Source organism: Lysinibacillus sp. NPDC097287 (assembly GCF_044761695.1).
Taxonomy (GTDB): Bacteria; Bacillota; Bacilli; order Bacillales_A; family Planococcaceae; genus Lysinibacillus.
Map to the genome: position 1 here is coordinate 57672 of NZ_JBIWCX010000014.1, position 57671 is coordinate 115342.

General features: G+C 38.9%; 64 protein-coding genes (2 of these 64 cut by a window edge). 41 read left to right on the top strand and 23 right to left on the bottom strand.

The window, feature by feature from the left end:
* The 11 genes from sufD to ACIQ2D_RS17540 all read left to right on the top strand — a co-directional run.
* Positions 1–38, top strand: the 3' portion of a protein-coding gene (gene sufD, locus ACIQ2D_RS17490) for a Fe-S cluster assembly protein SufD (protein WP_402866265.1). Its footprint begins 1270 nt before the window's first position; only the last 38 of its 1308 coding nucleotides appear in the window; its start codon lies beyond the left edge, outside the window; its stop codon occupies positions 36–38.
* Positions 38–1267, top strand: a complete 1230-nt coding sequence (locus ACIQ2D_RS17495) for a cysteine desulfurase (RefSeq protein WP_402866267.1) — start codon at positions 38–40, stop codon at positions 1265–1267. Before sufD ends, ACIQ2D_RS17495 begins: the two co-directional genes overlap by 1 nt.
* Positions 1257–1688, top strand: a complete 432-nt coding sequence (sufU, locus tag ACIQ2D_RS17500) for a Fe-S cluster assembly sulfur transfer protein SufU (RefSeq protein ID WP_402866269.1) — start codon at positions 1257–1259, stop codon at positions 1686–1688. Before ACIQ2D_RS17495 ends, sufU begins: the two co-directional genes overlap by 11 nt.
* A gap of 24 nt (positions 1689–1712) precedes the next feature.
* Positions 1713–3110, top strand: coding sequence for a Fe-S cluster assembly protein SufB (gene sufB / locus ACIQ2D_RS17505; protein WP_402866271.1), 1398 nt, complete (start codon positions 1713–1715; stop codon positions 3108–3110).
* A gap of 120 nt (positions 3111–3230) precedes the next feature.
* Positions 3231–4088 carry a DUF72 domain-containing protein gene (locus tag ACIQ2D_RS17510; RefSeq protein ID WP_402866273.1) on the top strand — a complete coding sequence of 286 codons (858 nt, stop codon included), beginning with the start codon at positions 3231–3233 and terminating at the stop codon, positions 4086–4088.
* Entirely contained in the window at positions 4088–4909 is an 822-nt protein-coding gene (locus tag ACIQ2D_RS17515) for a sulfite exporter TauE/SafE family protein (protein WP_402866275.1), read from the top strand. Before ACIQ2D_RS17510 ends, ACIQ2D_RS17515 begins: the two co-directional genes overlap by 1 nt.
* Positions 4910–5140: 231 nt before the next feature.
* Positions 5141–6505, top strand: a complete 1365-nt coding sequence (locus ACIQ2D_RS17520) for a bifunctional metallophosphatase/5'-nucleotidase (RefSeq protein ID WP_402866276.1) — start codon at positions 5141–5143, stop codon at positions 6503–6505.
* A 42-nt stretch (positions 6506–6547) separates the two neighbouring features.
* A complete protein-coding gene (locus ACIQ2D_RS17525) occupies positions 6548–7657 on the top strand; it encodes an HD-GYP domain-containing protein (RefSeq protein ID WP_402866278.1) in 1110 nt (369 codons plus the stop codon).
* 23 nt (positions 7658–7680) lie between these two features.
* On the top strand, positions 7681–8478 hold the full coding sequence (gene yunB / locus ACIQ2D_RS17530) for a sporulation protein YunB (RefSeq protein WP_402866280.1): 798 nt from the start codon (positions 7681–7683) through the stop codon (positions 8476–8478).
* A gap of 94 nt (positions 8479–8572) precedes the next feature.
* A complete protein-coding gene (gene lipA / locus ACIQ2D_RS17535; RefSeq protein WP_402866282.1) occupies positions 8573–9496 on the top strand; it encodes a lipoyl synthase in 924 nt (307 codons plus the stop codon).
* A 38-nt stretch (positions 9497–9534) separates the two neighbouring features.
* Positions 9535–9879 carry a YutD family protein gene (locus ACIQ2D_RS17540; RefSeq protein ID WP_402866284.1) on the top strand — a complete coding sequence of 115 codons (345 nt, stop codon included), beginning with the start codon at positions 9535–9537 and terminating at the stop codon, positions 9877–9879.
* 205 nt (positions 9880–10084) lie between these two features.
* Here ACIQ2D_RS17540 and ACIQ2D_RS17545 read toward each other — a convergent pair whose 3' ends face one another.
* Positions 10085–10351 (bottom strand): DUF3055 domain-containing protein, encoded by a 267-nt coding sequence (locus ACIQ2D_RS17545; protein ID WP_402754410.1) that lies wholly within the window; start codon positions 10349–10351, stop codon positions 10085–10087.
* A gap of 88 nt (positions 10352–10439) precedes the next feature.
* Between ACIQ2D_RS17545 and ACIQ2D_RS17550 the strand changes: the two genes are divergently transcribed.
* Together ACIQ2D_RS17550 and ACIQ2D_RS17555 are read left to right on the top strand one after the other, a co-directional pair.
* Positions 10440–10895: a DUF86 domain-containing protein gene (locus ACIQ2D_RS17550; RefSeq protein ID WP_402866286.1), complete on the top strand. Its 456-nt coding sequence runs from the start codon at positions 10440–10442 to the stop codon at positions 10893–10895.
* A complete protein-coding gene (locus tag ACIQ2D_RS17555) occupies positions 10892–11650 on the top strand; it encodes a TIGR01457 family HAD-type hydrolase (protein WP_402866288.1) in 759 nt (252 codons plus the stop codon). Before ACIQ2D_RS17550 ends, ACIQ2D_RS17555 begins: the two co-directional genes overlap by 4 nt.
* Positions 11651–11705: 55 nt before the next feature.
* On the opposite strand, the gene ACIQ2D_RS17560 is transcribed toward ACIQ2D_RS17555, so the two are convergent.
* Complete coding sequence (locus ACIQ2D_RS17560; protein WP_402866290.1) at positions 11706–11942, bottom strand: YuzB family protein; 237 nt, start codon at positions 11940–11942, stop codon at positions 11706–11708.
* Between the two features lie 229 nt (positions 11943–12171).
* On the opposite strand from ACIQ2D_RS17560, the gene ACIQ2D_RS17565 reads away from it, so the two are divergent.
* Positions 12172–13239 carry an NAD(P)/FAD-dependent oxidoreductase gene (locus ACIQ2D_RS17565; RefSeq protein WP_402866291.1) on the top strand — a complete coding sequence of 356 codons (1068 nt, stop codon included), beginning with the start codon at positions 12172–12174 and terminating at the stop codon, positions 13237–13239.
* Between the two features lie 180 nt (positions 13240–13419).
* Here the strand turns inward: ACIQ2D_RS17565 and ACIQ2D_RS17570 are convergent, their stop codons facing one another.
* The gene (locus tag ACIQ2D_RS17570) at positions 13420–13755 is read right to left on the bottom strand and encodes a YuzD family protein (RefSeq protein ID WP_402866293.1); all 336 of its coding nucleotides are present in this window, start codon (positions 13753–13755) and stop codon (positions 13420–13422) included.
* Between the two features lie 83 nt (positions 13756–13838).
* On the opposite strand from ACIQ2D_RS17570, the gene ACIQ2D_RS17575 reads away from it, so the two are divergent.
* The gene (locus tag ACIQ2D_RS17575; protein ID WP_010857481.1) at positions 13839–14075 is read left to right on the top strand and encodes a NifU family protein; all 237 of its coding nucleotides are present in this window, start codon (positions 13839–13841) and stop codon (positions 14073–14075) included.
* A gap of 53 nt (positions 14076–14128) precedes the next feature.
* On the opposite strand, the gene ACIQ2D_RS17580 is transcribed toward ACIQ2D_RS17575, so the two are convergent.
* Complete coding sequence (locus tag ACIQ2D_RS17580; RefSeq protein ID WP_402866295.1) at positions 14129–14815, bottom strand: DUF2225 domain-containing protein; 687 nt, start codon at positions 14813–14815, stop codon at positions 14129–14131.
* A 155-nt stretch (positions 14816–14970) separates the two neighbouring features.
* On the opposite strand from ACIQ2D_RS17580, the gene ACIQ2D_RS17585 reads away from it, so the two are divergent.
* Positions 14971–15375, top strand: a complete 405-nt coding sequence (locus ACIQ2D_RS17585; protein WP_402866296.1) for a HesB/IscA family protein — start codon at positions 14971–14973, stop codon at positions 15373–15375.
* A gap of 219 nt (positions 15376–15594) precedes the next feature.
* Here ACIQ2D_RS17585 and ACIQ2D_RS17590 read toward each other — a convergent pair whose 3' ends face one another.
* Both ACIQ2D_RS17590 and ACIQ2D_RS17595 read right to left on the bottom strand, forming a co-directional pair.
* Positions 15595–16011: a pyrimidine dimer DNA glycosylase/endonuclease V gene (locus ACIQ2D_RS17590; protein WP_402866298.1), complete on the bottom strand. Its 417-nt coding sequence runs from the start codon at positions 16009–16011 to the stop codon at positions 15595–15597.
* A gap of 185 nt (positions 16012–16196) precedes the next feature.
* Positions 16197–16688 (bottom strand): CarD family transcriptional regulator, encoded by a 492-nt coding sequence (locus ACIQ2D_RS17595; protein ID WP_402866299.1) that lies wholly within the window; start codon positions 16686–16688, stop codon positions 16197–16199.
* 149 nt (positions 16689–16837) lie between these two features.
* Between ACIQ2D_RS17595 and ACIQ2D_RS17600 the strand changes: the two genes are divergently transcribed.
* The 4 genes from ACIQ2D_RS17600 to ACIQ2D_RS17615 all read left to right on the top strand — a co-directional run bounded on the left by ACIQ2D_RS17600 (position 16838) and on the right by ACIQ2D_RS17615 (position 19868).
* The gene (locus ACIQ2D_RS17600) at positions 16838–17278 is read left to right on the top strand and encodes a MarR family winged helix-turn-helix transcriptional regulator (protein ID WP_402866300.1); all 441 of its coding nucleotides are present in this window, start codon (positions 16838–16840) and stop codon (positions 17276–17278) included.
* 89 nt (positions 17279–17367) lie between these two features.
* The gene (locus tag ACIQ2D_RS17605) at positions 17368–18582 is read left to right on the top strand and encodes an NAD(P)/FAD-dependent oxidoreductase (RefSeq protein WP_402866395.1); all 1215 of its coding nucleotides are present in this window, start codon (positions 17368–17370) and stop codon (positions 18580–18582) included.
* 302 nt (positions 18583–18884) lie between these two features.
* Entirely contained in the window at positions 18885–19382 is a 498-nt protein-coding gene (locus ACIQ2D_RS17610) for an NUDIX hydrolase (protein WP_402866302.1), read from the top strand.
* Between the two features lie 156 nt (positions 19383–19538).
* Positions 19539–19868: a YuiB family protein gene (locus ACIQ2D_RS17615; protein ID WP_402866304.1), complete on the top strand. Its 330-nt coding sequence runs from the start codon at positions 19539–19541 to the stop codon at positions 19866–19868.
* A gap of 34 nt (positions 19869–19902) precedes the next feature.
* Here ACIQ2D_RS17615 and ACIQ2D_RS17620 read toward each other — a convergent pair whose 3' ends face one another.
* Positions 19903–20385, bottom strand: coding sequence for a divergent PAP2 family protein (locus ACIQ2D_RS17620; protein ID WP_402866306.1), 483 nt, complete (start codon positions 20383–20385; stop codon positions 19903–19905).
* 125 nt (positions 20386–20510) lie between these two features.
* On the opposite strand from ACIQ2D_RS17620, the gene ACIQ2D_RS17625 reads away from it, so the two are divergent.
* The 7 genes from ACIQ2D_RS17625 (at position 20511) to cysI (ending at position 28189) form a co-directional block, all read left to right on the top strand.
* Positions 20511–22019, top strand: a complete 1509-nt coding sequence (locus ACIQ2D_RS17625; protein WP_402866308.1) for a leucyl aminopeptidase — start codon at positions 20511–20513, stop codon at positions 22017–22019.
* A 73-nt stretch (positions 22020–22092) separates the two neighbouring features.
* Entirely contained in the window at positions 22093–22269 is a 177-nt protein-coding gene (locus ACIQ2D_RS17630) for a uroporphyrin-III methyltransferase (protein ID WP_402866310.1), read from the top strand.
* A gap of 652 nt (positions 22270–22921) precedes the next feature.
* Positions 22922–23698: a uroporphyrinogen-III C-methyltransferase gene (gene cobA / locus ACIQ2D_RS17635; RefSeq protein WP_402866311.1), complete on the top strand. Its 777-nt coding sequence runs from the start codon at positions 22922–22924 to the stop codon at positions 23696–23698.
* An 11-nt stretch (positions 23699–23709) separates the two neighbouring features.
* On the top strand, positions 23710–24432 hold the full coding sequence (locus tag ACIQ2D_RS17640; protein WP_402866313.1) for a sirohydrochlorin chelatase: 723 nt from the start codon (positions 23710–23712) through the stop codon (positions 24430–24432).
* A 24-nt stretch (positions 24433–24456) separates the two neighbouring features.
* Positions 24457–24606 (top strand): DUF2292 domain-containing protein, encoded by a 150-nt coding sequence (locus tag ACIQ2D_RS17645; protein WP_402866314.1) that lies wholly within the window; start codon positions 24457–24459, stop codon positions 24604–24606.
* 33 nt (positions 24607–24639) lie between these two features.
* Positions 24640–26424 (top strand): assimilatory sulfite reductase (NADPH) flavoprotein subunit, encoded by a 1785-nt coding sequence (locus tag ACIQ2D_RS17650; protein ID WP_402866316.1) that lies wholly within the window; start codon positions 24640–24642, stop codon positions 26422–26424.
* A gap of 16 nt (positions 26425–26440) precedes the next feature.
* Positions 26441–28189: an assimilatory sulfite reductase (NADPH) hemoprotein subunit gene (gene cysI / locus ACIQ2D_RS17655; protein WP_402866318.1), complete on the top strand. Its 1749-nt coding sequence runs from the start codon at positions 26441–26443 to the stop codon at positions 28187–28189.
* A 51-nt stretch (positions 28190–28240) separates the two neighbouring features.
* On the opposite strand, the gene ACIQ2D_RS17660 is transcribed toward cysI, so the two are convergent.
* Genes ACIQ2D_RS17660 through ACIQ2D_RS17680 form a run of 5 tightly spaced genes read right to left on the bottom strand, consistent with a single transcriptional unit; the run spans position 28241 to position 32217 of the window.
* On the bottom strand, positions 28241–28333 hold the full coding sequence (locus ACIQ2D_RS17660) for an S-layer homology domain-containing protein (RefSeq protein WP_402866397.1): 93 nt from the start codon (positions 28331–28333) through the stop codon (positions 28241–28243).
* Positions 28334–28361: 28 nt separating this feature from the next.
* Entirely contained in the window at positions 28362–29432 is a 1071-nt protein-coding gene (locus ACIQ2D_RS17665) for a sulfate/molybdate ABC transporter ATP-binding protein (protein WP_402866320.1), read from the bottom strand.
* A 17-nt stretch (positions 29433–29449) separates the two neighbouring features.
* Positions 29450–30304, bottom strand: coding sequence for a sulfate ABC transporter permease subunit CysW (gene cysW, locus ACIQ2D_RS17670; RefSeq protein ID WP_402866322.1), 855 nt, complete (start codon positions 30302–30304; stop codon positions 29450–29452).
* Positions 30305–30313: 9 nt separating this feature from the next.
* Positions 30314–31147, bottom strand: coding sequence for a sulfate ABC transporter permease subunit CysT (cysT, locus tag ACIQ2D_RS17675; RefSeq protein ID WP_402866324.1), 834 nt, complete (start codon positions 31145–31147; stop codon positions 30314–30316).
* Positions 31148–31158: 11 nt separating this feature from the next.
* Positions 31159–32217 (bottom strand): sulfate ABC transporter substrate-binding protein, encoded by a 1059-nt coding sequence (locus tag ACIQ2D_RS17680; RefSeq protein WP_402866325.1) that lies wholly within the window; start codon positions 32215–32217, stop codon positions 31159–31161.
* Positions 32218–32823: 606 nt separating this feature from the next.
* Here ACIQ2D_RS17680 and ACIQ2D_RS17685 point away from each other — a divergent pair.
* From ACIQ2D_RS17685 to cysC, 4 genes are read left to right on the top strand one after another with little or no spacing between them, the layout of a single operon-like run.
* Positions 32824–33525: a phosphoadenylyl-sulfate reductase gene (locus ACIQ2D_RS17685; protein WP_402866327.1), complete on the top strand. Its 702-nt coding sequence runs from the start codon at positions 32824–32826 to the stop codon at positions 33523–33525.
* A gap of 12 nt (positions 33526–33537) precedes the next feature.
* A complete protein-coding gene (locus ACIQ2D_RS17690) occupies positions 33538–34602 on the top strand; it encodes a sulfate permease (protein WP_402866329.1) in 1065 nt (354 codons plus the stop codon).
* A gap of 42 nt (positions 34603–34644) precedes the next feature.
* Entirely contained in the window at positions 34645–35784 is a 1140-nt protein-coding gene (gene sat, locus ACIQ2D_RS17695; protein ID WP_402866330.1) for a sulfate adenylyltransferase, read from the top strand.
* The gene (gene cysC, locus ACIQ2D_RS17700; RefSeq protein WP_402866332.1) at positions 35781–36374 is read left to right on the top strand and encodes an adenylyl-sulfate kinase; all 594 of its coding nucleotides are present in this window, start codon (positions 35781–35783) and stop codon (positions 36372–36374) included. The genes sat and cysC overlap by 4 nt, the downstream gene beginning before the upstream one ends.
* A 277-nt stretch (positions 36375–36651) precedes the next feature.
* Here the strand turns inward: cysC and mnhG are convergent, their stop codons facing one another.
* From mnhG to ACIQ2D_RS17735, 7 genes are read right to left on the bottom strand one after another with little or no spacing between them, the layout of a single operon-like run.
* Positions 36652–37020, bottom strand: a complete 369-nt coding sequence (gene mnhG, locus ACIQ2D_RS17705; protein WP_402866334.1) for a monovalent cation/H(+) antiporter subunit G — start codon at positions 37018–37020, stop codon at positions 36652–36654.
* Positions 37004–37285 carry a Na(+)/H(+) antiporter subunit F1 gene (locus ACIQ2D_RS17710; protein WP_402866335.1) on the bottom strand — a complete coding sequence of 94 codons (282 nt, stop codon included), beginning with the start codon at positions 37283–37285 and terminating at the stop codon, positions 37004–37006. Before ACIQ2D_RS17710 ends, mnhG begins: the two co-directional genes overlap by 17 nt.
* Positions 37282–37761, bottom strand: coding sequence for a Na+/H+ antiporter subunit E (locus tag ACIQ2D_RS17715; protein WP_402866337.1), 480 nt, complete (start codon positions 37759–37761; stop codon positions 37282–37284). Before ACIQ2D_RS17715 ends, ACIQ2D_RS17710 begins: the two co-directional genes overlap by 4 nt.
* Before the next feature lie 4 nt (positions 37762–37765).
* Positions 37766–39253, bottom strand: coding sequence for a Na+/H+ antiporter subunit D (locus ACIQ2D_RS17720; RefSeq protein WP_402866339.1), 1488 nt, complete (start codon positions 39251–39253; stop codon positions 37766–37768).
* Positions 39246–39587 (bottom strand): Na(+)/H(+) antiporter subunit C, encoded by a 342-nt coding sequence (locus ACIQ2D_RS17725; protein ID WP_402754375.1) that lies wholly within the window; start codon positions 39585–39587, stop codon positions 39246–39248. Before ACIQ2D_RS17725 ends, ACIQ2D_RS17720 begins: the two co-directional genes overlap by 8 nt.
* A complete protein-coding gene (locus tag ACIQ2D_RS17730) occupies positions 39587–40009 on the bottom strand; it encodes a Na(+)/H(+) antiporter subunit B (protein ID WP_402866340.1) in 423 nt (140 codons plus the stop codon). The genes ACIQ2D_RS17725 and ACIQ2D_RS17730 overlap by 1 nt, the downstream gene beginning before the upstream one ends.
* A complete protein-coding gene (locus ACIQ2D_RS17735) occupies positions 39996–42413 on the bottom strand; it encodes a Na+/H+ antiporter subunit A (protein WP_402866342.1) in 2418 nt (805 codons plus the stop codon). The genes ACIQ2D_RS17730 and ACIQ2D_RS17735 overlap by 14 nt, the downstream gene beginning before the upstream one ends.
* Before the next feature lie 151 nt (positions 42414–42564).
* On the opposite strand from ACIQ2D_RS17735, the gene ACIQ2D_RS17740 reads away from it, so the two are divergent.
* Positions 42565–43128, top strand: a complete 564-nt coding sequence (locus ACIQ2D_RS17740) for a DUF5366 family protein (protein WP_402866344.1) — start codon at positions 42565–42567, stop codon at positions 43126–43128.
* Between the two features lie 674 nt (positions 43129–43802).
* Here ACIQ2D_RS17740 and ACIQ2D_RS17745 read toward each other — a convergent pair.
* A complete protein-coding gene (locus tag ACIQ2D_RS17745) occupies positions 43803–45653 on the bottom strand; it encodes a transglycosylase domain-containing protein (protein WP_402866346.1) in 1851 nt (616 codons plus the stop codon).
* Between the two features lie 303 nt (positions 45654–45956).
* Here ACIQ2D_RS17745 and ACIQ2D_RS17750 point away from each other — a divergent pair, with 303 nt between their 5' ends.
* Together ACIQ2D_RS17750 and ACIQ2D_RS17755 are read left to right on the top strand one after the other, a co-directional pair.
* The gene (locus ACIQ2D_RS17750) at positions 45957–46544 is read left to right on the top strand and encodes a peptidylprolyl isomerase (RefSeq protein ID WP_402866348.1); all 588 of its coding nucleotides are present in this window, start codon (positions 45957–45959) and stop codon (positions 46542–46544) included.
* A 25-nt stretch (positions 46545–46569) separates the two neighbouring features.
* Complete coding sequence (locus ACIQ2D_RS17755; RefSeq protein WP_402866350.1) at positions 46570–46779, top strand: hypothetical protein; 210 nt, start codon at positions 46570–46572, stop codon at positions 46777–46779.
* A gap of 52 nt (positions 46780–46831) precedes the next feature.
* Here the strand turns inward: ACIQ2D_RS17755 and ACIQ2D_RS17760 are convergent, their stop codons facing one another.
* Together ACIQ2D_RS17760 and ACIQ2D_RS17765 are read right to left on the bottom strand one after the other, a co-directional pair.
* A complete protein-coding gene (locus ACIQ2D_RS17760) occupies positions 46832–48265 on the bottom strand; it encodes a magnesium transporter CorA family protein (RefSeq protein ID WP_402866352.1) in 1434 nt (477 codons plus the stop codon).
* Between the two features lie 161 nt (positions 48266–48426).
* Entirely contained in the window at positions 48427–49596 is a 1170-nt protein-coding gene (locus ACIQ2D_RS17765) for a MalY/PatB family protein (RefSeq protein WP_402866355.1), read from the bottom strand.
* Positions 49597–49669: 73 nt separating this feature from the next.
* On the opposite strand from ACIQ2D_RS17765, the gene ACIQ2D_RS17770 reads away from it, so the two are divergent.
* From ACIQ2D_RS17770 to yugI, 4 genes are all read left to right on the top strand, one after another.
* Complete coding sequence (locus tag ACIQ2D_RS17770; protein WP_402866358.1) at positions 49670–49930, top strand: DUF1871 family protein; 261 nt, start codon at positions 49670–49672, stop codon at positions 49928–49930.
* Between the two features lie 347 nt (positions 49931–50277).
* A complete protein-coding gene (locus ACIQ2D_RS17775) occupies positions 50278–50826 on the top strand; it encodes an RNA polymerase sigma factor (RefSeq protein ID WP_402866360.1) in 549 nt (182 codons plus the stop codon).
* On the top strand, positions 50819–52459 hold the full coding sequence (locus ACIQ2D_RS17780) for a hypothetical protein (protein ID WP_402866361.1): 1641 nt from the start codon (positions 50819–50821) through the stop codon (positions 52457–52459). Before ACIQ2D_RS17775 ends, ACIQ2D_RS17780 begins: the two co-directional genes overlap by 8 nt.
* Positions 52460–52546: 87 nt before the next feature.
* Positions 52547–52924: a S1 domain-containing post-transcriptional regulator GSP13 gene (gene yugI / locus ACIQ2D_RS17785; RefSeq protein WP_402866364.1), complete on the top strand. Its 378-nt coding sequence runs from the start codon at positions 52547–52549 to the stop codon at positions 52922–52924.
* A 51-nt stretch (positions 52925–52975) separates the two neighbouring features.
* On the opposite strand, the gene ACIQ2D_RS17790 is transcribed toward yugI, so the two are convergent.
* Positions 52976–54283, bottom strand: coding sequence for an AAA-type ATPase lid domain-containing protein (locus ACIQ2D_RS17790; RefSeq protein WP_402866366.1), 1308 nt, complete (start codon positions 54281–54283; stop codon positions 52976–52978).
* 148 nt (positions 54284–54431) lie between these two features.
* Here ACIQ2D_RS17790 and pruA point away from each other — a divergent pair, with 148 nt between their 5' ends.
* The 3 genes from pruA to ACIQ2D_RS17805 form a co-directional block, all read left to right on the top strand.
* Positions 54432–55979, top strand: coding sequence for an L-glutamate gamma-semialdehyde dehydrogenase (gene pruA / locus ACIQ2D_RS17795; protein ID WP_402866399.1), 1548 nt, complete (start codon positions 54432–54434; stop codon positions 55977–55979).
* An 88-nt stretch (positions 55980–56067) separates the two neighbouring features.
* Positions 56068–57255, top strand: coding sequence for an ornithine--oxo-acid transaminase (locus ACIQ2D_RS17800; RefSeq protein WP_402866369.1), 1188 nt, complete (start codon positions 56068–56070; stop codon positions 57253–57255).
* 89 nt (positions 57256–57344) lie between these two features.
* On the top strand, positions 57345–57671 hold the 5' end (the start) of the coding sequence (locus ACIQ2D_RS17805) for a Glu/Leu/Phe/Val family dehydrogenase (RefSeq protein WP_402866371.1). Its footprint extends 918 nt past the window's final position; only the first 327 of its 1245 coding nucleotides appear in the window; its start codon is at positions 57345–57347; its stop codon lies beyond the right edge, outside the window.

The following is a 57671-nucleotide window of genomic DNA, read 5'->3' on the forward strand; positions in this document are numbered from 1 at the left end:
AGCAACTGACGGAGGTCATTGAAAGGAAAGTTCGCTAATGATGAATAAAGACATTAAAAGCTACTTCCCAATTTTAAATCAGGAAGTAAACGGCAACCCGCTTGTTTACCTTGATAGCGCAGCTACTTCACAAAAGCCAACTCAAGTTATTGAAGCGATGAAGCATTATTATGAATTTGATAATTCTAACGTTCACCGTGGTGTGCATACACTAGGGAATCGTGCAACTGACAAATACGAAGGCGCGCGTGAAAAAGTTCGTAAATTCATCAATGCAAAGTCAACTGAAGAGATTATTTTTACGCGTGGTACGACAACCGCTTTAAATATGGTTGCAGCTAGCTATGGCCGCGCGAATGTTTCAGAAGGTGACGAAATTGTTATTACACATATGGAGCACCACTCAAACATTATTCCTTGGCAACAACTAGCGAAAGAGAAGAAAGCTACTTTAAAATATATCGATTTAGAGGCTGATGGTACGTTAGATCTTGAAAAAGTACGTGCTACTATTACGCCAAATACAAAAATCGTTTCTATTACAATGGTTTCAAACGTTCTTGGTACGATTAACCCTGTGAAGGAAATTGCTAAAATTGCGCATGAAAATGGTGCAGTGATGGTAGTGGACGGCGCACAAGGTGTACCGCATTCAGTTGTTGACGTACAAGATTTAGACTGTGACTTCTTGGGCTTCTCAGGACATAAAATGTGCGGTCCAACTGGAATAGGTGTACTATATGGTAAAAAAGAACACCTTGAAAAGATGGAGCCAATTGAATTTGGTGGCGAAATGATCGACTTTGTTGGTCTTTATGATTCGACGTGGAAAGAATTACCGTGGAAATTCGAAGGTGGTACACCAATCATTGCAGGTGCAGTTGGTTTGGGTGCTGCTATTGATTTCTTAAATGAGGTAGGGCTTGAGAACATTGCAAAGCATGAGCATGCACTTGCTGGCTATGCGATGGATCAGCTTGAAACAATTAACGGACTTAAAATTTTTGGCCCACGTGATCCAATGAAGCGTTGTGGACTTGTGACATTTAATCTAGATGATGTGCATCCACATGATGTAGCAACAGTTCTAGACATGGGCGGCATTGCTGTTCGTGCTGGACACCATTGCGCACAACCACTAATGAAATGTCTTCAACAAGTAGCGACAGCGCGTGCAAGCTTCTATATGTATAACACGGAAGAAGATATTGACCGCTTAGTGCAAGGGCTGCGTTCTGCGAAGGAGTATTTTAACGATGTCTTTTAATAACTTAGATCAACTTTACCGTTCAGTTATCATGGATCATTATAAGAATCCTCGTAACAAAGGATCTTTAGAAAATGATGCTGTAACGATTGATATGAACAACCCAACTTGTGGTGACCGCATTCACTTAACGCTAAAAGTGACTGATGGGATTGTAGAAGATGCGAAATTTGACGGCGAAGGCTGTTCAATTTCTATGTCTTCTGCATCGATGATGACACAAATCGTCAAAGGGAAGAAAATCGAAGAAGCACTAGAGCTTTCAGAAATCTTCTCTAAGATGATGATGGGTGAAGAATATAGCGAAAAATACGACCTTGAGGATGTTGAGGCGCTACAAGGCGTCGCAAAATTCCCAGCACGTATCAAGTGTGCAACATTGGCTTGGAAAGCAATGGAAAAAGGCGTAAAAGAAGAATAGTAATTTATGAACGGAGGAGAAATAATGGCTAAAAAAATGCCTGATATTGGCGATTACAAATACGGATTCCATGACAAGGACGTATCGATTTTCCGTTCAAAACGTGGTTTAACTGAAGAAATCGTCCGTGAAATTTCAAATATGAAACAAGAGCCTGAGTGGATGCTTGAGTATCGCTTAAAATCTCTTGAAACTTTCTATGCAAAACCAATGCCACAATGGGGTGGCGATCTTGGCTCTTTAGACTTCGATGAAATTACGTATTACGTAAAACCGTCTGAAGCAACACAAAAATCTTGGGATGAAGTACCTGAAGAAATCAAAGCTACTTTCGATAAATTAGGTATTCCTGAGGCAGAACAAAAATATCTTGCAGGTGTATCTGCTCAGTATGAATCTGAAGTAGTTTACCACAACATGAAACAAGAGCTTGAAGATCTTGGTATCGTGTTCAAAGATACAGATTCAGCTCTTCGTGAAAATGAAGATATTTTCAAAAAGTATTGGGGTACAGTTATTCCTTACTCTGACAACAAGTTCTCAGCATTGAACTCAGCAGTATGGTCAGGTGGTTCATTCATCTACGTACCACCAGGCGTAAAAGTGGAAACTCCACTGCAAGCATACTTCCGTATTAACTCTGAAAACATGGGTCAATTCGAACGTACGCTAATTATTGTAGACGAAGGCGCTTCTGTACACTATGTTGAAGGTTGTACAGCACCTGTTTACACAACAAACTCTTTACACTCAGCAGTAGTAGAAATTATTGTACGTAAAGATGCATACTGCCGTTATACAACGATTCAAAACTGGGCGAACAATGTTTACAACTTAGTAACAAAACGTACAGTTGTTGAAGAAAACGGTACGATGGAATGGATTGATGGTAACATCGGTTCTAAGTTAACAATGAAATACCCAGCATGTATCCTTAAAGGTGAAGGCGCTCGTGGTATGACGTTATCGATCGCTTTAGCAGGTAAAGGACAACATCAACATGCTGGTGCGAAAATGGTCCACTTAGCGCCAAATACATCTTCAACAATCGTATCAAAATCGATTGCTAAACAAGGTGGTAAAGTAACGTATATGGGTCAAGTGCGCTTCGGTCCTAAAGCAAGCGGTGCACGTGCAAACATTGAATGTGATACATTAATCATGGATAACGATTCTACTTCAGATACAATCCCATACAATGAAATGTTAAATGATAATGTTTCTTTAGAGCATGAAGCGAAAGTTTCAAAAGTATCAGAAGAACAATTATTCTACTTAATGTCTCGTGGTATTTCTGAAGAAGAAGCGACAGAAATGATCGTAATGGGCTTCATCGAGCCATTTACAAAAGAATTACCAATGGAATATGCAGTAGAAATGAACCGTCTGATTAAGTTTGAAATGGAAGGTTCTATCGGCTGATTTTTCGTTGATAGAAATGCGACTAGAGCTACATTAGCTTTAGTCGCATTTTTTTGTGGAGTGGGCATTCGTATTTTGAGAGTATATGCTATGATAATGTTACATAAAGGAGGAAGTCACTTGATTCGAGTAGGATTAACAAGTTGGGGCGATCATCCTTCGCTGTATAGTGAAGTGACTGCTTCAAAGGACAAATTATTTGATTATACTGGTCATTTTTTAGCTGTGGAGGTAGATACATCATTTTATGCAATCCCATCGGTCAGTAATGTACGGAAATGGTGTGAAAGTACACCGGACAGTTTCCGCTTTATCTTAAAGGCATATCAAGGGATGACTGGGCATTTACGCAGTGATATTCCATTTGAGACGAAAAATGATATGTTTCAGACGTTTATCGAGAGTGCCAATGAGTTTAGGCGACACGGTAAGTTAGCAATGGTGCTTGCACAGTTTCCTCCGTGGTTCGATTGTCAGGCGAAAAATGTGCAGTATTTAATATATGTAAGGCAGCAATTGAAGAATTTTGATGTAGCGATAGAATTTCGTAACCAAACGTGGTACGCAGAAAATGTGCGAGAGAAAACAATAGATTTTCTACGCGACAATAAATTTATTCATACGATTTGTGATGAACCACAGGCAGGTGTTGGTTCCGTACCATTTTATCCTGTAGCTACGGCAAAAAAAGCCTTGATTCGTATGCATGGGCGTAATATTCATGGTTGGCGTAATACAGGGAATACCGAAAATTGGCGCAAAGTTCGCTTTTTATATGATTACAATAGGGAAGAATTACAACAAATTGGGCAAAATATAATGAAGCTTCAATCGCAAACCGAGGAGCTTTTTGTATTGTTCAATAATAATTCTGGTCATCATGCGGCAAAAAATGCAAAGGAATTGCAAACTATTTTAGCCATAAAGGATGACGGTTTAGCACCGAAACAATTAAAAATGTTTGAAGGGGAATTATAATGGAATTTATTCTTTTAGTATTTATTGCGCTTTGTTCGGGTATTGTGGGCGCACTTGTTGGATTAGGTGGCGGTGCAATTTTAGTGCCAGCTACCTTGTTTATCGGTTTAAATTTAGGTATGATTCCTGATTTGACACCACAGAAGGTCGTAGGATTATCTGTAGTGATGATGATTTTTACAGGACTAGCTTCAACAATAAGTTACATGAAAACGAAAACGGTCGATTATAAAAGTGGCTTTATCTTTTTTATAGGTAGTATACCAGGTACTATTTTAGGTGCGTGGATCAATAAAGGGTTAGATTTACCATCCTTTAATCTATATTTCGGCATTTTGCTTATTATATTATCGATAATATTGCTTGTACGAGACAAGTTAAAACCAGTAAAATGGTTTGTGAAAAATGGTGTTAAACGGGAATTTACTGATGTAGAAGGGAAAGATTACGTTTATGGATACCCGATTTGGTTTGCCATTTTACTGACGTTTTCAATTGGTTTTGCATCAGGCTTGTTTGGCATTGGCGGTGGTTCAATGCTTGTACCAGCAATGATTATTCTATTTTTATTCCCTCCACATGTGGCAGTTGCAACTTCGATGTTCATGGTGTTTTTATCATCGTTAGTAAACTCAGCTAGCCATATTTATTTAGGGAATGTACCGTGGGTGTATACAATTCCAGTCATTCCGGGAGCGTACATTGGCGCTAAAATAGGTGCTGCTTTAAATAAAAAAATAAAGTCAGATACACTTATATTTGCATTAAGAATTATTTTATTATTACTGGGAATTCGTTCAATATGGGACGGTTTATTTTAATTCAGCAAATGTTTTATGCGCGAAAGCGAAGCGTCAGCAGCAAATGTTTTATGCGCGAAAGCGAAGCGTCAGCAGCAAATGTTTTGTGCACGAAAGCGAAGCGTCAGCAGCAAATGTTTTATGCGCGAAAGCGAAGCGTCAGCAGCAAATGTTTTGTGCGTGAAAGCGAAGTGTCAGCGGAAGGTACAATTACTCCGAGGAATAATTGATTGGAAAGAAGAGGTGGCTTAAATGCTAGAAAAAATTCATATTTTTCACACGAATGATTTGCATAGTCATTTTATGTATTGGCCACGTATGCAAAGCTTTGTGAAAAAGAAACGGGCAGAATTTGCAGCTCGAGGTGAAACAAGTTTTTTATTTGATGTTGGCGATCATTTAGATCGTTCAAATATATATACTGATGCAACAATTGGTAAAGGAAATGTGGCCCTATTAAATGAAGCACAATATGATGTTGTGACACTTGGGAACAATGAAGGTATAACATTATCACACAAAGAGCTTTATCATTTATATGATGAAGCTAATTTTGATGTGGTTATTGCAAATTTACAGGCGACTAATGGGAATAACCCGGCTTGGATGAAGCCATATGTCATATTGACAACCGAGCATGGTACAAAAATAGCTGTTATAGCAGCGACTGCTATGTTTGAGGCGTTCTATAAAGAATTAGATTGGGATATTGATGAACCAAGAAGTGCGATGATTCGTTTAGCGCATCAACTTCGTAAAGAAGCACATATTGTTGTTTGTTTGTCACATTTAGGAATTACTGAAGATGAATTGCTAGCAGAAGAATGTCCTGAGATTGATGTCATTTTTGGCTCGCATACGCATCATATCTTGTCGAATGGAAAAAGGGTAAATGGTGTATTACTGACAGGTGGGGGCAAATTTGGACAGTTTACAGGACACCTCATTTTAGAATATGATAAAGATACATGCACACTTATTGGAAAAACAGACAATTTAATTCAGAATAGAGATTTACCCGCTATCGAAAATGAGGATATGTTTTTGTCGTCATTAGAGCAAGAGGGAGAACGGTTACTAAATGTACCTGTTTTTACAACACCGCAAGCATTTAATAAAGAGTGGTTTCATTACTCACAGCTTTCACATTTATTTGCGCAGGCAATTCTAGAAAAAAGCGATGCGGATTGTGCATTGTTTAATGCGGGCATTTTTTTGGACGGACTTCCTAAAGGAACCGTGACTGCTCTTGATTTGCATAAGATTTTCCCACATCCTATTAATTTATGTACTATTGAATTATCTGTTATGGAATTAAAGGAAATTTTGCTGCAATCAAAAAATGAGGAATGGCCTTTCATAGAATTAAAAGGGCTAGGCTTCAGGGGTGTCATATTTGGTAAGATGTTATTGTATGGTTTTTCAATGAATGACGATCGACAACTACTCATAAATGGAGAAATAGCAGATGCCACCCGCACCTATAAGTTAGTAACGCTAGATTTATTTACGTTTGGTTATTTTTATCCGAGTTTTAAATATGCGAAGAAAAAATATATCATGCCTGATTTTTTACGTAATATTATGAGGGATTACGGACGAAAAGTATTTAAATGAATGCAAGAAAACAAGCTTTAATAATAGATTGGGGAAGAGGTCATGCGATTAATTTCAATCGATGTATTAAAAGATGGAATGGTGTTAGGAAGAACTATTTGGAATGAGGCGGGACACCCCCTTTTGAAAAAGGGAGTAGTCATTAACGAACGCATTATTCTCAGACTTCAACAATTACATACGCATTATTTATATATTGACGATGAGATTTCGAAGGGGATTGAGGTAGAAGATACTGTTCCACAAATTGTTCGAAATAGAGCCATCTCAACCATAAAAAACTCTTTCCAGTCTTTGAATGGATTAAATACGGCTAGTGCATCTTATGTGCTCGACCAAAAATCGAAAGAGATTGTCTCTATTGTTGATGAATTGTTGCTGGCAGTGACGGGTAGTAACGAAATTTTAACCGTGCTGGCCGATGCATATTTGTTTGATGAGTATTTATATCAGCATTCGTTTCAAGTGACCTTGTATTCAATTGCAATTGCCAAAGAATTAGGGCATTCGGCAGAAGATTTACGTATTATTGGTATTGGTGCTTTATTGCATGATATCGGAAAAATTATGGTGCCAAAGGAGATAATAACGAAGCCAGGACGGTTAACGCATGAGGAGTTTGAAACAATGAAAATGCATACACGTTATGGTTTTGATGTCTTGCGAAATTTACATACTATTTCATTACTAGTGGCGCACTGTGCATTCCAGCATCACGAGCGCATTGATGGAAGTGGGTATCCCCGTGGATTAGTAGATTTTGAAATTCATCCCTTTGCGAAAATTATCGGTGTTGCAGATGTCTTCGATGCAGTAACGACTAATCGTGTATATCGTGAAAAAATGCTCCCATCACAAGGATTAGCGATTGTTGAAGCAGGTTCTGGCACAATTTATGACCCGAAAATCGTCAATGCTTTAAAGAAAGCCGTCGTACACTACCCAAATGGCGCAATCTTAAAATTGTCAGATGGACGTCGGGGTATCGTATCGAAACAAGATTCCCTCGATCCGATATTGCCTTGGATCCGAATTTTTGAAGAAAATGATGAACTATTACCAGCTACATATGAAATTAATTTGGCAGATTATCCAACTGTCTTTATTGTAAAGGTTGAAACTGATTACCTTGTTCCTGCAGCTTTTGAATAATTTTCTCTTCCTGTTCATACGTTATGGAACAGGAGGAGATTTTTTTGTATTTCCCTCGAAAAAGGATGAAATTAAGAAAAAATAGTAGGAAATCTAAGAATTCAAACCGTCTTACGATTCTTTTAGTAAGTTTTATTGTATGTATGCTGTTATTTTTATATGTTTTAAATGAAAGTCTTATGCCGACTTACTTACAATATGCGGAGGTACAAACAGATAAAATTGCATCTTATGTTGTCAATGAAGCTATTAGTTCTCGTACATCAAGTGTTTTAGATGTGAATGACATTATTGAAGAATTACCTGCAGGCTCGGCAGAAACGGTTACAGTAAAATTTAATACTGACATTATAAATCGGGTACAAGCGGAAATACAAGGTTTAGTAAAAAACTATTTAGCGCAGGCTGAGCAAGGCGATTTAACTCATTTACCAGAGTTAGAGAATGTTGAATATGATGTTGGCAAAATCGAAGAGGGTGACGGGATTGTGTTTTTTGTACCGCTTGGGCAAGCAGCGAATCTTCCATTACTCGGAAATTTGGGTCCGAAAATTCCGATTCGCTTTCATATCATTGGTAATGTGCATAGTACTGTGACATCAAATATTAAAGAATTTGGTATTAATAGCGCGTTTGTGGAGGTATGGATTAATTTAAAAGTTAACGTACAAATTATTGTGCCTTTTGCAAGTAAATCTGCCTCTGTTGCACAGAGTATTCCTGTAGCAATGGGTTTAACGAGAGGCCCGGTACCAAATATCTATACGAATGGCAGTGATGCGCCTCAGCCATCGCTTGAGGTCCCATTAAAGATGGAATAGAAAATGCTAGTTGTTGCAGTGCGTGTAATGTGATACATTGACAACAGTGATGACTTTTTGAAATGTACCAATACTCGATAGGGGCGATATTCGTATGACATCTTGTAAACCTACAAGCAATGAAAAAGAAGAGCATTTAAGAAAACCAGATTGGTTAAAAATTAAACTAAATACAAACGACGAATATAAAGGGCTTAAGAAGCTCATGCGAGAAAAGAATCTTCACACAGTTTGTGAAGAAGCACGCTGTCCAAATATTCATGAGTGTTGGGGTGAACGTCGTACTGCAACGATGATGATTTTAGGTTCAGTATGTACACGTGCTTGTCGTTTCTGCGCTGTAAAAACAGGCTTACCAAATGAGTTAGACCTTGCAGAACCAGAGCGTGTAGCAGATTCAGTTGCTATTATGAACTTAAAGCACGTTGTAATTACAATGGTAGCTCGTGATGATTTAAAAGATGGCGGTGCGGAAGTATTAGCAGAAACAGTGCGTGCGATTCGCCGTAAAAGCCCACTAACTTCAGTCGAAGTATTACCTTCTGACCTTGGTGGTATTGAGGAAAACCTTAAGATGTTAATGGATGCAAAACCAGATATTTTAAATCATAATATAGAAACGGTGCGTCGATTAACGCCAAGAGTTCGTGCACGTGCCAAATATGATCGATCATTAGAATTTTTACGTTTGGCAAAAGAAATGCAACCTACTATTCCAACAAAATCTTCATTGATGATTGGATTAGGAGAAACGCATGACGAGATTTTAGAGGTAATGGATGACTTACGTGCAAATAACGTAGATATTATGACAATCGGTCAATATTTACAGCCGACGAAAAAGCATTTAGCCGTAAAAAAATATTATTCACCCTTAGAGTTTGGCAAGCTGCGTAAAATTGCGATGGAAAAAGGTTTCAAGCATTGTGAGGCAGGTCCATTAGTGCGTAGTAGTTATCACGCGGATGAGCAAGTAAATGAGGCAACGAAAGCACGACAGTTGCAAGCAGAAGTTTAACGAGAAGATAAGAGTATATATAGAAAGGTGGTGTCACTTTGATTATCATTGAAGGATATGAGTATGAACTTATTAATGATTACCGAGAAGCTTTTCAAGAAGAAGTATTAAAGGAGCGCTATTCGGATATTTTAGCAAAATACGATTATATCGTTGGGGATTGGGGCTATAACCAATTACGTCTAAAAGGATTTTTTGAAGATAAAAATCAAAAATCTACGTTTGATACAAAAATTAGCACGCTTCAAGATTACTTATACGAGTATTGTAATTTTGGCTGCGCTTATTTTGTCTTACGAAAAGTTGGGAAAGTTATGCAACAACCAGAAAAAACAACAGTAGAAGTAACCGAAGTGACGGAGCCTGCAGAAGTAACAGAATAAGTAGTAGAACCTGATGTGATTTTAGCATCAGGTTTTTTGTTTGTAAGGTGTATGTCGATAAATTTGAAGAAGTGGGCGATAAATTTATATTTATGGGTGATAAATTTCGAATTATTGGCGACAATATCCATAACCAGGGTGATAAACGATTTCACACACATAAAAACATCCTATACCATGAATGATAAGGATGTTTTTTAGTCTATTAGCTTAGTAATTCGCGTAAATATTCACGTAGCTCTACAGTTTCTTCCTCGGAGCGGTTGTATACATGCTCGAGATAGCCAGGTTCTTCTACATCATCTGCACCGATAATGGCGAAGCGACCAAATTGAATGTCCATGACAAGTACTTTACCGAAAAAACGGCTTGATTGTAGAATCGCTAAATCATAGCGTAGCTTTTCACCAGCAAAGCTTACGAAGCGTGTTTTTGTATCTTCTACATCATCATATAAGAAAAAACGTTCCATCTTTTAATCACCTTCCAGTTCTATTGTTATGGTACTATAGAAGGGAAAAGACTATCAACTTTAATTGATTTGAATGGGGGCATACCTTGTGTATTTTGTAGATCGTAATAAAATCACAGAAAATTTACAGTACTTAGATGGGCTACTTGCTATTTTGGAGTCAGACAATAATTGGCTACAAAACGATATATCAAAACTTGCAATTGAGCGTATTGGTCATAACATTATGGAGTCAATGATGGATGTTGGCAATTTGATGATTGATGGCTTTATTATGCGTGACCCAGGTAGCTATGAGGATATTATTGATATTTTAGTCGATGAAAAAGTTGTAACAGTCGACATGGAAGCACCATTAAAAGCAGTTGTCGGATTACGTAAAATGCTTGTCAGAGAATTTATAAATGTAGACATTCATGAGGTTGTTAATGTGTTAAAATCGAGCCTTCCTACGTTAAAGCAATTCCCACTCGCTGTGAATGATTACTTAACAAATGAACTAGGACCTGTTTCGGCATTTTTGCCAGAAGGGGCTCATAAATGAGAACATATAAGGCTTATTGTTTTGATCTTGATGGCACAGTTTACCGTGGGAAAGAAGGAATTCCTTCTGCGATTACATTTATTCACAGCTTGCAAGAACAAGGAATCGAACCTTTTTATGTGACAAATAACTCTTCAAAAACAAGAGAACAATTACAAGAAGCGTTACGAGCAATTGGTATTGAGGCGCCGTTAGATCATTTTTATTCAAGTGCACTTGTAACAGCAAAGTACATTGCGACAAATTATGCTGGTAAAAAAGTGGCGATGATAGGATCTGATGGCCTGCGTTCAGCGCTATTAGATGAAAATATAGCCATTACAGAAGATAATCCAGATGTATTTGTGATGGGCATTGACCGTACAATTGACTATACAAAGCTTGCGAAAGCAACGATTGCTATCCAAAATGGCGCGACATTGATCGCGACAAATCCAGATGTTAAATTTCCAACTGAGCAAGGATTTGTGCCAGGTAATGGCTCATTTGCACGTTTAGTAGGAGATGTAGCTGGTGTTGAACCACTTTATATGGGAAAACCATCGCCTGCCATGCTTGAGGTAATTGCCAAAGATCATGGCTTTGAAAAAGGTGATATGGTAATGGTAGGGGATAATTATGACACGGATATTATGTGTGGCATTCGTTATGGTTGTGATACAATCCATGTCAATACTGGTGTAACCCCAACAGCTGCGGTTTTAGAAAAAGAGTATCAGCCAACTTATTTACTGGAAACATTATTAGACAAATAACAAATGAAACGGTTGTCACGTATGATATGTGACAACCGTTTTTATGTTTAAAAAATCACCATAAGGGATTTTCTTCGATATATTGGTATATCGCTTTTGTTAGCTCTGCAGGCGAATCAGCTTCTACAAGATCACCATTAACAACGGCGTAAAAGGATTCCGAACATTTTGTGCAGTAGCTAAGACAGCCATATTCTAAAACGTCGATATTTGGGTCGCGTTCAAGTGTTTCATACGCTTCTTGCGAGCCATTTGCTAAGTTGCTAATACAAAATTCAACCATTGGATTCATACGTGTCACCTCACCTTTGTTATGCTACTCGGTTTTGAATCGTTCGTCAACAACGTATGTTTTTTGTATTAAAAGTGAAGTAGTTCGTCTATTTTGATTAGAAATTCTCAGTTTTGTGAAAAGTTTCACAAAATGCAATTCTTATATTGTGAAACATCTCACAATCGGGTATACTCAATTGTGGATACTTTGTGAACAATTATAATGAGACACATCAAAGGAGATTATTATGGGGAAATTAGTACTTTTAGGGGGCGGCTATGGCAATATGCGTGTCATGCTTCGTCTATTACCGAATAATTTACCATTAGACACGGAGATTGTGCTGGTAGACAGAGCACCTTTCCATAGTTTGAAAACAGAGTTTTACGCACTTGCAGCAGGGACTTCAACAGATAAAGAAATCCGTGTGAGTTTCCCTGAACATGAACGTTTAACAGCTGTATACGGTGAAGTTATCGAGATTAATCGTGAAGAGAAAGTGGTTATTTTAGAAAACGGACAGCGTATTGATTATGATGATTTAGTTATTGGGCTTGGTTGTGAGGATAAATTCCATGATGTGCCTGGAGCAGAGGAGCACTCGTATAGCATTCAGACAATTGCTAAGTCACGTCAGACATTTAATGCACTTTGTGGACTGCCATCGGGTTCTACTGTCGGTATTGTCGGTGCGGGGTTAAGTGGCATCGAGCTTGCTAGTGAGCTACGTGAAAGTCGCGCAGATTTAAATATAAAATTATTTGACCGTGGACAACGTATTTTAAAAGACTTCCCAGAGAAGTTAAGTAAATACGTGAAAGAATGGTTCATCAAACATAACGTCGATGTGATTGCAGAATCTAATATTACAAAAGTAGAACCAGGTAAAATTTTTAATCACGAAGATGAAATACCTTTGGATGCTGTAGTTTGGACTGCAGGTGTGCAACCTGTAAAAATCGTTCGTGATTTAGAAGTGGAAAAAGATCGTCAAGGTCGCCCAATAGTAACACAATACTTCAACGTTCCAGATGATGAGCATGTATATGTTGTTGGAGACTGTGCCTCTTCTACGTTTGCACCAAGTGCGCAACTTGCAGAAGAACAAGCAGAACATGTTGTCAAAGTACTGCGTATGCGCTGGAAAGGTGAGCATCTACCAGAGAAAATGCCAGACATTAAATTAAAAGGCTTCATGGGATCACTAGGTAAAAAGCAAGGGTTTGCATACTTAGCAGATACAACAGTAACAGGGCGTATTGCACGTCTGATGAAATCTGGCTTACTGTGGATGTATAAATATCAAAACGATTAATAAATAGTTGTGCTAAATCGCCCTTGTAACCACCACAGGCAGTTGTTGCGAAAAATGTCATGTGAATGTATCATGTGAGATTCAAGCACGTTTAGGTACGTTACAGAGCGCTACATTAGCTTATAGACAAAGAAGAAAGGGAGACTGTGGTAAGCAGTCTCCCTTTCTCATATACTAGTGTTAAACAGTTTCATCAGGAGTGAAGCCTAAATTTTCAAGAGCAGTGAACACTGGCTTTAATTGCACATAGCCTTCACCGACTACTTCATCATTAATAAGTACGAGTGGATAGAAAAATTCGTCATCTTGGATGCGTGCGGCATAGTCCGCATCACGTTCATTCTCAATTGGACCTTCAATATCGACATAACGGATATCATACGCTTGCTTTGGATACTTACGATCAATAGCAGCTTGTAGCCACTCATATGTATCTTTAGAAGATGGTGCATTGACACAGCTGGCGCAAATAATCGCTGTCCCATAAATTTCGATGGATGGTTTAGTGTATTCCATGTATTTCCGCTCCTCGTGATTCTATATTGGATTTTTTCTGTTGCTAACATTATAATCATTATAAGGAAAGGAGTCGAGATAAAATGGCAGAAGCAACAATTAACGACCAAGTTCAAGAAGTATTAGATAAATTACGTCCATTCTTACTACGCGATGGTGGGGATTGCGAATTAGTAGATGTAGAAGACGGTATTGTAAAATTACGTCTATTGGGTGCATGTGGGAGTTGTCCAAGTTCTACAATCACACTTAAAGCAGGTATTGAACGTGCATTATTAGAAGAAGTACCAGGCATTATTGAAGTAGAGCAAGTATTCTAATTGCACTTATAAATAAAAGTTCTAGCTCATTAAGGGCTAGAACTTTTTTTAGATTATATTTGATTTGTTTTCTCTTTTCGAATGATTGCCCATTGTTCTTTAGCCATCTCGATAATTTTCGCTTCGCCACCCAGGTTTTGTTTTTCAATCACTTTTGAGAAGAAGCGTGTCGAATTTTCCATATCGCCGATACGTCGTGAAAGTTCAGCGATCATGTACATAATACGTACGTCCGACATTTGTGTAGAGCTGTAATCCTCGTTTGAATAAGAGTCCATATAATGATCACGAGAAATTTTTAAGAAACGTTGCTCTTGACCTTCATTATTTAATGAGCGGTAAAGCCAAGCTAAACGAAGTGCTAGACCGGCTGTTGCGACAAATTTCTCTTTTTTAATCGTGCCACAGATAAATGCTAGTTTATAAACTTGGATTGCTTGAAAAACTGTACGTTCACCCTTAAAATCGTGATGGACCCATTTTTCTGTTATTTGCGTGCGAATATGATCTTGTACACCTGGCGCAAAATATTTGGAAAAATCTTCTGTGAATGAGAAGCCACAATGTTCACAGACGAATACATTATAGTATAGTGCATTGACATTATCGGCATAAATCGGTTGGAAATCGCTTTCAGTATGTTCAACTTTGATGAATTTAGAGCGTACTTTAAGTGTTGGAAATTCTTTTTTACAATTAACGCATTGAACATTTTTTTCATAATAAGGTGAAATCTCCATATTTTATACCTCTTTCATTAACGATTATATAACTATTATACCAACTATAGTTTCAGAAGCATGAATAAAAATGACTAATTATTGGAAAGTTAAATGGATGACTACTATAAATAGATGACAAGCCGAATAATTGCCATTCAATAGACAAAATTGATATGATATTGATAAGAAAGAAGGTGATTGGGTTGACAAGTTTGCAAAAAGTAGTAGAAGTAACAGAAGCAGCCGTCTTTCATATTCACGAAATGATGGAGCATAATGAAGAACAAGGTTCTTACTTACGCGTGGTTGTAAAAGGCGGTGGTTGTAGCGGCCTTTCATACGGCATGCATTTTGATAAAGAAAAAATGGATGACGACTTAGAAGATGTGCAACATGGTTTGACTGTTCTTGTTACCCGTGAAGATGCGCCTATTTTAACGGGAACGAAAATCGACTACAAACAATCGCTAATGGGCGGAGGATTCACAATTGATAATCCGAACGCCATTGCTTCATGTGGCTGTGGCTCAAGCTTTAAAGCAGCAAAACGTGAAGGATCACCGGAAGTTTGCGACTGATTGGCGTTGATCATAGAGTATCTCTAGGAATATGATTTTCAGCTAAAATAGGAATGTACACAATCCTAAAAAATGTATAATAACAACCCCAGATTAGTCTAAAAGGGTTGTGACTAACGAGCCTCTTAGATTTATGATGTTGCAAAACATGATAAATCAAAGAGGCTTTTTTATATGGTGGCAAAGAAAAGAAATGGACAACTTTTGGTAAAATGGCTATTAAGAAATATTATCCAAATCATACTTTTTTTCTGAAAAATATGATTCGAGGTTTTGGAAAAGTGTGGAATCAAAATCTTTTTGTCCACGAATATACTTTTCCTTTAAATTGTAATAGCAAATCTCTAAATACTCGTCATTATGATGTTCTTTAAAAGGCGTTACAGCTTTTATTTCATTTAATTCAGCAAAATAGCGCTCCATTTTATCGACTGTACGGATTTTATATCCACGATTTTTCATTTCCTCAATTATTTTCTCTGTATACATATATAAATCATCTTTGGGATAGTCGTAAATATAATTAATTAATATATGTTTGTCCTCTTTTACGAAAATACTGTTAAGCTCACGCCACTGGGAAAGAAGCTGTCCTTTTGGTAAAAAGGGAATTAAATTTGTATGCCATAAACGCATGGATAATGCCTCCTCAATAGTTCAGTAGTTGCTAGAAAATAGTATATTATGCGTATGTAATAAAATAAACAATAGTGCAAAGGGAAAAGAACCAACGTACCCGAAGTTTGCGATTTGGTGAATATGAAAGAGGCCACAATTTTTTTAATTAATTGTGGCCTCTTTATGTACTCGTAAGGAGCTATTTAATGAATTTGTGTTAATACGTATTCATAAATTTCTTCAGATGGTTTATCAAGTGCAATGGAGAACTCTGAAAATATCATTTCCTGCAAAGATTGAAGTATCTTTTCTTCTTGTTGCGGGAATTTTTTTTCAATAGAAATATATTCTAACTTTTTACGCATTAACGTATTCAAAAGGCTCGCTTGCTTTTGTCTGTCTCCAGACTTAATAATTTCTACATGAAGTTTCATACGATGTGTATTTTGATCAAGCCATTCAACACCAGGAGAAGTAAATGATTCTAAAATCTTGATTGCTTCTTCTTTATCAATAATGTCTCTTAGCTGTTTTTTAGCATTGTCAGTAGGGGTGCGGATTGTTAATTTTGAATCATTTAGTGGTTGCAAAACATAATAGGTTTGCGTAATGTCACTGTAGGTTTGTTCGCAGATATCTTCAATAGAACAAAGACCATGTGCTGCATAAATGACTACGTCGCCAACATTGTACATGTAAGGTCCCTCCATCAAACAATATTGTCAACTTAGTTGACTAATTTAATTATAGAGCAATTAGGTGTGTTTTGTCAACTTAGTTGACGATTCGTATATTTTTTTGTATAGTTGTTACGAAAAAATATGAAGTGAAGGTGGACTAGTTGATGATGGAATTACAGAATCTTGATGTAATTGATTTGTTGAGTGAACGTCACGCTATACTTCATCGACTGGTTGAAGATAAGTGGAATGAACATAATGAAATTTATATTTCCAATTCGGAATGGTATATTTTAGCGAGAATTTATAAAAAGCGACCAACTATTTCAGATGTCACAAAAAGCGTTGATATTTCTCGACAGGCAACTCATAAATTTATTAAAAGATTGCAGGAAAAAGGATTAGTAGAGGTCACTAATGTAGAACATAGTAAAAAGCATAAAGCGATTCGTATGACTAAGTTCGGTGAAGAGTGCTATGAAAAGAATAAGCTTCTAAAGATTGAGATTGAACAGCAGCTAGTTAATGTCATTGGAGAAGAGCAAGTGACGAATCTGAAAAATATATTAAAGCTAGATTGGGGTATGGAGCGTTTAGAGGCGTAAAACCCGTATAAGATAGGTGCTATAAACAAAAACTACTATATATTAGTTAGGTTTTTGCGAAAGAGAAGTTAAAGGTGGTTAAGATGTCGATGACTAGACCGACGATTTTAGTATTAGGTGCTGGCTACGGTGGCCTCACGACGGTAGTAAATTTACAGAAACAATTAGGTGCGAATGAGGCAAATATCGTATTAGTAAACAAAAATGATTATCATTATGAAACTACATGGTTGCACGAAGCTGCTGCTGGTACGATTGCTGAATCGAAAGCTCGCTACGATATTTCAAATGTGGTCAACCATAGTAAGGTTTCTTTTGTGAAGGCAACAGTACAGAAAATCGACGTGCAAGCGAAAAAAGTGATTACTACTGATGGGGACATGACCTACGATTATTTAGTTATTGGTCTTGGCTTTGAAGGTGAAACATTCGGTATCCCAGGTTTAGATAAGTACGCCCTATCACTTACTAGCTTAAATGCTGCACGTGATGTTCGTGAGCATATTGAATACCAATTCGCGAGTTGGTCATTAGATGAAGAAAAAGATGATAGCAAGCTTACATTTGTTGTTGGTGGTGCAGGCTTTACAGGTATTGAGTTTTTAGGAGAGCTTGGTAATCGTGTTCCAACGCTGTGTAAGGAATTTAATGTTCCTCAAGAGAAGGTACGTATCCTATGTGTGGAAGCAGCACCAATGGTATTACCTGGATTTGATGAAGAGCTTGTAGAATATGCTGTAGCACAGTTAAAGAAAAAAGGTATTGAGTTTTCTATAGGCACACCTGTTGTCGAAGCGACTCCAGAAGGCGTGAAGATTAAAGTTACTGAAGAGGAATTCAAATTTGTGAAGGCGCGAACGGTCGTATGGGCGGCAGGTGTTAGAGGCAATCAATTAATCGAAACTTCTGGTATTGAAAATAATCGTGCGCGTGTACGTGTAGAGAAAGATATGCGTGCGCCTGGCTTCGATGATGTATTTGTAGTAGGAGATTGCGCATTCTTATTTAATGAGGAAGCAGATCGTCCATATCCACCAACTGCCCAAATTGCGATGCAGCAGGCAGTTGTGGTTGCTAAAAACATCGTGCATTTGATGAAAGGTGAAGAAACTGTTGTATTCGTTCCAGAATTAAAAGGTTCTGTTTGCTCTCTTGGTCATAATGACGCGATAGGCGATGCACTTGGACGTAAATTCACAGGTAAAACTGCAGCTGCACTAAAGAAGGTTATTGATAACCGCGCGTTATTCTTAGTCGGTGGTCCAAGCTTAGTTGCGAAAAAAGGGAAGTTTAAATTTCTTTAACTGAATAGATAATTTCACAAATAAAGGCTGTCCAAAAAGTCTTTTCAAAGCATAACAATTAGCTTTCTATATGGTAAAAACCCGCTACGCTTTCCGCGGGCAAGGCACGAGCCGCATCGCCCGCTAACGCTCCCTGCTGGGTCTCGTGCTCTTGCTTTTCCCGCAGGAGTCTACGCGGGTTTTTTACCTGTATATCAAAAATAACATTCTTTATTTCTCGTCATTTGATCTTAAAATTCTGAATTTATTATTCTAATTATACATATCAAGAAGTTATAATCATTAGATAGAGGTGAAGGTAGATGAGAAAAGAAAGAGGTAAGGTTTGGTTAGGGGTAGCGGGTGTAGTTGTCAACGAACTTGGGCAATGGCTCGTTGTAAAAAAAGCCTATAGTGGATTAAAAGGGCGTTGGTCTTTACCAGCTGGTTTTGTGAATGAGGGAGAAACCGTTGATGATGCAGTTTTACGGGAATTAAAAGAAGAGACAGGCATTGATTGTTTTGTGTCTGGTTTAATTGGATTCCGCTCAGGCGTTATTCGCGATGAAATCAGTGACAACATGGCTATCTTTTATTGTCGAATGAGAGATGAAGAACAGCCATTATTTATACAAGAAGATGAATTACTTGAAGCAAGATGGTTGTTTCCACAGGAGCTTGCACAAGATGAAATGACATCTGTTATGCTGAAAGAAATGGTGTCCAACCAATTTGAAAAGCATCAGTTGGAAATGATCAATGGCATTAATCCGGGCGATGTGTTTGGCTATTCCTCGTATAAATTATTTTTTAGAAAATGATTTATAGGGTGGAGAAATGCATGCACAATTTGTTTTTTACGGTAGCTTTTTTCTAATTATATAAATATGGAAAACTAGTGAAATCAAGGGCTTGTTCATTGAAAGTGCTGCTTGTATCATGTAGACTAGTGAGAGGAAAACGGAGGTTATACATACATGGATGGTCCAGTTTCATTAGTACAGTTAATCATTTCGGTGGTGTTATTTTTCGTCATGTTTTTCGGTATCGGATTCTTATTGAATATGTTACTGCGAATGACGTGGTTAATGGCGGTTGTGTATCCAATCGTTGTTGTCTTTATTGTTGATGATGTAAGCTTTTTAGATTATATTTTTAAACCAGGATCTGCATTTCCAGCACTTTTAGATAAATTGCAAGCGCTACAAATTGTAGATATTGCTATTTTATCAGGTGGATTTGCTGGTGCAATTGTTGCTGGTATTGTGATGAAGATTTTACGAAAAAATGGTTATCGCATGTTCTAATAAAAAAGGTGCCTTCCTTGCGAAGGCACCTTTTTTATAGTACGAATTGATAAGTGATGACGGCTATAAATATTCCTGTCAAAGCTCCGAAAAATACTTCGCTTCGCTTATGACCAAGCAATGTTTTTAACTCTTCAAGCTTCTCTTCGCCACCCATTTTAGGCCAATCTTTAATGTCTTTTACAAGCGTTTGGAAATCCTTACGTAGCTGATTTAAAATTACTGCATGCTGGCCTGCTTGATAGCGTACACCACTTGCGTCATACATCACGATAAAAGAGAACATGGCAGCTACTGCAAAAATGGGAGAATCCAGTCCCGTTTCGTAAGCAATAGCGGTTGTCAGTCCAGTTACTGACGCAGAGTGTGAACTAGGCATACCACCAGTTGAAGTGAACAATGCAAAATTCAACTGTCTCGTCATTAAAAAGTGGATAGGAATTTTAACAAATTGTGCGAAAATAACTGAAAAGAGGGCAACCAGTAAAGGAGTGTTTTGAAGTAAGCCCATTGTCATCACAACCTTTAAGTAGGATTACTTATAGTATAACATTCGTCATTTTCTAAAAAAAGGCGGGGCTAAATTTTTCGATCATTTTCAAGGGTTTGGTATAATAAGGGATAGTGATTGGGGGAATTTACATGCGCATTATAAAAGAGGCAAAAACATTTGAAACGATTTCTACGGAATTACTAATCGTAGGGGTCCAAAAACATCGAGAACAAATGCACAATTGGGCAAGTTTCACATCATTTTATGGAGAAGCGATTGAGTCTTGGATTTTTGCAGGCGATGTATCAACTGGACTTAAAAAAATTACGAAATTACCTTTCATTAAAGAGCATATGGCACTTAAACGTGTTCTGTTCGTAGGTCTTGGCGATCAGAAAACGTTAACAGAAGAGCATTTACGCGAAGCATTTGGCTTGGTTGGAAAAGAATTAAAAGCACTTAAAGTAAAGGACTATTCGATTTGGATGGAATCATTTGCAACCAAAGAAATCAAAGTAACAGATGTGGCATATTTAGCGGGTGAAGGTATGGGGCTTGGATATTATTCAATTCCTCATTATAAAACAACGTCAAATGAAATCGATACACGTATTGATGATGTGTACCTTGTGACAGAGTCAGAAGATTTAGATGCAGTTGTTGCAAGCTTCGAGGTTGGTGTCATTTATGCGGATGCTGTGAACGAAGCGCGTTGTTTAATTAATTTGCCGCCTAATCTTTTGACAGCTACAGACTTAGCAAATTATGCGGAGGCTCTTGCACATAAATATGGATTTGAAGTTGAAATTTTAGATAAAGCGCAATTAGAAGAGATTGGTATGGGCGGGATTTTAAGCGTCAATCAAGGCTCAACGGAAGAACCACGCTTAATAACATTAAAATATAGAGCGACTGATGATTTTGCAGATCCAATCGGGCTAGTAGGAAAAGGTGTCACTTATGATACAGGCGGTTACTCATTGAAACCACCAGCATCAATGGTTGGCATGAAAGGCGATATGGGTGGCGCAGCAGCAGTACTTGGTGCTATGAAAATTATCGGTGAATTACGCCCAAAGAAAAACGTCGTAGCTGTTATCGGTTCTACGGATAACATGGTGTCTGGTATGGCGTTTAAACCAGATGATGTCATTACAACGTATAGTGGCAAAACAGTCGAAGTTTTAAATACGGATGCGGAAGGTCGCCTAGTGCTAGCAGATGCTATGACGTATGCAAAACAACAAGGGGCTACTTCTGTCATTGACATTGCTACATTAACAGGTGGTGTCATTACAGCGCTAGGCATGGATAAAACCGGAGCACTTTCAAATAATGATATGTTCTTTGCTAAATTTATGGAAGCATCAAAAGAAACAGGTGAATTCGTATGGCGTATGCCTTTAACTGAAAGTGATAAAAAGCGCATTCGTAAATCTGATTTAGCGGATTTAAATAACTCACCGGGTCGAGATGGTCATATGATTTTCGGCGGCGGATTTGTTGGCGAATTTGCAGGAGATACACCTTGGATTCACTTAGATATCGCTGGTACATCTGACGCTACGACTGCGCATGATTTAGGACCTAAAGGTGGTACCGGTGTAATGGTGCGCACATTAGCAAGCTTTATCCAACGATTAGGTGAAGAAAAATAAGGTAGGCGATGTACACGCGGTATATGTACTTTCTTTCATACGATAGAGTAAAAAGGGGAGGTAACAGATACCTATGTTTGGATATCCAGGAGGCTTCTTATTACCATTTGGTGTGCCGTTTGCTGGCGGATTTTTAGGCAGTTTTCTAGGTCAACAGTTCAATCGATATCCGTACTATCAAAATTACCCGAACTACCCATATTATCATAATCGACCACCATATTATCAGCCATATCGTAGACCGTGGTAAAAGCATCATAGCTTACGGGAAAATATATATACAATTATCCAATCATTTGCCGGTAGTATATCGGTGACTGGTTGGATATTTTTTTGAAAGAATAAGGTTCATCACCAATACTAGTGGTTGATTTCCGTTACGCCAGCGTGCTTTCCTGGGGGCGTCCGATAAGCCGCTTCACTCGCTATGCTCGCTCCAGGGTCTTATCTGTGACGCTGATCCCCAAGGAGTCACGCTGGCTCCACTCCAATCAACAAATGCTTTATTTAAAATGGCAACCCCACTTCTCTTAAATAAACATAAATTAGAGAGTATAACTTTTTATTGAAGTCTAGGCATTCAGGTCAGCTGTTCAGTAATCCGAAATGTAGGGGAATGTTCCTTTCATGAGAGAAGTGATCCGAAAAACGAAGGGGAATCAGTCATTCATTTAATAAAATTTTTAATGTGGTAAATCAAGTGTTGACAGAATATACTAAATTGTATATTATTCTTAGTATATTACTAAGGATTCAAAATAACTCGGCTGACTAGATAACTAGAGGCTCTTATTATTCGCAGGCATTACGTAGCCTTTGTGGATAATGGGGGCCTCTTTTTGTCCTTCTAGAGAAGCCTCGCTTCAAGTAATAACATATGAGGCTAAAAGGAGTGTGGAAGTATGGGATTAGTTTATATAGTCGGTGCAGGTCCTGGAGATGTGGATCTTATAACAGTAAAGGGTTTGCGTTGTATTGAGGCTGCAGATGTCATTTTGTATGACCGACTTATTAATAAAGATTTATTAGCATATGCAAAAAAGGATGCAAAACTGATTTTTTGTGGCAAGCTACCAAATCGTCACGCCATGATTCAAGAGAATATCAACCAATCACTTGTGCACTATGCGCAGCAAGGGCTTGTTGTCACAAGATTAAAAGGGGGTGACCCATTTGTCTTCGGAAGAGGGGCCGAAGAAGCAGAGGTGCTTGCAGAGCATGGCATACCGTTTGAAATTGTACCTGGTATTACTTCTGGAATAGCAGCACCAGCTTATGCGGGAATTCCTGTAACACATCGTGATCTAAGCTCAAGCTTTGCAATTGTCACTGGGCATATGCGAGAGGGAAAAGACGATTCAATTCAGTGGGAAAGTCTAGCGAAAGGTATCGATACGATTGCGATTTATATGGGGGTTGGGAATCTTCCATATATCCGTCAACAACTACTCAAATATGGGCGTGACGAACAAACGCCAGTAGCACTTGTCCACTGGGGAACATTTACTAAACAAAAAACGATTACTGGTACCTTAGCCAATATTGTAGATGTAGCTCAGCGTGAAAATATAAAAAACCCTAGCATGATATTGGTCGGAGAAGTTGTTGCATTACGCGAGAAGATTCAATGGTTTGAGCAAACGAATCTTCAGTCTCAGCTACAAGAAATTTCAATTTAAGGAGTGTTTTCATGCAAGCCATTTTATATATCGCACATGGAAGTCGCGTAAAGGCTGGTGTGGAGCAAGCCATTTCTTTTCTTCAGCGTGTGCAACAAGAAGTTGACACACCCATTCAAGAAATCTGTTTTTTAGAGTTAGCACAACCAACGATTGCGCTAGGGGTAGAAACCTGTGTTCAACGCGGTGCTACTACAATTGCGATTGTTCCGATTTTACTATTGGCTGCTAAGCATGCAAAAGAAGATATTCCGGAAGAGGTAGAGCAGGCAAAAGCACTGTTTCCAAACATACGATTTACATACGGAGAGCCATTAGGTGTGCATGAGTTATTGATTGATACACTTCAAGCCCGTATCGTCGAGACACAAGTACCAAATGAAGGTGCACGTGTTTTACTAATTGGACGTGGTAGTAGTGATCCGGCAGTAAAACAAGATTTAGCCACCATTGCAGCAAGGTTGGGTGACAAATATTCCCACACAACAGTGGATACATGCTTCTTGTATGGAGCAGGTCCTACTTTTGAGGAGTGGCTACAGCAAGAAAGGCATATGCAAAGTCGCGTTTTTATTGTGCCGTATTTATTATTTACAGGTTTATTGAGACAGGGAATTACCAAGAGATTAGTAGGCTATGAGGAATCGAACTTTATCTTATGTGAAAGCTTGGGGTATGACGACAATGTTAAACGAGTTTTACTGGAGCGAATACATGAGGTGTTAGCGCTCTAAAATTTTTAGAGTAGGTGATTAATAATGGTAGATAAAAAGCAGGAAAATATAAATCTAGCATTAAATAATGTCCGGGAAATTTTAAAGACAGTGAGCCATGGTTCCATTACTTTAATTATACAGAATTCCTATGTAGTGCAAATCGAGAAGAAAGAAAAAATTCGTCTAAGATAATTTTTAGACAGATCATTTGTGAGGTGGCAAAGTTTGAAACTGCAAGTAATTAATAGTCCATTTAGTGAGGATCAGGTGAAGCTTTTAAATGAGCTTCTTCCTAAATTAACCGTAGAACAAAAATTTTGGTTGAATGGTTATTTAAGTGCACCGCAAGCAACGATTGATGGGATTGTAGAAGAAGTACCACCAGCTGTTGCACCGATTACTAAAACGGTAACGATTTTATATGGCTCTCAAACAGGCAATAGTCAGGGGCTAGCTGAAAAATATGCAGCCACATTAAAGCAAAATGATGTGGAAGTAACAATCGCGTCTTTAGCAAAATTTAAGCCCAATAATTTAAAGAAAACGACGAACCTATTACTGGTTGTTAGTACGCATGGTGAGGGTGAGCCGCCAGATCAAGCTATCCAGTTTTACGAATTTTTACACAGTAAGCGTGCACCAAAATTAGATCATCTTCATTATTCGGTGTTGGCACTAGGTGACAGTTCGTACGAATTTTTCTGTAAAACAGGGCAAGATTTTGATGAACAGTTCGCAAATTTAGGCGCAACTCGCATCGCCCCGCGTGTAGATTGTGATTTAGAATACGACGAGCCCGCAGCGCAGTGGTTCTCAACTGTACAGCAGGAACTACTACAGAGTACAAATGACGAGATAGTACCTGAGCAAACAGCGGTGGTACAAGGAGAATCTACGTACTCTCGCAAAAATCCATACTATGCAGAGGTACTGGAAAATATCAATTTAAATGGCCGTGGCTCAAACAAAGAAACGTATCATGTCGAGCTAGCTATTGAAGGAGCTAACTTTAATTTTGAACCTGGAGATAGCATCGGCATTCATCCGGAAAATGAAGAATCGTTAGTAGATGCGCTACTAACAGCATTGCAATTTGATGGTCAAGAAAAGGTAACAGTATTTGAAGAGACGTTATCGTTAAAAGAAGCATTACAGAAAAAGGTAGAAATCACTGTTTTATCGAAGCCATTGTTGCAAAAAATTAGTGCGTACACAGTGCATAAAGATTTTTCTAAACTACTTGAAGATGATGCTGCTCGAAAAGAGTATGTGTATGGGCGTGATTTGCTTGATGTTGTGCAAGACTTCGCTCCGTTTACATGGGATGCACAGCAATTTGCTAAGTTATTACGAAAAATTCCGGTACGTCTCTATTCAATTGCGAGCAGTCAAAAAGCGAATAATGAAGAAGTGCATTTAACAATCGGTAAGGTGAGTTATGAAACAAATGGTCGAGTACGTCATGGTGTATGTTCTGGTAGCATTGCAGAACGCATTCAAGTGGGCGACACATTGCCAATTTACGTTCATCGAAATCCGAATTTCAGACTTCCAGAACAAGAGGATACACCCATTATTATGATTGGTGCAGGTACGGGGATTGCGCCATTCCGAGCGTTTTTAGAGGAGCGTGAGGAACTTGGTGTCAACGGAAAGTCGTGGCTATTCTTCGGTGACCAGCACTTTATGACGGACTTCTTGTACCAAACAGACTGGCAACGCTGGCTAGCATCAGATACATTAACGCATATGGATGTAGCCTTCTCACGCGACACAGATAAAAAAGTGTATGTCCAACATAAAATCGAGGAACATGCCACAACTATCTACGAATGGCTTGAGCAAGGTGCCGTGATCTATGTATGTGGTGATGAAAAAACGATGGCAGCTGATGTCGATAAAACTTTACAACGTATTATTGAACAACAAGGTCAAAAAACTGCTGAAGAGGCAAAAGCCTTTGTGAATGAGTTAAAACAACAAAAACGCTACCAACGTGACGTTTATTAATGAAGGAGCGAGAACAATGACTGATAAAATCATTTTACCCCCACAGGCGGGTACACCTAGTGATGTAGAACGGATTAAAACCGAAAGTAATTACCTGCGAGGTACACTGGAACGCACAATGAATGATCCATTAAGTTCAGGAATTCCAGAAGATGATAATCGTCTGATGAAATTCCACGGCAGTTACTTACAGGATGATCGTGATCTTCGTAATGAACGTCAACGCCAAAAACTAGAACCTGCCTATCAATTCATGGTGCGCGTGCGTACACCAGGTGGAGCTGCAACTGCTGCACAATGGCTTGTAATGGACGAAATGGCTACAAAGTATGGTAATGGTTCATTAAAGTTAACGACACGTCAAGCCTTCCAAGTTCACGGTATTTTAAAATGGAACGTCAAAAAATACATGCAGGAAATTAATGACATACTACTGGATTCTCTTGCGGCATGTGGAGACGTCAATCGAAATGTAATGTGTAACGTTAATCCAAACCAGTCGGCGTTGCATGAGGAAATTTACAACTGGTCAGCAAAGTTAAGTGAGCATTTACTGCCAAGAACGCGTGCATACCATGAGCTTTGGTTAGATGGAGAAAAAATTGTTGATAGCCAAGACGAAGAAATCGAACCGATTTACGGTGCGCAATATCTACCACGTAAATTTAAAATTGGTATTGCTATTCCACCAAGTAATGATGTCGATGTGTATTCACAGGATATTGGTCTAATTGCGATTGTGGAAGAAGGTAAGCTAGTTGGTTTTAACGTAGCGGTTGGTGGTGGTATGGGTATGTCGCATGGTGATAATGAAACGTATCCACAATTATCTCGCTTGATTGGTTTTATAACACCAGATAAGTTACTTGAAACAGCGGAGAAAATTATTACGATTCAACGCGATTACGGTAATCGTTCGTCGCGTAAAAATGCGCGCTTTAAATATACAATTGATGCTCGTGGTCTTGAATGGTTTAATACCGAATTGCATCGTCGACTTGGTTGGGAAATTCAGCCTGCACGTCCGTTTACCTTTGAACGTACAGGAGATGAATTTGGCTGGATTAAAGGTGCTGATGATAAATGGCATTACACATTATTCATCCAAAATGGTCGTATTAAAGATTTTGAGGATTACAAGCTTCTAACTGGTCTACGAGAAGTTGCAAAAGTACATACAGGTGACTTCCGTTTAACACCAAATCAGAATCTAATGATCAGTAATGTATCGTCGCAGGAGAAGCACGCAATCTCTGCTATTATTGAACAATATAAGTTAACAGATGGTGCGCACTATTCAGCACTTCGTCGAAATGCGATTGCTTGTGTATCTTTACCAACTTGTGGTTTAGCTATGGCTGAAGCGGAGCGTTACCTGCCGTCGCTCATCACAAAGATTGATACAATTATTGATGAAGCGGGTCTACATGACACAGAAATTGTCATTCGTATGTCTGGTTGTCCAAATGGTTGCTCGCGTGCAGCCATGGGCGAAATCGGCTTTATAGGCAAAGGACCAGGGAAGTATAATTTGTATCTTGGTGCAAGCTTTACGGGTAATCGTTTAAACAAAATATACCGTGAGAATATCGGGGAAGAGGAAATTCTAGCAGAGCTTCGTCCTATTCTTCTACACTTTGCAAAAGATCGTTTAGAGGGTGAGCATTTCGGTGATTTTGTTATCCGTCTGGGCTATGTAGAAGCGGTGTATGATGGTCGACAGTTTCATAATCAATCCTTAACAGTGATTCCCGAGAATTGTTAAAATTAAAATACGCTACAAAGTCTTTGACTAGACTTTGTAGCGTATTTCTTTTTAGAGGTTAAGAGCTCGATACATAAATGCCACGAATTGCGCGCGTGTTACGGGCTCATTTGGTCTGAAGTTACCGTTGTCGCCTAATACAATGCCTTAATGTGCGAGTGTAGCGATGGCTTTAAATGGAGAAATCCTCAGGGGTGAACACTTTTAATTGCTTTGGTTTTACAAATACATGATCGCCGACTTTCAACTGAAGGGTATGAAACTGTTCCTTTGAAAGCTCCGCCTCTAAATACTCATCCATATCTTCACGACGTAATTCAATTTGTACAATAGGGCCGAGTAAATGAATATGACTTACTGTTCCAGGGACTGTGCCTGTTACAGCTGTTTTTTCAATTTGAATATCGTGTGGGCGTACGTAGCCAACTGCATCGTTCTGCGTATGAGCAAGTAAATTAGGAACATCAATGGCAAATTCACCATGTGTTAGTTTGCCATTCTGTAAGCGCCCTTTAAAGAGGTTGACATTGCCTAAAAAATCATACACGAACGGACTATTTGGATGTGTGTATACTTCATCTGGACTGCCAATTTGCTCGATTTTTCCGTTATTCATCACGACGATACGATCTGCTACATCTAGTGCTTCCTCTTGGTCATGAGTTACAAAAATACTCGTAATGTGAAAGTCGTCATGAAGTTTTCGTAGCCAACGTCGTAATTCCTTACGCACTTTGGCATCGAGTGCGCCGAATGGTTCGTCTAGCAGTAGCACCTTAGGCTCGACAGCGAGAGCCCTTGCAAGTGCGACACGTTGACGCTGACCACCTGAAAGTTGTGTCGGATAACGATCTGCAAAATTTTCAAGTTTCACAAGTTGTATAAGTTCCATCACTTTCGCTTCGATTTCAGCCTTAGAAGGTCTTGTTTTACGCGGTCGCACTTTTAGTCCATATGCTACATTTTCAAATACCGTCATATGTCGAAATAATGCATAGTGTTGGAATACAAACCCGACATTACGCTCCTTTGGGTGATGATTTGTAATCGACTGGCCGTCAAAGAAAATTTCTCCGACATCGGATGTTTCGAGCCCTGCAATAACGCGCAATAATGAGGTTTTTCCTGAACCAGACGGACCAAGTAGGGCAATGAGTTCTCCGGATTGAATGTCGATAGAAATATCTTGCAAAGCTTGAAATGTACCGAAACGTTTTGAAACGTTTTGAATTTGAATGCTCAAGGGGTAGTACCTCCTACTTAAACTGATTTTGATTTCCAATCTACAATGTCTTTTATTACGAGCGTTATGATAGCCAATACGCTCATAAGTGAAGCGACGGCAAAAGCAGCTGCAAATTGGTATTCATTGTATAAAATTTCGATATGGAGCGGCATTGTATTCGTAATGCCGCGGATATGACCAGAAACAACAGAAACAGCACCGAACTCACCGATAGCACGCGCATTACATAAAATCAGACCATAGAATAATCCCCATTTTATGTTCGGCAAAGTTACATGCCAAAACGTTTTAAAGCCGCCTGCCCCGAGTGAGATGGATGCTTCCTCTTCTGTTGTTCCCTGAGCTTGCATAAGTGGAATGAGCTCACGAGCCACAAAGGGTAATGTCACGAAAACAGTAGCCAACACGATACCTGGTAGGGCAAAGATAATTTTAATATCATTGGCAAATAGCCATTCCCCGAATAACCCTTGTGCACCGAATAATAGTACAAAGACAAGTCCTGCAATGACGGGGGACACCGCAAAAGGCAAATCCACAATTGTTAGTAATATATTTTTCCCTCTGAAGTTGAACTTTGTAAGAGCCCATGCGGCCATAACACCAAAAACAGCATTTAATGGCACCGCAATAGCAACGACTGTTAGAGTTAGTTTTATGGCAGATAGCGCATCGGGGTGGGTAATTGCATCGAAATAGACCTCCGAACCTTTTTGAAATGCTGTGATAAAAATAGAAACAAGTGGTAGCACGATAAAGAATGATAAAAAAGCTAATGCAATAATTGTTAATGTATAACGTATAAATCTTGGTTCCTGTAATGCACATTTATTTGGAACGGTTTGTTTGGTGGAAGTAGAATGTTCCATAATAGCCTCCTAATGCATAAACCGACGATTCGCCAGCCATTGCATAATATTGATTGTTAACAGTAAGACAAAGGAAGTGATAAGCATGACTGATGCAATAGCAGTAGCGCCAGCATAGTCATACTGTTCAAGCTTTGTCATAATAATCAGCGGTGTAATTTCCGTTTTCATCGGCATATTTCCAGCAATAAATACGACCGAACCATATTCACCGAGCGCACGCGCAAATGCTAGCGAAAAGCCTGTTAAAATAGCAGGCGCCAGTTCAGAGAAAATAACTTTCGTAAAAGTTTGTAAGCGTGTTGCGCCAAGACTAGCAGAGGCTTCCTCAACTTCCGAGCTAATATTTTGTAAAACAGGTTGAACTGTACGAACAACAAAGGGAAGCCCGATAAACGTCAGTGCGATAATAATGCCTAAGGGGGTAAAGGCAATTTTAAAATCAAAAAACTGCCCAATCCAACCGTTTGGTGCATACAAAGACGTTAAGGCAATCCCAGCAACAGCCGTTGGTAAGGCAAATGGTAAATCAACAAGTCCATCGATGATTCGTTTTAATGGAAAATGGTATCGTACCAATACCCAAGCGATAATGGTGCCAAATACTACATTGAGTAAACCTGCAGCCAGAGCAGTACCGAAGCTTAGCTTATAGGAAGCAACTGCCCGTGGATCACTTACAATATCGATGAAATCTGCCCAGCTTAAGGACATCGTGTTAATAAATATCATCGATAGTGGCAGCAATACGAGTAAGCTAACATAGAGCATCGTATAGCCAAGGGAAAGATGGAAGCCAGGAATAATGCGAGCTGGCTTCTTTTTTAGTGTCAAGCTACCCATGAAAAGCCTCCTTATGATTGCGGTACATAAATTTCATCGAATGTGCCGCCATCTTTAAAGTGCGTTGCTTGGGCTTCTTTCCAACCGCCAAAATCTGCAATAGAAATTAACTCAAGCTCGGGGAATTGATCTTTGTATTTTGCTAGTATTACTTCATTACGCGGACGATAGTAGTTCGCTGCAGCTATTTCCTGACCAGCATCACTATACAAATGTTTTAAGTATGCTTCAGCCACTTCGCGAGTACCTTTTTTTTCTACAATCTTATCGACAACAGCTACGGGTGGCTCAGCTAAAATACTTAAAGAAGGTGTTACGATTTCGAATTCATCTTTCCCTAACTCATTAAGCGATAAATACGCCTCATTTTCCCAAGCTATTAGGACATCGCCAATTTCACGTTCTACGAATGTTGTCGTTGAACCACGTGCACCAGAATCTAAAACTTCCACATTGCTATATAGGGCAGTCATAAATTCCTTCACTTTGGCCTCATCATTAGAATAAAGTTTTTTTGCATAGCCCCAAGCAGCTAAGTAATTCCAACGTGCACCACCTGACGTTTTTGGATTTGGTGTGATGACGGACAGATCTTCTTTCGTTAAGTCATTCCAATCCTTTATAGCTTTTGGATTGCCTTTACGTACTAAAAAAACAATTGTGGATGTGTAAGGTGTAGAATTGTTTTCAAATTCTGTTTGCCAGTCTTTATTTAAGAGTTCACGCGTTTGCGAAATTTCATCGATATCATAGGCAAGTGCAAGTGTTACAACATCCGCCTCTAGCCCATCAATCACCGCACGCCCTTGCTTACCAGAGCCTCCGTGCGACTGTTTGATGGTAACATCTTGACCTTGTTCTTCTTTCCATTTGGCGACAAAGTCTTTGTTAAATTCTTCGTATAGTTCACGGGTTGGATCATAGGATACATTTAATAGTTCTACAGGATCCTTGTTTTCCGCTGTACTTCCATCTTTTTCGGAAGAACTGGTAACACCGCATCCTGTTAAAGCCAGCGTTAGTGCTGATAATAAAGCTATCGTTTGCAAAATAGGTTTTCTTTTTGTCATTAAAAATCTCTCCTTTTTTGTCATGGAAACACAAAAGGCCATCTCTTAATCTGCGTTGTAGCAGTTTAAGGAGATGGCCTTCAGGTAGCCTGATCAGCGTTATGATTGGTATTCACTTCAGTGCACGTTAAAGCTTATTTACACATTAAACCTACATTTCCGATTAGTCAACAGGGTATTTAAAATAATTTTTGAGTGGAGAATTTAATTCATTTGGGATCATCGCCAAAATATGTGCTTGATGTAGAGTAAACACTACTATAAGTAAGTACATGGAACGGTAGGCTCGCCCCCTGGAAAGCGTCCGCCTGTAGAGGAATGTGCTTTCAAGTACAGATTTTTGTGTAGAGCCTTCATTTGAATTATATTTTATTTACTTTACAAAACCTAGTTGACTACTTGGTGTAATGTAGTATATATTGGTAATAGGAAAAGTGATTGTGGAATGAGGTAAAAGATTACCAGTGCACAATCGTCTGTAAGGAAAGCGATTTTAAAGTAAATAGCAACAAAATGCTAGCTAGTCAACTAGAGGCGTTTTAACAAAGGCATGTACGATTACTGCCTTTCGTTAAAACGCCTTTTATTTGTTACGGGGGGAATAACATGTTAACGTATGCGACTTGGCAAGAGCCAACAATTGATTTTGAACAAGACGAAACCTATAAAGCTGCGCTAGAAGTTTTACGATGGAGCTATACGCAGTATGGGGAAGAGATTGTGTATGCATGTAGCTTCGGCATTGAGGGCATTGTCTTAATTGATTTGATTTCAAAGGTAAAACCGGACGCAACGATTGTCTTCTTAGACACAGATGTCCACTTCAAAGAAACGTATGAGACCATTGATCGCGTAAAGGAAAAGTATCCTGAACTAAAAATTATTTTAAAGAAGCCTGCATTGACTCTTGAAGAACAAGCAGCGCAGCACGGGGATGAGCTTTGGAAATCTAACCCGAATAAGTGCTGTGAAATTCGCAAATTAACACCACTTAATGAAGCACTAGCTGATGCGAAAGCTTGGATTTCAGGATTACGCCGTGAGCAATCGCCGACGCGTGCAAATACAAATTTCATCAATCGCGATGATAAATTTAAATCGATAAAAATATGCCCACTTATTCACTGGACATGGAAGGATGTATGGCGTTACGTTTCCAAGCATGATTTGCCGTACAACCCGCTACATGATACAGGCTACCCTAGTATTGGCTGTGAACATTGCACGCAACCAGCTTTTAATGTTGATGATTTGCGTGCAGGTAGATGGCAAGGGTCTGGCAAAACTGAGTGTGGGTTACACGAATAAGGGAGTGTCGCCATGCTTGAATATATTGCCATAGCCATTAGTTTATTTTTTGCTATGAATATTGGTGCGAGTGGTGCAGCCGCCTCGATGGGTGTTGCTTACGGGGCCGGGGCTATAAAAAAGGCACGGCATGCGTTGCTGATTTGCGCAGTAGGTGTTTTTGCTGGAGCTGTACTCGGTGGTGGGGAAGTTGTAAAGACCATTAGCTCCGGCATTATGCCGCAAGAGTTTATCACAGTAAAAGTCGTGATTATTATTTTAATTTCCGCGACCAGCTCGTTATTTTTCGCCAATGTTTTAGGGATTCCATTATCGACAAGTGAAGTAACGGTGGGGGCAGTAGTTGGTGTAGGAATTGCTTATCAAGTGCTCTATGTGAAATCACTACTTGTCATCATGTCATTTTGGGTCATAGTCCCGATTGTTGCATTTATTAGTGCACTCGTTTTTGGCAAGGTATTGTATAAATTACAAAGTAAAGGCCGTTTGAAAGATCGTCCAATATTAACGATATTGTTAGTACTTGCTGGTTTTTTTGAAGCCTTTTCAGCAGGAATGAATAATGTCGCAAATGCGGTAGGGCCACTTGTCGGCGCTGGCATGATGAGCGTTAACAACGGAATATGGATTGGCGGTGTTTTTGTTGCACTCGGTGCAGTGCTCCTCGGCAAACGAGTGCTTGAAACAAATGGCAAGAAAATAATCCGCTTTGAAAAAACGGAAGGGATTTTGATTTCGAGTACAGGAGCAGTGCTAGTTGGCATTAGTTCAGTATTTGGACTTCCGGTACCTTTAACGCAAGTGACTTCCTCTGCAATTATCGGAATGGGTGTAGCGAAAAATGGGACACAAGTTTTTCATAAGCATATTGTGAAGAAGATTATCCGTATTTGGGTTGTATCGCCTATTTTTTCATTAGCAATATCTTATTTTCTTGTACAGTTATTTTTGGAGAAAGATTTATATGCCATTGTGTTAATAGGAAGTGTCATTATCGGAACGCTTGGTGCGATTAGCTTAATGCGAACAATGCGTGAAGAAGAACAATCAATCTATGACGCAGGGGAAGGCATTTAAATATAAAACATAGTATTGAAATAAATTTAGGGGGATATTAAAATGAATCTACAACCACATGGTGGAGTGTTAGTGCAAGCTTACAATCCAGAAAAAGTGATTACACATATTACAAAGGAGATTGAGATTGATGCAATGGCACTTAGCGATTTAGAGCTAATTGGTATTGGTGGCTATAGTCCAATCGATGGCTTTTTAACAAAGGAAGATTATGAATCTGTTGTTGCTCGTACACGTTTAGCATCAGATGTTGTATGGAGTATTCCGATTACATTACCTGTGACAAGGGAAGTAGCCGCATCTTTACACGCTGGCGATGAAGTGAAGCTATTACATAGCGGTGAGGTCTACGGCGTAATCGAAATAGCTGATATTTATGAGCCAGATAAGGAAAAAGAGGCGCTGTTAGTGTACGGTACACAGGATTTAGAGCATCCAGGCGTGAAGAAACTATATGATCGCCCTAGCGTTTATGTTGGTGGGAAAATTACGTTATTGAAGCGTTTAGAGAAAAAATTCGAAACGTATACATTTGATCCTGCTGAAACGCGTCAACTATTTAAAGACAAAGGCTGGAAAACAATTGTAGGTTTCCAAACACGTAATCCAGTTCACCGTGCACATGAATACATTCAAAAGGCAGCACTTGAAACAATCGATGGTCTATTTTTAAATCCGTTAGTTGGCGAAACAAAGTCTGATGATGTGTCTGCTGCGATTCGTATGGAAAGCTATGAAGTACTACTAAAAAATTACTACCCTCAAAACCGTGTGCAATTAGGGGTATTCCCAGCAGCAATGCGTTATGCAGGACCAAAAGAAGCTATTTTCCATGCCCTAGTGCGTAAAAACTATGGTTGCACGCATTTTATAGTAGGCCGCGATCATGCTGGTGTAGGTGATTACTACGGCACATACGATGCACAAAAAATCTTCGAGCAATTTACAGAGGATGAGCTAGGCATCGTGCCGTTGAAATTTGAACATAGCTTTTACTGCAGTAAATGTGAGGGCATGGCCACTACGAAAACTTGCCCACATGACAGTGCTTCACATGTTATTTTATCGGGTACAAAAGTACGCGAAATGCTACGCAATGGTGAAGTGCCACCAAGTACATTTAGTCGTGCAGAAGTAGTAGAAGTTCTTATTAACGGAATGCGTAAGGAGGTACTAAGTTGAGTACAAATATCGTATGGCATGAAGCATCTATTGCAAAAGAGGAGCGTCGTGCGCAAAACAAACATCAAAGCTTTGTATTATGGTTTACAGGCTTTTCGGCTTCAGGGAAATCTTCTGTTGCCAATGCCTTTGCTCGTACATTGTTTGAGCGAGGCAATCAAGCTTTCGTCTTAGATGGCGATAATGTGCGTCACGGATTAAACAATGATTTAGGTTTTGGCGAGGATGATCGTAAGGAGAATATTCGTCGTATTGGAGAAGTATCGAAATTGTTTGTGGAGAGCGGGCAAATTGTACTTACGGCTTTTATATCTCCGTACAGAGCGGATCGCCAGGTTGTGCGTGAGTTAGTAGAAGACGGGGAATTTATAGAAGTGTATGTGAAGTGCTCTGTGGAAGCTTGTGAAAAACGAGATCCAAAAGGGTTATATAAAAAAGCACGCAATGCAGAAATTCCAAACTTTACAGGTATTAGTGCACCATATGAGGAACCAGAAAATCCAGAAATTATTTTAGATACGGAGCATTATTCAATTGAAGAATGTGCACAACAGTTAACGGATATTTTAACAGCAAAGGGTCTTATTTAGTGCAAATAGAAAACGACCATACACTGCCAGGGGTAGCGTATGGTCGTTTTTCGTTTTACTTAATATATTGAAGTCGCTCAACCATGGTGTGTGGTCGCTCAAGTTTGGCCTAAAGTCGCTCAACCATGGTGTGTGGTCGCTCAAGGTTGACCGGAAGTCGCTCAACGTTGGTGAAGAGTCGCTCAACATCGACCCGAAGTTGATCAACTACGCCAGACTTTACTCAACCCAGCATCAAAGTCACTCAACTCCACAGGGCAAGATCATTTAACAAACATTATTTCATGCCTTGCTCTTTTTTCATTCGTTCAATTTCAGGGGCCAAGTCGTCTCGAACAGTACCTTTCCACGGCTTAACGCCTGCAATGTACGAAGAACGAGTCATAATATGACCACCAACAGGTCCTGTAATGAATAAGAATAAAATCCCTAGTAAAATACGAGGGTTGAAGTGATCTTCGATGAGCCAGAAGTGGAAGAATACGCCGATCAGCACACACATGACGCCCAGTGTCGCACTTTTAGAAGCGGCATGAGCTCGTGTGTAAAGGTCTGGTAGTCGCATTAAACCAATGGCTGTCACTACAATAAATAACACTCCTACAGAGATGAAAAAGATAACTAAACTATTAGCGAGAATTGTCACGTTTAATGATATCTCCTTTCTCTATAAATTTAGAGAAAGCCACTGTTCCGATGAACGATAAAATCGCTAACAATAGGATAATCTCAAGGAAGAAAGTAGTCTCCACTAAAATAGAGAACAGCCCGATTAACGAAATTAGTGATACTCCAATTGAATCGAGTGCGACTACTCGGTCAGATGTCGATGGCCCTTTGACCATACGATAAATAACCGGAATCATCGATAAGCAAATCACCACAATAGCAAAATTCATAAACGTTGTCATGATTTACTCACCTCCAAAATCGCTTTTTCAAATGAATCTCTAATTGCTGTAACTGCTTCGTCTACATCACCAATGTCGATGGCGTGTACATATAGCGTTTTTGCATCGTCAGATACATGCACAACGACAGTACCAGGCGTTAATGTAATAAGGTTTGACAATAGTGTAATTTCCCAATCCTGTGTTAGTACGGTAGGGTAAGCAAAGAAGGCAGGTTGCATATTGAGCTGCGGCTTTAAAACTACCTTCAGTACTTGTATGTTAGCTAAGATTAATTCTTTCAAAAATAATAAACTTAGCTTAATAATTGCCCATACACGAGCGAGATATAGTCGGGATGTAAAGAAGCGTTGCATTATAATTATTATGATCACGCCTAATATAAACCCGACAATAAAGCCTGCTGCTGTAAAGTTCGATGACAAGAACATCCAGACAAAGGCAAGAATAAAGTTTAACATGACTTGAAATGCCATCGCCTTAATCCCCCTTCATCACAGCATCTATATAAATAGATGGGTCATTTAGTATGTTTGCGGCATCGTCCATAAATGGTGTCACCCATTCAGTACCCACACCGTATACAACAGTTACAAGTACAAGTAGAATGGTTGGCACAAATAAGGTTTTGTACACCTTTTTGTCAACAACCTCGGTAGTTTCTTTTACTTCGCCCCAGAAGGCGTAAAGGAAAATACGAATTACAGATAGCAATACAAGTAATGAGGAAGCTAAGATGAAAATACTGCTCCACATGTTTTCTGCTTCAAAACCACCTTGTACAATTAACAGTTTACCAACGAAGCCACTTAGTGGTGGAATCCCCGCTAAACTAAATGCTGCGATTAAATAAAACCAGCCAAGTGCCGGATATTTTTTGATAAGACCGCCCATTTTGCGTAAATCGGATGTGCCTGTAATATAAATCACAATCCCGATGAGCATAAATAGAGCTGCTTTGATCAGCATGTCATGAATTAAATAGAACATTGCGCCCTTTAGTGCCACTTCATTCATCTGTGAAACACCGAATAAAATGACGCCGACTGCAATGACGATATTATAAATTATAATGAGCTTTACATCAAAATAAGCTAAAGCCCCAATACAACCTGCAATAATTGTTAAAGTGGCTAATCCCATCAGTAAATCATGCGTATACGATAAATCGTGCACGAAGAACAACGTATATGTACGCGTAATTGCGTAAATGCCGACTTTCGTAAGAAGTGCACCGAACAATGCTAACACTGGAATTGGTGCGGCTGCATATGATGTAGGTAGCCAGAAGTACAACGGGAAAATCGCTGCCTTTAGTCCAAACACCAACAAGAACATGACTGCTATAACAGTGACGATTCCTGGTTGATTGATCTCACCAATTTTCACTGCGATGTCTGCCATATTCAGCGTACCGACTACTGAGTACAAGAAGGCCACTGTAATAACAAATAAAGCAGAAGAGATCACGTTGATTAAAATATATTTAATTGAGCCTTTGAATTGTTCCTTTTCACCACCAAGTACAATGAGTAAATACGATGACATTAATAACACTTCAAAGAATACGAATAAGTTGAAAATATCGCCTGTCGTAAATGCTCCGTTTACCCCAGTTAAAATAAACATTATCCCTGGATAGTAAAAGAAACGTTCACGTTCTTTCGTGATTAAGCCGAAGCCGTACCATACGATAAAGAACGTAATAAGTAGTGTCGTAGTGACAAGAAGTGCAGACACCATATCTGACACCATTGTAATCCCAAATGGAACAGGCCAATCACCGAACGTCACTTTTTGAATACCATCAATTTTAACTTTGAATAGTAAGAAGATTGCTGAAGTAAGTGAAATACCTACGCCAAACAAAGCAAATGAACGTTGATAATGTAAATTTTTCTGCCCGAACATTAAAATCATCCCGAAGAAAAACGGAATAATGATCGGTAGTAAAAGGAAGTTATTCATCCTCATCACTTCCTCTCATTAAGTTAATATCATCTGTCTCTAGTTCTTGGTACGAACGATACGCAAGCACTAGGAAGAATGCTGTTACACCAAAGCTAATAACGATTGCTGTTAAGATCAGTGCCTGTGGAAGAGGGTCAGCAAATGTTTTTGCACCTTCCTCTAATACAGGTGGTGCTTCACCACCAAGACCACCCATCGTCAGTATGAGCAAATGGGCGCCATGACTGAGAAGACCAGTACCGATAATAATACGTAATAAGCTTTTCGATAAAATTAGGTAAACAGCGGCCATAAATAAAAAGCCGATTGTAAAAGCCATAAGTATTTCCATTATTCATCCTCCCCAATTGTTTGAATAATGGTCATCGTCACGCCGACAACAACACAGTAAACCCCACCGTCAAAAAGCATCGCCGTATGCAATGATTGTTTGCCTAGAAGCGGTAAATTGAAATAGTCGAAGAAATGCGTGAAGAATGGTTTGCCTAGTAACATAGGGAAAGCAGCTGTCCCCAGCGCTAGTAACAAACCTATTGCTGTTAAGTACGTATAGTTGATTGGTAATACACTACGTACTGTATTTAAATCAAATGCTAAAACAAGTAATACGATGGCGCTTGCTGTTAATAAGCCGCCAACAAAGCCTCCACCAGGCGTATAATGCCCAGCCATAAAGATATGAATGGAGAAGAAGAAGATTATGAAGAAAACGAGTTTAGCTGTGAATTGAATAATCACATCATTTGTTCTCATATGCTTTCCCCTTTCTATTCATACGTAGCTTAATCATTGCTAAAATGCCCATACCTGCAATGCTTAGTACGGCAATTTCAAATAATGTATCGAAGCCACGATAATCTACTAGTATAACGTTAACGATATTACCGCCACCTGCTAATGAATACACAGTTTCCTCATAATATTTTGAAATAGTAGGCACTAATTTTTGTGAGTGTGCCGATAAAGCTACAAGTGTCACCATGACACCAACAGCCACAGAAATAATCGCACGGTTTACTTGGAAGCGCATGCGTTCCTCGGATTTCCCAAGCTTCGGTAAGTGATAAAATGCGAGTAAAAATAGCGCAACTGAAATTGTCTCAATTACGAGCTGAGTTAGGGCTAAGTCTGGTGCATTGAAGATAACAAAGAATAATGCAACTGTATAGCCGACCGCACCTAGTCCAATAATTGCAGTTAAACGTGATTTTGCAAAAAGCGTAATACACGTACCACTGATCATGACAATGATTAAAATTACACCATAAGGGTGGATTGGCGCAGCACCTTCAAAGGTAAAGGTAAACGCATCTTTGACGATTAATGTGCCAATGACAATAATTACAATGGCACTAAACATATACAGTAAATAATGACGCATATAGCCCGTCATATACAGACGAGATACACGATTTAGCCCAACATCTAAGCCAAGCATTGTTTTGTCATAGAAATTATTTAATGTTAGCGCACGTGGGAAGAAATTGTATAGTCCTTGCCATTTTGGAAGTGCTACAAACAATAAAACACCTACAAGTACGACGCCGATAGTCATCAGTAATTCTGGTGTTAATTCGCCGTGCCAAGCAGCCACGTCAATACCGATATCTCCCGGGCTATTATATAAAAATGGTTGAATAGCATAGACAGCCGGTTTAACAAATGTATCTCCAATAATGTTCGGGATGAAGAAAATCGTTACAACTAAAGTTGCTAAAATCAGTGGTGAAATTAGCATACCAATAGGGGCCTCATGAGGTTTATGTGGCAGTTGCTCAGGTTTATATTTCCCGGAAAATGTTCGGAATACAAAGTAAAAACTATAGATAAATGTGAAGATACTAGCGATCCATGCGACTATTGGGAATAAAACACCCCAAGTATCAAACCCGAATAAATCGAAGTTTTGTAATGCGAGCATTGCTGTTAAAAACATCTCTTTACTTAAGAAGCCGTTAAATGGTGGAAGACCAGCCATTGAAAAGCTTCCGATTGCCGCTACTGTAAAGCTAAGCGGCATAATGCTCATTAAACCACCAAGCTTACGAATATCGCGCGTACCTGTTTCGTGGTCAATTATACCTGCAATCATAAATAGACTACCTTTAAAGGTAGCGTGGTTAATGAGGTGGAAAATCGCTGCAAAGGCCGCATATTTAAATACGGTATCGGCAGCTCCATTGACATGGAATGCCACAGCACCTGCACCTAATAAGGACATAATAAGTCCGAGCTGACTGACTGTTGAGAAGGCTAAAATACCTTTTAAGTCTGTTTGCTTTACTGCAAAGAAAGAGCCCCAGAATAAAGTTAGCAAGCCCACACCTGTTACGAGCCAAACCCAAAGTTCAGAAGCGGCAAAGATAGGTGTAAAACGAGCCACTAAGTAAATACCGGCTTTTACCATTGTTGCCGAGTGAAGGTATGCGCTGACTGGTGTCGGTGCTTCCATAGCATCTGGTAACCAAATGTAAAATGGGAACTGTGCAGACTTAGTGAATGCACCTAGTAAGATTAAAACTAACGACCATATAAACCATGGATGCTCTACTAACTCAGGTGCCATTGCAATGAGTTCACGTATTGAATACGTGTCTCCCATTAGATAAAGAAGGATAAATCCTCCTAGCATCATTAAGCCGCCGCCTACAGTAATCATCATTGATTTAAGGGCGCCAAAGCGGGATGCATCTCGTGTGTACCAGTAACCAATCAGTAGGAATGACGAAATCGATGTCAATTCCCAGAAGAAGTACAACGAAATTAAATGATCAGATTGTACAACCCCAAGCATTGCAGTCATGAATAGTAATAGATAAACATAAAAATTATGCAATTTTTCTTTTTGTTTATCTAAATAAAATATTGAGTAAAGTACAACAAGTGAGCCGATTCCTGTGATTAGTAATGAGAACAATAAACTCAGTCCGTCTAAATAGGACACAACTGAGATATCGAGTGACGGAATCCACGGGAGCTCAGCAAGGAAGACTTCCCCTTTTGCTACTTGCGCTATGTATGTTGCATAAATAATAGCGAGCGTAGCAGGTACCGCAAGGACAAACCAACCTGTATGGATATTTTTTACTCTTTTATATAAAAAAGGTACTAATATCGCTGCAAGCATTGGGATGAAAATATAGAGTACTTGTGACAAAAAAATCCTCCTTTATGCAATAATAATAGTAATTATAGCGCATTTTTTAACCGAATGCATACGTACCATGGGAATTAGCTTGCGGGGATAGGCAAAATTTAGCTATATTATATATAGGAAGATATCAATGAAAAAAAGAGGAAATTTTTTTATGAAAAACCCTTACTTGTACGGTTATTTACCTTTAATTACGATATTGTTATTTAGTTTAACGTTCGGTATGTACGCTGTTGGCGTATCATTGCAATTATTCCAATCAATTGGTGTATATTCAGGAATGCGGGAATTTTTATCTGATTTTGAGTTGCGTATTTTTTTACTAATTGTGTTTTCGTTGATCTTCTTTATGGTGTTTTCAGCACTTAAACTAATCGGTGAAACCATTCATGAATTAGGCATGTTGTTTTTCTCGAAAGACAGTGAAGGGGAGACGATGAGCCAAGCACGTGGTGGCTACATTGTTCTATTTCTAGGTGCAGCATGTTCTGCGTTTGCCATCCAATCACTATACTTTTTAATCGGGATCTTTATGGTCACGATTATTATGTACTTTATTTTCGTTATTTATAAGATGAGTAATTTTTTATCTGTTGGAGGAACGGTAGGTTTACTCGTTTTTGAGGTACTATCATGGATGCTGTTATTATCACTCATTATCTATGTTGTACTAAAATTATATAATGGTATTTTAGCAAGCTTACCATTCGCACAATAAATCTAGATAAATCAGACCGTTGATTTCCGCGGGCGGGGCCGAGCCGCTTTCCTCTCTTCGTTCAGTCCAGGGTCTCAGGCCAACAAGATGTTGGTCACGAAGGCGTGTGCTGCTGTCGCTTCGCTTTCGCGCAGATAAATTGTCACAGGACGTGACGGTCTTAGCCTTCGCTCCTTTATTGCTTTTCCCGCTGGAGTCGTCGCCCTACGCTCCAATCAACTGAATATTACAATCTACTATTAGCTAAATCTAAAAAAAAATAAAAAAGGAAAAAGGGATCGAGAATTCCATTCTCGATGCCTTTTTCCTACGGTCTCTTTTCTTTCAAGCAACAATTTACTATTTCACTAATCGACACATCTGAAAAGATGATGCATCTAAAATTTCTGCATAAGGTCTATAGCATACAACTAACTACTAACAAAATTAGATTGGTTCATTTCTTTTTACTATCGTGTAAAGAAAAAAATTGTCTAATAAATATCTAGTTGATTGGAGTGAAAGGCGGCGACTCCTAGGGGATCAGCGAGTAACTTGAGACCCTGCAGGAGCATAGCGACGAAGCGGCTCAAGGCTCGCCCCCTGGAACGCGTCCGCCTGTAACGGAAATCAACGGGTTCCTTGAATTAACCCTAATAAACATTCACAAAAAATTTATTGATGTAATTGTTTTCTTATTCTAGTAACACATTAAATAGCTTGTGATGAATTTTGTATGCTTCTAATTTTTCCATAGATTGTGGTTTGTCGTAGCCAATCCATACGGCTGCAGTATATTCATCGTTCAAACCAGCAAGCCAGTAGTCTCGGTAATCGTTGGTTGTGCCTGTTTTAGCTCCAACGTAATTGCTATTACTGTAAACACCTTGCCCTGTACCACTTGCAACAACATCAGCTAATAAAGATCGCATATACTTCACCGTTTTCGGCGACCAAATTTGATCACGAACTGTATTAGCGTTATATAGTTCAGTGCCATCGCTCGCTACTACTTTACGAATACTGTGTGCTTGGACATACGAACCATCGATAAAACTTGTATAGGCATCTGCTAGTTCAAGAGCAGTAACTCCATAAGTTAAACCACCTAAGGACGTAGCATAGTTACGATCCTTTTCAACGATTGAACGGAAATTGAAGCGATCTAAATAGCTAAAGGCTGTTTCAATGCCTACTGTATTAAAGAGACGAACAGCGGATGTATTGTAGCTGTGTCGGAATGCTGTCCGAATTGATACATCCCCATACACATAGCCACCATAGTTTTGCGGACAAAACGAACCAACACAGTAATTGCGACCACTTACTGTCGAGTCGGGTGTATGTGTTGTCGTTTCAAAAAATGGTGCATAAACAGCTAAAGGCTTAAAGGCAGATCCTGGCTGACGCATTCCTTGATAGGCACGATGATAATCAAACTTTGAATAATTTTTACCCGCATATAAGCTGACAATTTCACGTGTTGCATTGTCAATGACAGCTCCGGCTGCTTGTAATTGTCCTGAACCTAAAATTGGTGTCATTTGATTTTCATCATGCGTTTGTTTGTCAGGATCAAGTGCCGTATAGATGGTTAAGCCATTTTGATATAAAAAATTGAGACGTTCGTCAAGCTGATTTTTAATTGTTTTCTTTTCTTCCTCGTTTTTTGCATTCTCAAGGCGTTCAGCAAAACCTTCTTTTTCAGCAACTAGAAAGCGGAGCTCTTGCAACACATATGTACTATACATAGGATGGCTCTGCAATTTATTTTTCACATTTAATGTGATTGTTTCAGTTTTGTAGGCTGAGGCTTCATCTTGTGTAATAGCACCACTTGTGGCAAGTGTATCGAGTAGTCGCTCTTGCCGTGCTTTTGTAACTTCGAAATTTTTCAAAGGATTATAAAGTGATGGGTTGTTTGGAATAGCTGAGATAAAAGCAATTTCAGCAACTGATAGCTCCTGCAAAGGTTTTTGGAAATAATATGTTGCAGCGGCACCAATTCCGTATACTTGATTGCTAAAATAAGATTCATTTAAATACATTGCTAAAATAGTTTCTTTATCAAATTCTTTTTCAAGCTCATAGGCATAAAAAAGTTCAGTTAGTTTACGTTCATATGTTTTCTCTTCTGATAAATAGCGCATACGTACGAGTTGCTGCGTAATTGTACTACCACCTTGCGAAATACTGCTAGCATTTGAGTTTGCTACTACTGCCCTAGCAATTGCACTCAAATCAAATCCAATATGCTTGAAGAAGTCTTCATCCTCACTCGCAATAAAAATTTCTTGAGCAATTTGAGGGATTTCTTGCAGTGTCAGAGGCTGTCTCCATTCCACATACTCCTCGCTAAACGTCTGCCCATTTTTATCTATTAGCGTGACTGGAAGCTGCGCCTGTACTTCTGGTAAACGAATAGCCTCTTTAATACTCTCTTCATGTGCTGTCGCAATCCGCATTTCAATAAATATATTGTCACCAATCCACCAAAGAATTGGTATGCATAAAAAAATCAATAAAAAGCCAAAAGCCTTATTCATATGTGCCTCCAGTCAATCAAATTCGCAGCTGAGAAGTTATTCATACATAAAAATAATTGTAATAGCCTCCTGCGATACTTCCTTTAAACAACAGAATAGCATATATTTAAGCATTGAAAAGTACACTAGATACAAATAAGACATTTTGGCTATTTCTATTTCAAAACAAAAAGTGCAAAATTCGTCAATACTTAGTTGGGGAAAACGCATAAGAAGTGTGTTAGACTATTATGAGGTCAGGAAAAATGTAGTATCATTTTGTCCATTGAAACTGAAATTTTACATTCTAAAGGAGAGACTCCAATGTTTCCACAATTAACAAAAGAAGTACAAGCAGGCGAAGTATTAGTAGAAATGAACACAACTTTAGGTGCTGTTAAGATTAAATTATTCCCCGAACAAGCGCCGAAAACAGTAGAAAACTTCTTAGGTCATGCAAAATCAGGTTACTATAACGGTATTATCTTCCACCGTGTTATCCAAGATTTCATGATTCAAGGTGGCGACCCAACAGGTACAGGTATGGGCGGCGAATCAATCTGGGGTAGTTCTTTCGAAGATGAATTCTCTGATGAGTTATTCAACTTACGTGGAGCGCTATCTATGGCGAACGCTGGTCCAAACACAAACGGATCTCAATTCTTCATCGTACAAATGAAACACTTACCAAGTGATATGCTACGTCAATTACAAGGCGCTGGTTTCCCAGAAGAAATCATCAAGGCATACGCTGAAAACGGTGGTACACCTTGGTTAGACCACAAACATACAGTGTTTGGTCATGTTGTAGAAGGTATGGACATCATTGACAAAATTGCGGAAGTTGAAAAAGACGGCCGTGACAAACCACTAGAAGACATTAAAATCGAGTCAATTACAGTTTTTGAATAATTAATTGTAAGGATGTGTAGCAAATATGGGTTTTTTATATTTCCCAGAAGATAAATCAGCTTATATCCCAGCTGCCTTTCAATTTCTATTGATTTTGATTTTATGTTTTGCTGTGTTTTGGATGTTCAAAAAGATTTCGAAAAAGCAAGAAGTAAAAGCAAAGGAAATTGAAGAGCGTATTCTCCGCGAAAAAAATAAAGAAAAAAACAAAAAAAATAAAGAAAACAACAATTAGAATATATAAAGAAAAATGAGATGTCCTCGTACAATGTGAGACATCTCGTTTTTTATTTGAGCCCATTACGCTTATAGCGGCGAAGATGGTTGCGTAAAACTGTAAATGTGGAATAACAAATAAGTACAAATGACAAAGTAATACCACTTAATGCCGTCAACAAGGCAAGCCATTCAAAAAAAGAAAACTTCCAAACATTCGACCAATTCACCTGTCCATTCCATTCCTCAATGACTAAATTCATGCCGTATATACCCGACACAACCGTAAAAACAGTTAAAATGAAAAGTAATTTATTATTACGTTTATCCGAGCGATCTTCTAAAGCACGATACAAGTTATCAAGCGTCGTTTTCGTTTCCAGGTAGTTTTCTTGAATGCGAAAAATTTTGCGAAGCATATGAGAGATTTCTTTGCCCTCACTACGTACAACTACTTCATCAAAATAATAATGAGATGAAAATCTTGTAATAAGTTCTATAAGATCGTCTACAACGAACTTATCCTTGTTCCAGCTAATTTCACTATGTTCAAATGACACTTTTAACAGCATCATCTTATAAAAATAATGGATGAGCAAATTATAATAATATTTCCCCATAAATTTTTCAATATCTCGGATTGAGTGAGAAAATGGGCGGTTAGATATGGTAATCTGTGCTTGTGTAGAGGTCACAATGTAACTTGTGGGCGCCCATCGCATATGTGTATGCTCGGCAACATAATCAGTGATATAGTCTGGATTGGTACTAGAGATAAAAGGTTGTCCATCAGGTTTTTTTCCGTCAACTTGCCCAAGACGAAATAAATGTTCATCTATTATTTCTGCATTTTCTTTACATAAAAGATAAGCGGACGCAAGCATGCGCTCATCTTCTAAAAAAGGTAAGCCACCAAAGGTATTCGTTTTATAATCAATTAAATAATCCTCTAAAAAGGGGAGGAAATACTGGAACAATAAATCGCTTGTTGATTGGTATAATCCAAACGCAAAGTGATGACTTGTACCTTTTTCTTCATCTAGTTTTGCCTCGAGAATTCGAAAATAATGAATGAAATTAACGACATCGCTAAAATCCCTTACTTCGTCAGTCATTTTTAATCGCGTGGTAATAATGCCATTGCCAAAAGGACATAGTGTGATATCAATACTCAATAGTTCGTAAGGAAAGATTTCATGTTTACTTTGTAAATAGCCAGTTACATTAAAAGACTTCGAAAAGCGTAAGAAATCTTGTGCATGCGATTGGGTTGGAAATAATTTATCTTCAACAAATGGGTAAAAAAATTGAGCAATTTCCTCATGTGAAACCGTGATGTCGTTACCGTAAAAAGCATTTTCTAATTCCTTGTTTTGTAGCGTGAAAAATGTAAATCCTTCATTTTCTAGCTGTTCACTAAGCTCTTCTCTATTTTTGGTATGGTAAGCAAATGGAAATAAAAATGTCATATAAGCATGTTCAATCGGTAATGGTGCTAATATCATTGTATACACCTCTCTATGCATAAAACTTTTCCACAATCTTTTTTTTCTAAACATAAGAGGCGTTTATCAGAGCATAACATTGGGCTTTCTATATGGAAAAAACCGTATGCTAGAAGTACTCTCAGCATACGGTTTCTCTTCTTAGGCCAGTCTATTTTTTACTATGCAAGTGCCTGTTTGAAACGAGCTACGCCTTCTTTTACTGTGTCTAGGGAGCAAGCGACATTCATGCGTAAAAAGCCGTTGCCTTCTACACCGTATTTAGAGCCGGGTTCTAAAGCAAGATGCCCTACTTCAAGAAGACGCTTCATCATGTCTTTTTCGTCGATGCCTAATTCACGATAGTCAATCCATATTAGGTACGTACCTTGTGGCTTTGGAATATGAATACCTGGAAGCTGACCAAGTTCTGCAATGACATAATCTATATTTTTAGATACATAGACTAGTAGCTCGTCTAGCCAAGGTTTACCTTCAGTATAGGCTGCATGTAGTGCAATAGGTGCGAAGTTATTTAACCCGCCATGACCACTTGCCATAATTACTGCCTCTAATTGTGCACGTTTTTTCTTATCTGTCACAATCATATAAGCAATTTGAATACCCGCTAAATTAAAGGTTTTAGTCGGTGCCATACATGTAATGATGCGGTCGATTTCATCTCCAGCTACTTTGGCAAGTGGTGTGTGGACAGCGCCATCTAGCATTAAGTCAGCATGGATTTCGTCTGAAATAATGAGAACATCATATTTTGCACAAAGACGGACTATTTCATTTAGTGTAGCTTCACTCCATACATAGCCACCAGGATTATGAGGATTACATAAAATGTACACCTTTACATCCTGCGCAAGTGCCTGTTCGAAGGCTTCAAAGTCATAAACAAATGTGCCGTTCTTTTCTACTAATGGGCAAGTGATGACTTCGCGGTCGTTAGTTTTCGGTACATTGAAAAATGGAGGATAGACTGGTGTTGAAACAAGGACTTTATCACCAGGGTTTGTAAGTGCCGTTATAATATTCGCCATTGCTGGAATGACACCGTGGCGGAATAAAATAGTCTCTTTCTCAATTTGCCATCCATGACGCGTATTTAGCCAGTCGACAACTGAATCTTTTACATCATCATGAATGAAACTATAGCCAAAAACAGCTTGCTCCAAATGGTTGTGAAGTGCTTGAGTTACAGCTTCTGGTGCGGTAAAGTCCATATCTGCTACCCACATCGGTAAAATATCTGAAGTATCTTTCAGATTATATACTTGCTCCATAGCATCCCATTTGAAGGAATTGGAATGACGGCGATTAATTGGTTGATCAAAAATAGACAAGCAAATCACTCTTTTCTTTTTTTATTACTATGTTATCATACGATTATGATAAAAGGATAATAGGTGAGTTATTTTGGAAAATATTAAAATGAATCAAACTGCCGTACATTTACTAGAAGAATGGGACCCATTCCACTTAGGTCCGGACCACTATGACACAGAAACAGCAGATGTTGTCGCAGCATTACAAGGCATTGATGATCCGTCAAAGCTTGCAAAAGTTATTCAAGAAACATATGAGCACTCGTTTGAGCAATGGATTCCTTTTGAAGATTGTGTAGCCATTTCATACAAACTAATTGCCATTAAATTTGAAGCTAAATGCATTATCTAATAAAAAATCCTCGCTACCATTAAGGTGCGAGGATTTTCATGTTATTGAATGAATTCATTTTGAAGATTTATTAGAGTTTGTTCAAAGGACCCGTTGATTTCCGTTACAGGCGGACGCTTTCCAGGGGGCGAGCCTCTACTCCAATCAACTAGATATTTATCAGAAAAAATTTTACTTAATGATAGATTATAAGGGTGGCCCAATCTAATTTTGCAAGTAAGTGGTGTAAGTGACAGACTTTATTCATACAATTTCTATTGACAAGATACTTTATCAACAAAAAGAAAATGTAACAATTTTAATAAATGTTTCGTTTCAATTGTAATGAAAGGTGAGGAGGGGTACTGGTGACGGAATACGAATTAATAGAACGTGCACAACAAGGGGATAAAGAAGCATACATAGAGTTGATTCGACACCATCAGCAAACCGTTGAAAAGTTTGCCTATCAATGTGGCGTACAGAGAAGTGATGTGGCAGACGTCGCACAAGAAGTGTTTGTGAAATTATATCGATTTTTGCATCAATTTAAACAAGATCGTTTTACGACATGGCTTTATAAAATTACGCTCAATACCACTCGTGATTACTATCGTAAAGAAAAGCGAGAGCAATTAAAGGAAAATAAGTTAAACGCACAGCCGCAAGCACCGAATGATTCGGCGGAAAAGCTTGTCCTAAATTTCGAGGAGGATCGGTTGTTACATAAGGCGATTCAAGAACTCGATGAAAACTATCGTTATCCACTCGTGTTATTTTATTTTCATGAATTAAAGTACGAGGAAATTGCCGAAGTCCTTGGTATTTCATTATCGACAGTCAAAGTACGCATACTGCGCGCAAAGGAAAAGTTGAAGGCAATGTTGGTACAGGAGGGGAGTGTTGAAAATGAATGATAAGCAATTTGACAAACGCATGGAGCTTTTAAAAAAATCATATGATCGACTGGAGTCTCAATTAACCCCAGAAGACATTTTCGCACAAATCGAAGCGGAGGAAAAAGAGAACAAATCCGAACCAATGCCACCTCCAAAACAACCTTCAAAATGGCAAAAGCCAGCTGTTTGGGCAGCCAGCATTGCCAGTGTGCTGCTGATTGGTGTACTAGCAGCTCCATATATGCTAAAGGAATCAGAAAATGTGCAAAGTGAAGTGTCACAAGAGTTAAATTCGACAACTGTAGAATATGATGAGTGGATTGAGAATATAACGAAAAAATATGAGAGACAACGTGAGCAAGTAAGAAGAGAGTTGTTAGTTTCAGCTGATGAGCTAGCATCGCTAAGCTTTATAAAAAGAGCAGACGAGACTTTGGAGCATTATCAAACGAGTAAACGGGGACCTAGAGATGCGTTGTATTTAGCAAGTATCGAAGAAAATATTTTAAATTATTTAATGACACCAAAGCGGGCAATTGAATTAATTAAAACGTATAACCGACTTAGCTTTGATGAATCGTATCATATCTATACCCTGTATGAACAATCTGTTGAAGAACTTGAGATTTTCTATAGCAATCTGCTTGAACCATATGTCCCACTTTTACTAAAATCAACAGATGCAAGTCAGTTTCCGAGTGATTTACAGGCAATTATGGAAGCAGCTAACAAGCAATTTTTAGAACTTCAAATTGATGGTGAAGACGTTCGTTTTAAAGCAAATCCAATTGATGGTGAATTTGCCCCAGATTATATTAATAAATTACACCCCGATATTTTCGGTTATTTCGAATACTCGAAAAGGGGCTATTTATTGTTAGTAGATGATTTGCGCTACTCACGAGAAGAAACGGTGAAGTCCTTGAAAATATTGGAACGCACGTTATTAGCGGATGCGAATTCAGAATCAGGTAATTATAAAGTACTAAAAGAAACCTATGAAAACACGTGGATGGCAATATTCAAAGGCACAGAAAGTTATCCTTCTAAGACAAAGACGGGCGAATATAATGCGCAGTATGTTCAGTTTTTACAAGAAGTAGCAAACGGAAAATACGGAGAGGCCATGGAAGGTGTGGCTACTACGATAGTAGAGGAAATTCATAGAGATGGCCATTCTGAAACATTGGTAAGATTAACTGCTTATGATATTTGGATGGAGTTACTACAGACGCGTGAAGAAACAGTGGGCTATATAGATGATAGTGATTTTAGTATTATGGACATGGGAGAATCGCAAAAAGAGCAAATCCAGGCAGTATATAAACAGTATACGAAGTCTTACGATGAAGCTATCATCAATCAACTACACCCGATGAATATAGCTGCGCTGTATTTATATGCAAGCATCATTGGGGATGAACGAGTCATGCAGTCTTTATCGATGAAGGATACAAAGATAAATACGAACACATTACAGCAAATTAAGAGTTTAGATGTCTTTAGTGAAATTGGTATATACGAAGGTATTCAGCCGATTGTTGTAGTCCGTTTTACTGAGGGCTATCAAGATTTGTATGGTAGGCAATTAATCATAAAAGTATCATTAAGTGAAGGTGGCTATTACCGCATTACCGAGATTAACGACTAACGAGGGATGTTTTGCCCCACATATTTCCGTATGTTATAATTTAACGTGATATATACGTAGCGAACATACAGAAAGTGGGCAAAGGTTATGGCAAAAAAATATGAATTAGGGGACGTGTTGACCGGTAAAGTAACAGGAATTCAACCGTACGGCGCCTTTGTGGCACTCGATGATGACACACAAGGACTCGTACATATTTCCGAAATCACATACGGTTTCGTTAAAGAAGTCGGGGAGTTTTTGACAGTTGGGCAAGTGGTTGAAGTAAAGGTGCTAGAAATCGATGAAGCAGCAGAAAAAATTAGCTTATCTATTCGCGCATTACAGGAACGCCCAATAGCATTACGTAAAAAAGACGCCCCCCCTCGAAAATCATTGCAGGACCGTGTTGATGAGTCTGATGCAAATGGTTTCAATTCCTTAAAAGACAAACTACAAGACTGGATCGAACAGTCAGGCCAATAGCAAAAACACTTCGTATTCGGTAAGACGGAATATGAAGTGTTTTTATTTTAATTATTTTTTGTTCATTTTTTTTATACGATATTGCAAGTTTTGGCGACTCATTCCAAGTGCACCAGCCGCTTTCGTAATATTCCCCTCATACAAATTCAAGACATTTTGTACATAATACGACTCAGCCTCACGTAAATAAGCATCAAGCGGCATTACAACATTTTGCTGTTGAAACATAAAAAATTCTGGTTCCCGATGTGACATGTCTTGTTGCTGTGCTTTAAAACGAAAATGTAGTGGCAATAAATCATAAGTAACGATAGATTCGGTCGTCATAAACGAAGCAATTTCATCAAGCAATAGCTCGAGTTCCTTCAAATTTCCTGGCCAGTCATATTGTAAAAACAATGCTTGCACTTCAGGCGCTAGTTTAGACACATTCGATGCAAAGCGCTCTCGGTGACGACTAAAATAATCCTCTACAAATGGAACAATATCCTCCTTACGATCAGCCAATCTTGGGATGGTAATAGACATGGAAGTAAAGAAATAATAGAGTGATTTAGACAACTTCTTCTGTGCAATTAACTCAACCGGGTCACTGCCAACACTGCCAATAAGCATATACTTGGATGGTGGTAAAGACTGTAGTAACGCAAGTAATTGTTCTTGCATTTCTCGATTTAAAAATTCAATGCGTTCAAAGAAAAAAGTATACGTATTATTATCCTCTAAAAGTTCCTTCACTTTATCAAGTACCGACTCCGTCGAGCGGCGACTAAATAGTGTGATAAAGGCTTCTGTATCAGATGAAGCTGCATGATGAATACCCTCTGCCACTAAATCTTTTCCTGTCCCTGATTCACCAACGAGTAGTATCGGTAGTTTTGCTTTTGCCGCTTTTTTTGCATAAGCGATTACCTGCATCATTGCATCAGAGACTGCAGTGATTACATCAAAAGTCAAAGGCTCATCGTAACGACGGAGTGGTTGATACACTAGCTTCTCGAGTGATGTAATGTCACGTGCAAACTCAATTGCCCCGATAAGTTTATCACCATCAAAAAGAGGAAATGTATCATTAATGGTGGTAATTTCATGACCGTTTTTATTCCAATATGTTTGTTTGACATTTAATTCTTTTAAACCTGTTTGTAGGACTCGTAGTAATGTACTTTCATGTTGGCGAAAGGAAAAGAGTTCAATAATCGAACGATCTGTTAACTCATCAAACTGAAAGCCTTCAATTTCTTTCATCTTTGCGTTATATAAAATCGTTTTTCCTGTTACATCAATAGCATGAATGCCCACGGATACATTGTCTGTGACGAATTCATAAAAAGGTAGTAATTGTTTAGCGTTATTCATGAATTTAACACCTCTGATATATTTTACTTGAAATCCGCAATTTTATTTTGCATTATTATGAATATACAGATAGTTTAAGAGCAAAAATATTTTGCGTCAATGATTTTTGCGTACCTTGCTTATTCTGCAATTCAAAAAGGGAGGATAAATTATGATTCCGTACAAACATGAACCATTTACAGATTTCTCACTTGAGGCGAATTACAATGCATATGTAGAGGCATTAAAAAAGGTAGAAAGTTATTTAGGGGAAGACTACCCATTGATTATTGGGGGAGAACGTATTACGACTGAAGACAAAATCGTATCCTACAATCCGGCAAAAAAGACGGAAGTAATAGGGAGTGTATCGAAAGCTAATCAGGAGCTGGCTGAACAGGCGATGCAAGCCGCAGATGAAGCATTTAAAACATGGAAAAAGGTAGATCCAGCCATTCGTGCAGATGTGTTATTTAAAGCAGCGGCGATTATTCGTCGTCGCAAACATGAATTTTCGGCGCTGTTAACAAAAGAAGCAGGAAAGCCGTGGAATGAAGCGGATGCAGATACAGCAGAAGCAATTGATTTTCTAGAGTATTATGGTCGCCAAATGCTACGTATCAAAAACGGTCAACCGGTAGAGAGTCGTCCAGGTGAATATAACCGCTATGATTATATTCCACTCGGTATCGGCATCGTTATTTCACCGTGGAATTTCCCGTTTGCGATTATGGCGGGAACGACAGTCGCAGCACTTGTAACAGGAAACACAGTCCTATTAAAACCAGCTTCCACTACACCTGTGGTAGCATATAAATTTATAGAAGTATTAGAACAGGCGGGGCTTCCAGCTGGCGTTGTCAATTACGTACCAGGTTCTGGCGCAGAGGTGGGCGATTATTTAGTCGATCACCCAAAAACACGTTTTATCAGTTTTACAGGTTCTCGCGATGTCGGCCTACGCATTAATCAACGTGCAGCAACACATAATGACGGACAAATTTGGATTAAGCGCGTTATTGCTGAGATGGGTGGTAAAGATACGATTGTTGTAGATAAAGAAGCGGATTTAGAGCTTGCCGCACAATCTATCGTGAAATCAGCATTCGGCTTCTCTGGTCAAAAATGTTCTGCTTGTTCTAGAGTAGTAGTCGTTGAGGATGTGTATGATACGGTTGTCGCACGAGTAGAAGAACTAACAAAATCATTAACAGTTGGAGACCCTACTGACTACAATAACTATATGGCAACTGTAATTGATCAAGCAGCATTCAATAAAATTACAGAGTACATTGAAATCGGTAAAGATGAAGGGCGTCTCGTTATAGGGGGGGAAGCTGATGATTCCGTTGGCTACTTCATCCAACCAACTGTATTTGCAGATGTTGCATCTTCAGCACGTATCATGAAAGAAGAAATTTTCGGCCCGGTTGTTGCCATTACAAAAGCGAGAGATTTCGATGAAGCGATTGCTATCGCCAATGATACTGAGTACGGCTTAACAGGTGCAGTGATCACCACAAATCGCTTCAATCAGGAAAAAGCACGTGAAGACTTCCATGTTGGAAATCTTTACTTCAATCGTGGTTGCACAGGTGCCATAGTAGGCTACCAACCATTTGGCGGTTTCAATATGTCTGGGACAGATTCGAAAGCAGGCGGTCCTGATTATTTACAACTGCATATGCAAGCAAAAACGACTTCGGAAATGCATTGATTTTTGGAAAGACAGACTTCAGGTAAAGCTTGTAGTCTGTCTTTCTTCTATATTGATATAATTTTTGAGGTGTAAGGAGAGAAAGTACATGACGAAATCACAACAGATTATTGCACAAACGCAAAGTTTCGGTGCAGCAAACTACCACCCTCTGCCAATCGTTATTGAAGAAGCCGAAGGGGTGTGGGTAAAAGACCCTGAGGGGAACAAATATCTAGATATGTTATCAGCCTATTCTGCGGTTAATCAGGGACACCGTCATCCGAAAATTATTGCTGCTTTAAAAGAGCAGGCAGACAAAGTTACATTAACATCACGTGCATTTTATAGTAATAACTTAGGTGAATGGTATGAGCTTGTCAGTAAATTAACGAATAAAGAAATGGTGTTACCTATGAATACAGGTGCCGAAGCGGTAGAAACTGCGTTTAAAGCAGCTCGTCGTTGGGCTTATGATGTGAAGGGGGTAGAAAACGGGAAAGCAGAGATTATTGCATGCAATGGGAATTTTCATGGGCGTACTATGTTAGCGGTATCTCTATCTTCCGACGAAGAATATCGTCGGGGCTTTGGTCCAATGTTACCCAATGTCAAACTTATCGATTACGGTAATCTTGATGCATTGAAAAAAGAAATTACACCAAATACGGCAGCGTTTTTAATCGAACCAATTCAAGGGGAAGCCGGTATTGTCATTCCACCAGAGGGCTACTTGAAAGCAGCTAAAGAATTATGCCGCGAGAATAATGTGTTATTCATAGCCGATGAAATTCAGGTTGGCTTAGGGCGTACTGGTAAAATGTTTGCCTGTGATTGGGAGGGTGTAGAACCAGATATGTATATCCTCGGGAAAGCACTTGGAGGTGGAGTATTCCCAATTTCTTGTGTAGCGGCAAATCGTGATATTTTAGGGGTATTTAATCCGGGTTCGCATGGCTCTACTTTTGGTGGGAATCCACTAGCGTGTGCAGTATCGATTGCAGCACTGCAAGTACTTCAGGAAGAGAAACTTGCTGAACGTTCATTAAAGCTAGGAGAGTACTTTAAACAGGCGTTGCAAGCAATCGATAATCCAGTCATTAAAGAGGTACGTGGTCGAGGTTTATTTGTAGGTATGGAGTTAACAGAGCCTGCACGACCTTACTGTGAGCGATTAAAAGAATTAGGATTACTGTGCAAAGAAACACATGAGACAGTGATTCGTTTTGCACCACCACTCATCATCAGTCAGGCAGATTTAGATTGGTCCATTGCGCGTATTGTAAAAGTATTTTAACTTTAACAAATTGTTCACATTTTCCGTCAGAAGTATGTTACAATGTTGGCGATATACTACCATATTAAAGAATGAAGAGGCGATTTAATATGTCTGAAAATTTGAATCTATTTACATCAACTCAAGAAGTTATCCACGAGGCGTTAAATAAACTTGGCTATGACGAAGCAATGTATGAATTATTAAAAGAACCACTTCGTATGCTGCAAGTACGCATTCCTGTAAAAATGGATGATGGCACGACAAAAGTATTCACAGGATACCGTGCACAACATAATGATGCCGTAGGTCCAACAAAAGGTGGAGTACGCTTCCATCCAGCTGTTACTGAGGAAGAAGTTAAAGCGCTTTCAATGTGGATGACATTGAAATGTGGTATCGTCGACCTTCCTTATGGTGGTGGTAAAGGTGGCGTT

Coding starts and splice junctions, on each gene's coding strand:
- ACIQ2D_RS17725 (WP_402754375.1), bottom strand. CDS start 39,587: ATGGAAATACTTATGGCTTTTACAATCGGCTTTTTATTTATGGCCGCT.
- ACIQ2D_RS17755 (WP_402866350.1), top strand. CDS start 46,570: ATGGGTTTTTTATATTTCCCAGAAGATAAATCAGCTTATATCCCAGCT.
- ACIQ2D_RS17525 (WP_402866278.1), top strand. CDS start 6,548: ATGCGATTAATTTCAATCGATGTATTAAAAGATGGAATGGTGTTAGGA.
- ACIQ2D_RS17620 (WP_402866306.1), bottom strand. CDS start 20,385: ATGACAATGGGCTTACTTCAAAACACTCCTTTACTGGTTGCCCTCTTT.
- ACIQ2D_RS17610 (WP_402866302.1), top strand. CDS start 18,885: ATGAGAAAAGAAAGAGGTAAGGTTTGGTTAGGGGTAGCGGGTGTAGTT.
- cobA (WP_402866311.1), top strand. CDS start 22,922: ATGGGATTAGTTTATATAGTCGGTGCAGGTCCTGGAGATGTGGATCTT.
- ACIQ2D_RS17710 (WP_402866335.1), bottom strand. CDS start 37,285: ATGACAACGTTTATGAATTTTGCTATTGTGGTGATTTGCTTATCGATG.
- ACIQ2D_RS17615 (WP_402866304.1), top strand. CDS start 19,539: ATGGATGGTCCAGTTTCATTAGTACAGTTAATCATTTCGGTGGTGTTA.
- ACIQ2D_RS17780 (WP_402866361.1), top strand. CDS start 50,819: ATGAATGATAAGCAATTTGACAAACGCATGGAGCTTTTAAAAAAATCA.
- ACIQ2D_RS17745 (WP_402866346.1), bottom strand. CDS start 45,653: ATGAATAAGGCTTTTGGCTTTTTATTGATTTTTTTATGCATACCAATT.
- yugI (WP_402866364.1), top strand. CDS start 52,547: ATGGCAAAAAAATATGAATTAGGGGACGTGTTGACCGGTAAAGTAACA.
- sufU (WP_402866269.1), top strand. CDS start 1,257: ATGTCTTTTAATAACTTAGATCAACTTTACCGTTCAGTTATCATGGAT.
- ACIQ2D_RS17625 (WP_402866308.1), top strand. CDS start 20,511: ATGCGCATTATAAAAGAGGCAAAAACATTTGAAACGATTTCTACGGAA.
- ACIQ2D_RS17575 (WP_010857481.1), top strand. CDS start 13,839: ATGGCAGAAGCAACAATTAACGACCAAGTTCAAGAAGTATTAGATAAA.
- yunB (WP_402866280.1), top strand. CDS start 7,681: ATGGAACAGGAGGAGATTTTTTTGTATTTCCCTCGAAAAAGGATGAAA.
- ACIQ2D_RS17630 (WP_402866310.1), top strand. CDS start 22,093: ATGTTTGGATATCCAGGAGGCTTCTTATTACCATTTGGTGTGCCGTTT.
- ACIQ2D_RS17590 (WP_402866298.1), bottom strand. CDS start 16,011: ATGCGTTTATGGCATACAAATTTAATTCCCTTTTTACCAAAAGGACAG.
- cysI (WP_402866318.1), top strand. CDS start 26,441: ATGACTGATAAAATCATTTTACCCCCACAGGCGGGTACACCTAGTGAT.
- ACIQ2D_RS17520 (WP_402866276.1), top strand. CDS start 5,141: ATGCTAGAAAAAATTCATATTTTTCACACGAATGATTTGCATAGTCAT.
- ACIQ2D_RS17730 (WP_402866340.1), bottom strand. CDS start 40,009: ATGAGAACAAATGATGTGATTATTCAATTCACAGCTAAACTCGTTTTC.
- ACIQ2D_RS17605 (WP_402866395.1), top strand. CDS start 17,368: ATGACTAGACCGACGATTTTAGTATTAGGTGCTGGCTACGGTGGCCTC.
- ACIQ2D_RS17740 (WP_402866344.1), top strand. CDS start 42,565: ATGAAAAACCCTTACTTGTACGGTTATTTACCTTTAATTACGATATTG.
- lipA (WP_402866282.1), top strand. CDS start 8,573: ATGACATCTTGTAAACCTACAAGCAATGAAAAAGAAGAGCATTTAAGA.
- ACIQ2D_RS17580 (WP_402866295.1), bottom strand. CDS start 14,815: ATGGAGATTTCACCTTATTATGAAAAAAATGTTCAATGCGTTAATTGT.
- ACIQ2D_RS17685 (WP_402866327.1), top strand. CDS start 32,824: ATGTTAACGTATGCGACTTGGCAAGAGCCAACAATTGATTTTGAACAA.
- ACIQ2D_RS17560 (WP_402866290.1), bottom strand. CDS start 11,942: ATGAATCCAATGGTTGAATTTTGTATTAGCAACTTAGCAAATGGCTCG.
- sufB (WP_402866271.1), top strand. CDS start 1,713: ATGGCTAAAAAAATGCCTGATATTGGCGATTACAAATACGGATTCCAT.
- ACIQ2D_RS17680 (WP_402866325.1), bottom strand. CDS start 32,217: ATGACAAAAAGAAAACCTATTTTGCAAACGATAGCTTTATTATCAGCA.
- ACIQ2D_RS17720 (WP_402866339.1), bottom strand. CDS start 39,253: ATGAATAACTTCCTTTTACTACCGATCATTATTCCGTTTTTCTTCGGG.
- ACIQ2D_RS17570 (WP_402866293.1), bottom strand. CDS start 13,755: ATGGAATACACTAAACCATCCATCGAAATTTATGGGACAGCGATTATT.
- ACIQ2D_RS17555 (WP_402866288.1), top strand. CDS start 10,892: ATGAGAACATATAAGGCTTATTGTTTTGATCTTGATGGCACAGTTTAC.
- ACIQ2D_RS17760 (WP_402866352.1), bottom strand. CDS start 48,265: ATGATATTAGCACCATTACCGATTGAACATGCTTATATGACATTTTTA.
- ACIQ2D_RS17715 (WP_402866337.1), bottom strand. CDS start 37,761: ATGGCATTTCAAGTCATGTTAAACTTTATTCTTGCCTTTGTCTGGATG.
- ACIQ2D_RS17750 (WP_402866348.1), top strand. CDS start 45,957: ATGTTTCCACAATTAACAAAAGAAGTACAAGCAGGCGAAGTATTAGTA.
- ACIQ2D_RS17515 (WP_402866275.1), top strand. CDS start 4,088: ATGGAATTTATTCTTTTAGTATTTATTGCGCTTTGTTCGGGTATTGTG.
- ACIQ2D_RS17495 (WP_402866267.1), top strand. CDS start 38: ATGATGAATAAAGACATTAAAAGCTACTTCCCAATTTTAAATCAGGAA.
- ACIQ2D_RS17790 (WP_402866366.1), bottom strand. CDS start 54,283: ATGAATAACGCTAAACAATTACTACCTTTTTATGAATTCGTCACAGAC.
- sat (WP_402866330.1), top strand. CDS start 34,645: ATGAATCTACAACCACATGGTGGAGTGTTAGTGCAAGCTTACAATCCA.
- ACIQ2D_RS17545 (WP_402754410.1), bottom strand. CDS start 10,351: ATGGAACGTTTTTTCTTATATGATGATGTAGAAGATACAAAAACACGC.
- ACIQ2D_RS17800 (WP_402866369.1), top strand. CDS start 56,068: ATGACGAAATCACAACAGATTATTGCACAAACGCAAAGTTTCGGTGCA.
- cysT (WP_402866324.1), bottom strand. CDS start 31,147: ATGGGTAGCTTGACACTAAAAAAGAAGCCAGCTCGCATTATTCCTGGC.
- ACIQ2D_RS17565 (WP_402866291.1), top strand. CDS start 12,172: ATGGGGAAATTAGTACTTTTAGGGGGCGGCTATGGCAATATGCGTGTC.
- cysW (WP_402866322.1), bottom strand. CDS start 30,304: ATGGAACATTCTACTTCCACCAAACAAACCGTTCCAAATAAATGTGCA.
- ACIQ2D_RS17645 (WP_402866314.1), top strand. CDS start 24,457: ATGGTAGATAAAAAGCAGGAAAATATAAATCTAGCATTAAATAATGTC.
- ACIQ2D_RS17600 (WP_402866300.1), top strand. CDS start 16,838: ATGATGGAATTACAGAATCTTGATGTAATTGATTTGTTGAGTGAACGT.
- ACIQ2D_RS17585 (WP_402866296.1), top strand. CDS start 14,971: ATGATATTGATAAGAAAGAAGGTGATTGGGTTGACAAGTTTGCAAAAA.
- ACIQ2D_RS17595 (WP_402866299.1), bottom strand. CDS start 16,688: ATGTACAATGTTGGCGACGTAGTCATTTATGCAGCACATGGTCTTTGT.
- ACIQ2D_RS17640 (WP_402866313.1), top strand. CDS start 23,710: ATGCAAGCCATTTTATATATCGCACATGGAAGTCGCGTAAAGGCTGGT.
- ACIQ2D_RS17690 (WP_402866329.1), top strand. CDS start 33,538: ATGCTTGAATATATTGCCATAGCCATTAGTTTATTTTTTGCTATGAAT.